General features: G+C 66.9%; 60 protein-coding genes and 2 tRNA genes. 39 read left to right on the top strand and 23 right to left on the bottom strand.

Annotated features, from left to right (window positions below; translation table 11 throughout):
* Positions 1-124 precede the first annotated feature (124 nt).
* Together Q1K09_RS09890 and Q1K09_RS09885 are read right to left on the bottom strand one after the other, a co-directional pair.
* The gene (locus Q1K09_RS09890) at positions 125-2026 is read right to left on the bottom strand and encodes a choice-of-anchor G family protein (RefSeq protein WP_300345247.1); all 1902 of its coding nucleotides are present in this window, start codon (positions 2024-2026) and stop codon (positions 125-127) included.
* A gap of 248 nt (positions 2027-2274) precedes the next feature.
* Positions 2275-3561 carry an adenylosuccinate synthase gene (locus tag Q1K09_RS09885; protein ID WP_300345246.1) on the bottom strand — a complete coding sequence of 429 codons (1287 nt, stop codon included), beginning with the start codon at positions 3559-3561 and terminating at the stop codon, positions 2275-2277.
* 201 nt (positions 3562-3762) lie between these two features.
* Between Q1K09_RS09885 and Q1K09_RS09880 the strand changes: the two genes are divergently transcribed.
* Entirely contained in the window at positions 3763-4470 is a 708-nt protein-coding gene (locus Q1K09_RS09880) for a hypothetical protein (protein ID WP_300345245.1), read from the top strand.
* The gene (locus Q1K09_RS09875) at positions 4467-4898 is read left to right on the top strand and encodes a helix-turn-helix transcriptional regulator (protein WP_300345243.1); all 432 of its coding nucleotides are present in this window, start codon (positions 4467-4469) and stop codon (positions 4896-4898) included. Before Q1K09_RS09880 ends, Q1K09_RS09875 begins: the two co-directional genes overlap by 4 nt.
* 262 nt (positions 4899-5160) lie before the next feature.
* Here Q1K09_RS09875 and Q1K09_RS09870 read toward each other — a convergent pair whose 3' ends face one another.
* Complete coding sequence (locus Q1K09_RS09870) at positions 5161-5814, bottom strand: thymidine kinase (RefSeq protein WP_300345242.1); 654 nt, start codon at positions 5812-5814, stop codon at positions 5161-5163.
* 74 nt (positions 5815-5888) lie between these two features.
* On the opposite strand from Q1K09_RS09870, the gene Q1K09_RS09865 reads away from it, so the two are divergent.
* Positions 5889-6650: a class I SAM-dependent methyltransferase gene (locus tag Q1K09_RS09865; protein ID WP_300345241.1), complete on the top strand. Its 762-nt coding sequence runs from the start codon at positions 5889-5891 to the stop codon at positions 6648-6650.
* A gap of 28 nt (positions 6651-6678) precedes the next feature.
* Here the strand turns inward: Q1K09_RS09865 and Q1K09_RS09860 are convergent, their stop codons facing one another.
* From Q1K09_RS09860 to Q1K09_RS09810, 11 genes are all read right to left on the bottom strand, one after another.
* Positions 6679-7104: a DUF3151 domain-containing protein gene (locus Q1K09_RS09860; protein ID WP_300345239.1), complete on the bottom strand. Its 426-nt coding sequence runs from the start codon at positions 7102-7104 to the stop codon at positions 6679-6681.
* A gap of 23 nt (positions 7105-7127) precedes the next feature.
* A complete protein-coding gene (gene phnE / locus Q1K09_RS09855; RefSeq protein ID WP_300345237.1) occupies positions 7128-8282 on the bottom strand; it encodes a phosphonate ABC transporter, permease protein PhnE in 1155 nt (384 codons plus the stop codon).
* Entirely contained in the window at positions 8279-9313 is a 1035-nt protein-coding gene (phnE, locus tag Q1K09_RS09850) for a phosphonate ABC transporter, permease protein PhnE (protein WP_300345235.1), read from the bottom strand. Before phnE (Q1K09_RS09850) ends, phnE (Q1K09_RS09855) begins: the two co-directional genes overlap by 4 nt.
* Positions 9310-10212 carry a phosphonate ABC transporter ATP-binding protein gene (gene phnC / locus Q1K09_RS09845; protein ID WP_366909300.1) on the bottom strand — a complete coding sequence of 301 codons (903 nt, stop codon included), beginning with the start codon at positions 10210-10212 and terminating at the stop codon, positions 9310-9312. Before phnC ends, phnE (Q1K09_RS09850) begins: the two co-directional genes overlap by 4 nt.
* Before the next feature lie 117 nt (positions 10213-10329).
* A complete protein-coding gene (phnD, locus tag Q1K09_RS09840; RefSeq protein ID WP_300345233.1) occupies positions 10330-11418 on the bottom strand; it encodes a phosphate/phosphite/phosphonate ABC transporter substrate-binding protein in 1089 nt (362 codons plus the stop codon).
* Positions 11419-11833: 415 nt separating this feature from the next.
* Positions 11834-12640: an HAD family hydrolase gene (locus Q1K09_RS09835; protein WP_300345232.1), complete on the bottom strand. Its 807-nt coding sequence runs from the start codon at positions 12638-12640 to the stop codon at positions 11834-11836.
* Between the two features lie 261 nt (positions 12641-12901).
* Positions 12902-13924 (bottom strand): class II fructose-bisphosphate aldolase, encoded by a 1023-nt coding sequence (gene fbaA / locus Q1K09_RS09830; protein WP_300345231.1) that lies wholly within the window; start codon positions 13922-13924, stop codon positions 12902-12904.
* Positions 13925-14205: 281 nt separating this feature from the next.
* Positions 14206-15090: a fructose bisphosphate aldolase gene (locus tag Q1K09_RS09825; RefSeq protein WP_300345229.1), complete on the bottom strand. Its 885-nt coding sequence runs from the start codon at positions 15088-15090 to the stop codon at positions 14206-14208.
* Positions 15091-15169: 79 nt separating this feature from the next.
* Positions 15170-15490, bottom strand: coding sequence for an AzlD domain-containing protein (locus Q1K09_RS09820; protein ID WP_300345252.1), 321 nt, complete (start codon positions 15488-15490; stop codon positions 15170-15172).
* Positions 15491-15492: 2 nt separating this feature from the next.
* Complete coding sequence (locus tag Q1K09_RS09815) at positions 15493-16194, bottom strand: AzlC family ABC transporter permease (protein ID WP_300345228.1); 702 nt, start codon at positions 16192-16194, stop codon at positions 15493-15495.
* Positions 16187-16465 carry an Lrp/AsnC ligand binding domain-containing protein gene (locus Q1K09_RS09810; protein WP_300345226.1) on the bottom strand — a complete coding sequence of 93 codons (279 nt, stop codon included), beginning with the start codon at positions 16463-16465 and terminating at the stop codon, positions 16187-16189. The genes Q1K09_RS09815 and Q1K09_RS09810 overlap by 8 nt, the downstream gene beginning before the upstream one ends.
* A 299-nt stretch (positions 16466-16764) precedes the next feature.
* On the opposite strand from Q1K09_RS09810, the gene Q1K09_RS09805 reads away from it, so the two are divergent.
* Entirely contained in the window at positions 16765-17319 is a 555-nt protein-coding gene (locus Q1K09_RS09805) for a dihydrofolate reductase family protein (protein WP_300345224.1), read from the top strand.
* 63 nt (positions 17320-17382) lie between these two features.
* Here the strand turns inward: Q1K09_RS09805 and Q1K09_RS09800 are convergent.
* The 4 genes from Q1K09_RS09800 to Q1K09_RS09785 form a co-directional block, all read right to left on the bottom strand.
* Positions 17383-17455: transfer RNA gene (locus Q1K09_RS09800), tRNA-Ala, on the bottom strand.
* Positions 17456-17500: 45 nt separating this feature from the next.
* On the bottom strand, positions 17501-18559 hold the full coding sequence (locus tag Q1K09_RS09795) for a diacylglycerol kinase family protein (protein ID WP_300345222.1): 1059 nt from the start codon (positions 18557-18559) through the stop codon (positions 17501-17503).
* Positions 18556-18990 (bottom strand): VOC family protein, encoded by a 435-nt coding sequence (locus tag Q1K09_RS09790; protein ID WP_300345221.1) that lies wholly within the window; start codon positions 18988-18990, stop codon positions 18556-18558. Before Q1K09_RS09790 ends, Q1K09_RS09795 begins: the two co-directional genes overlap by 4 nt.
* Positions 18987-19319 (bottom strand): metalloregulator ArsR/SmtB family transcription factor, encoded by a 333-nt coding sequence (locus Q1K09_RS09785; protein ID WP_300345220.1) that lies wholly within the window; start codon positions 19317-19319, stop codon positions 18987-18989. Before Q1K09_RS09785 ends, Q1K09_RS09790 begins: the two co-directional genes overlap by 4 nt.
* Before the next feature lie 176 nt (positions 19320-19495).
* Here Q1K09_RS09785 and Q1K09_RS09780 point away from each other — a divergent pair, with 176 nt between their 5' ends.
* From Q1K09_RS09780 to Q1K09_RS09770, 3 genes are all read left to right on the top strand, one after another.
* Positions 19496-20224 (top strand): aspartate/glutamate racemase family protein, encoded by a 729-nt coding sequence (locus tag Q1K09_RS09780; RefSeq protein WP_300345219.1) that lies wholly within the window; start codon positions 19496-19498, stop codon positions 20222-20224.
* Positions 20225-20351: 127 nt separating this feature from the next.
* Positions 20352-21134 (top strand): alpha/beta hydrolase, encoded by a 783-nt coding sequence (locus tag Q1K09_RS09775; protein WP_300345217.1) that lies wholly within the window; start codon positions 20352-20354, stop codon positions 21132-21134.
* A gap of 86 nt (positions 21135-21220) precedes the next feature.
* Positions 21221-21523, top strand: coding sequence for an MGMT family protein (locus Q1K09_RS09770; protein ID WP_300345215.1), 303 nt, complete (start codon positions 21221-21223; stop codon positions 21521-21523).
* A 64-nt stretch (positions 21524-21587) separates the two neighbouring features.
* Here Q1K09_RS09770 and Q1K09_RS09765 read toward each other — a convergent pair whose 3' ends face one another.
* Positions 21588-22247 carry an RNA methyltransferase gene (locus tag Q1K09_RS09765; protein WP_300345213.1) on the bottom strand — a complete coding sequence of 220 codons (660 nt, stop codon included), beginning with the start codon at positions 22245-22247 and terminating at the stop codon, positions 21588-21590.
* 40 nt (positions 22248-22287) lie between these two features.
* Here Q1K09_RS09765 and Q1K09_RS09760 point away from each other — a divergent pair, with 40 nt between their 5' ends.
* Positions 22288-23472, top strand: a complete 1185-nt coding sequence (locus Q1K09_RS09760) for an aminotransferase class I/II-fold pyridoxal phosphate-dependent enzyme (RefSeq protein WP_300345212.1) — start codon at positions 22288-22290, stop codon at positions 23470-23472.
* Here Q1K09_RS09760 and Q1K09_RS09755 read toward each other — a convergent pair.
* Positions 23429-24742: an MFS transporter gene (locus tag Q1K09_RS09755; RefSeq protein WP_300345210.1), complete on the bottom strand. Its 1314-nt coding sequence runs from the start codon at positions 24740-24742 to the stop codon at positions 23429-23431. The two genes, Q1K09_RS09760 and Q1K09_RS09755, sit on opposite strands and share 44 nt — an antisense overlap.
* A 48-nt stretch (positions 24743-24790) precedes the next feature.
* Positions 24791-25351 (bottom strand): orotate phosphoribosyltransferase, encoded by a 561-nt coding sequence (gene pyrE / locus Q1K09_RS09750; RefSeq protein WP_300345250.1) that lies wholly within the window; start codon positions 25349-25351, stop codon positions 24791-24793.
* 153 nt (positions 25352-25504) lie between these two features.
* Here pyrE and nadE point away from each other — a divergent pair, with 153 nt between their 5' ends.
* The 3 genes from nadE to Q1K09_RS09735 all read left to right on the top strand — a co-directional run bounded on the left by nadE (position 25505) and on the right by Q1K09_RS09735 (position 28973).
* Positions 25505-26329: an ammonia-dependent NAD(+) synthetase gene (gene nadE, locus Q1K09_RS09745; protein ID WP_300345208.1), complete on the top strand. Its 825-nt coding sequence runs from the start codon at positions 25505-25507 to the stop codon at positions 26327-26329.
* Between the two features lie 143 nt (positions 26330-26472).
* Entirely contained in the window at positions 26473-27276 is an 804-nt protein-coding gene (locus tag Q1K09_RS09740; RefSeq protein ID WP_300345207.1) for an exodeoxyribonuclease III, read from the top strand.
* Positions 27277-27719: 443 nt separating this feature from the next.
* Positions 27720-28973, top strand: coding sequence for a site-specific integrase (locus Q1K09_RS09735; RefSeq protein ID WP_300345206.1), 1254 nt, complete (start codon positions 27720-27722; stop codon positions 28971-28973).
* Here the strand turns inward: Q1K09_RS09735 and Q1K09_RS09730 are convergent.
* A complete protein-coding gene (locus Q1K09_RS09730; protein ID WP_300345204.1) occupies positions 28906-29325 on the bottom strand; it encodes an ImmA/IrrE family metallo-endopeptidase in 420 nt (139 codons plus the stop codon). The genes Q1K09_RS09735 and Q1K09_RS09730 overlap by 68 nt on opposite strands.
* Positions 29273-29668 carry a helix-turn-helix transcriptional regulator gene (locus Q1K09_RS09725; RefSeq protein ID WP_300345202.1) on the bottom strand — a complete coding sequence of 132 codons (396 nt, stop codon included), beginning with the start codon at positions 29666-29668 and terminating at the stop codon, positions 29273-29275. The genes Q1K09_RS09730 and Q1K09_RS09725 overlap by 53 nt, the downstream gene beginning before the upstream one ends.
* 93 nt (positions 29669-29761) lie before the next feature.
* On the opposite strand from Q1K09_RS09725, the gene Q1K09_RS09720 reads away from it, so the two are divergent.
* The 28 genes from Q1K09_RS09720 (at position 29762) to Q1K09_RS09590 (ending at position 43534) form a co-directional block, all read left to right on the top strand.
* Entirely contained in the window at positions 29762-29983 is a 222-nt protein-coding gene (locus Q1K09_RS09720; protein ID WP_300345201.1) for a hypothetical protein, read from the top strand.
* Positions 29983-30186 (top strand): hypothetical protein, encoded by a 204-nt coding sequence (locus Q1K09_RS09715; protein ID WP_300345199.1) that lies wholly within the window; start codon positions 29983-29985, stop codon positions 30184-30186. The genes Q1K09_RS09720 and Q1K09_RS09715 overlap by 1 nt, the downstream gene beginning before the upstream one ends.
* Positions 30183-30947, top strand: coding sequence for a phage antirepressor KilAC domain-containing protein (locus Q1K09_RS09710; RefSeq protein ID WP_300345198.1), 765 nt, complete (start codon positions 30183-30185; stop codon positions 30945-30947). Before Q1K09_RS09715 ends, Q1K09_RS09710 begins: the two co-directional genes overlap by 4 nt.
* Positions 30948-31346: 399 nt before the next feature.
* Entirely contained in the window at positions 31347-31715 is a 369-nt protein-coding gene (locus tag Q1K09_RS09705) for a hypothetical protein (protein ID WP_300345196.1), read from the top strand.
* Positions 31716-32417: 702 nt separating this feature from the next.
* Positions 32418-32591: a hypothetical protein gene (locus Q1K09_RS09700; RefSeq protein ID WP_300345194.1), complete on the top strand. Its 174-nt coding sequence runs from the start codon at positions 32418-32420 to the stop codon at positions 32589-32591.
* Positions 32588-33520 (top strand): lambda-exonuclease family protein, encoded by a 933-nt coding sequence (locus Q1K09_RS09695; protein WP_300345192.1) that lies wholly within the window; start codon positions 32588-32590, stop codon positions 33518-33520. Before Q1K09_RS09700 ends, Q1K09_RS09695 begins: the two co-directional genes overlap by 4 nt.
* A complete protein-coding gene (locus tag Q1K09_RS09690; RefSeq protein WP_300345190.1) occupies positions 33520-33813 on the top strand; it encodes a helix-turn-helix domain-containing protein in 294 nt (97 codons plus the stop codon). The genes Q1K09_RS09695 and Q1K09_RS09690 overlap by 1 nt, the downstream gene beginning before the upstream one ends.
* Positions 33810-34592, top strand: coding sequence for a recombinase RecT (locus tag Q1K09_RS09685; protein ID WP_300345188.1), 783 nt, complete (start codon positions 33810-33812; stop codon positions 34590-34592). Before Q1K09_RS09690 ends, Q1K09_RS09685 begins: the two co-directional genes overlap by 4 nt.
* 312 nt (positions 34593-34904) lie before the next feature.
* A complete protein-coding gene (locus Q1K09_RS09680) occupies positions 34905-36011 on the top strand; it encodes a DNA cytosine methyltransferase (RefSeq protein WP_300345249.1) in 1107 nt (368 codons plus the stop codon).
* The gene (locus Q1K09_RS09675) at positions 36008-36343 is read left to right on the top strand and encodes an HNH endonuclease signature motif containing protein (RefSeq protein ID WP_300345186.1); all 336 of its coding nucleotides are present in this window, start codon (positions 36008-36010) and stop codon (positions 36341-36343) included. The genes Q1K09_RS09680 and Q1K09_RS09675 overlap by 4 nt, the downstream gene beginning before the upstream one ends.
* 8 nt (positions 36344-36351) lie before the next feature.
* Positions 36352-36570: a hypothetical protein gene (locus Q1K09_RS09670; protein ID WP_300345184.1), complete on the top strand. Its 219-nt coding sequence runs from the start codon at positions 36352-36354 to the stop codon at positions 36568-36570.
* Positions 36567-36851, top strand: a complete 285-nt coding sequence (locus tag Q1K09_RS09665) for a hypothetical protein (RefSeq protein WP_300345182.1) — start codon at positions 36567-36569, stop codon at positions 36849-36851. Before Q1K09_RS09670 ends, Q1K09_RS09665 begins: the two co-directional genes overlap by 4 nt.
* Positions 36852-36854: 3 nt before the next feature.
* The gene (locus tag Q1K09_RS09660) at positions 36855-37673 is read left to right on the top strand and encodes a hypothetical protein (protein ID WP_300345180.1); all 819 of its coding nucleotides are present in this window, start codon (positions 36855-36857) and stop codon (positions 37671-37673) included.
* On the top strand, positions 37615-37953 hold the full coding sequence (locus Q1K09_RS09655) for a hypothetical protein (protein WP_300345178.1): 339 nt from the start codon (positions 37615-37617) through the stop codon (positions 37951-37953). The genes Q1K09_RS09660 and Q1K09_RS09655 overlap by 59 nt, the downstream gene beginning before the upstream one ends.
* A 443-nt stretch (positions 37954-38396) precedes the next feature.
* Entirely contained in the window at positions 38397-38900 is a 504-nt protein-coding gene (locus Q1K09_RS13085) for an HNH endonuclease signature motif containing protein (RefSeq protein WP_366909289.1), read from the top strand.
* On the top strand, positions 38867-39400 hold the full coding sequence (locus Q1K09_RS09650; protein ID WP_300345176.1) for a hypothetical protein: 534 nt from the start codon (positions 38867-38869) through the stop codon (positions 39398-39400). The genes Q1K09_RS13085 and Q1K09_RS09650 overlap by 34 nt, the downstream gene beginning before the upstream one ends.
* Positions 39401-39574 (top strand): hypothetical protein, encoded by a 174-nt coding sequence (locus Q1K09_RS09645; RefSeq protein ID WP_300345174.1) that lies wholly within the window; start codon positions 39401-39403, stop codon positions 39572-39574.
* The gene (locus Q1K09_RS09640) at positions 39574-40068 is read left to right on the top strand and encodes a single-stranded DNA-binding protein (RefSeq protein ID WP_300345172.1); all 495 of its coding nucleotides are present in this window, start codon (positions 39574-39576) and stop codon (positions 40066-40068) included. The genes Q1K09_RS09645 and Q1K09_RS09640 overlap by 1 nt, the downstream gene beginning before the upstream one ends.
* 65 nt (positions 40069-40133) lie before the next feature.
* Complete coding sequence (locus Q1K09_RS09635; protein WP_300345170.1) at positions 40134-40367, top strand: hypothetical protein; 234 nt, start codon at positions 40134-40136, stop codon at positions 40365-40367.
* On the top strand, positions 40360-40743 hold the full coding sequence (locus Q1K09_RS09630) for a hypothetical protein (RefSeq protein WP_300345168.1): 384 nt from the start codon (positions 40360-40362) through the stop codon (positions 40741-40743). Before Q1K09_RS09635 ends, Q1K09_RS09630 begins: the two co-directional genes overlap by 8 nt.
* Positions 40740-41123: a hypothetical protein gene (locus tag Q1K09_RS09625; protein ID WP_300345166.1), complete on the top strand. Its 384-nt coding sequence runs from the start codon at positions 40740-40742 to the stop codon at positions 41121-41123. Before Q1K09_RS09630 ends, Q1K09_RS09625 begins: the two co-directional genes overlap by 4 nt.
* A complete protein-coding gene (locus Q1K09_RS09620; RefSeq protein ID WP_300345164.1) occupies positions 41110-41385 on the top strand; it encodes a hypothetical protein in 276 nt (91 codons plus the stop codon). The genes Q1K09_RS09625 and Q1K09_RS09620 overlap by 14 nt, the downstream gene beginning before the upstream one ends.
* A gap of 171 nt (positions 41386-41556) precedes the next feature.
* The gene (locus Q1K09_RS09615) at positions 41557-41724 is read left to right on the top strand and encodes a hypothetical protein (RefSeq protein ID WP_300345162.1); all 168 of its coding nucleotides are present in this window, start codon (positions 41557-41559) and stop codon (positions 41722-41724) included.
* A gap of 79 nt (positions 41725-41803) precedes the next feature.
* Entirely contained in the window at positions 41804-42091 is a 288-nt protein-coding gene (locus Q1K09_RS09610) for a hypothetical protein (RefSeq protein WP_300345160.1), read from the top strand.
* Positions 42088-42381 (top strand): hypothetical protein, encoded by a 294-nt coding sequence (locus Q1K09_RS09605; RefSeq protein ID WP_300345158.1) that lies wholly within the window; start codon positions 42088-42090, stop codon positions 42379-42381. Before Q1K09_RS09610 ends, Q1K09_RS09605 begins: the two co-directional genes overlap by 4 nt.
* Positions 42371-42967, top strand: a complete 597-nt coding sequence (locus Q1K09_RS09600; RefSeq protein WP_300345156.1) for a hypothetical protein — start codon at positions 42371-42373, stop codon at positions 42965-42967. Before Q1K09_RS09605 ends, Q1K09_RS09600 begins: the two co-directional genes overlap by 11 nt.
* Positions 42968-43113: 146 nt before the next feature.
* Positions 43114-43194: transfer RNA gene (locus Q1K09_RS09595), tRNA-Leu, on the top strand.
* A gap of 106 nt (positions 43195-43300) precedes the next feature.
* Complete coding sequence (locus Q1K09_RS09590) at positions 43301-43534, top strand: hypothetical protein (RefSeq protein WP_300345154.1); 234 nt, start codon at positions 43301-43303, stop codon at positions 43532-43534.
* The last annotated feature ends 11 nt before the right edge of the window (positions 43535-43545 follow it).

Here is a 43545-nt window from a genome sequence, read left to right as displayed (position 1 = left end):
CTCGGTCGCATCAGCATCAGCCTCAGCATCCGGGTCCACCGCAGCATCCGCGTCAGCGTCAGTCTCCTCGGTCGCATCAGCATCAGCCTCAGCATCCGGGTCCACCGCAGCATCCGCGTCAGCGTCAGTCTCCTCGGTCGCCGGTCTGGTCCTCAAGGACGGTGAACGGAGCTTCAGCAGTGACCTCCGGACGGTCCACATCGGTGGCCACAGCCGTCAGCTCGGCGGGCTCGGTGCCCTCGGGCACGGTCCAGTCCGTGGTGAAGATGCCGTCCGCGTTGACCGCGACGCCTTCGATGGTGTCGACGACGTTTCCGTCGGCGTCGAGGATCTCGACGTCGACGGTGGAGTCGGGCCAGTAGCCAGTGCCGTCAATCGAGACTGTCTCGCCTGCGTAGACACTCTCCGGAGCAACAGTCACCACCGGGTCCGCGGCGAAATCCTCTGCGTAGACAGAGGAGGATGCCAATGGAAGGGCGACCGCCCCCGCATTGGGAAGCACCGTCAGCTCAGCTGCTCGCACGGTGAAGGACGTCTCGCCCAGATCGCCGAGCTCACCCAGTTCGGTCGGCTGCACATTGACGGTGAGGCTGACAAGCCCTGGCAGTGCATCGAGCGTCGGCCCGAGGGCGGCCAGTAAGCCGTCAACAACGCCCTGTACGCCGTCGCCCAGCAACTCCTCCAGGCTTGGAAGAGCGGTGACCAGACCATCGGTCAGCGGTCCCACGATGTCGTCCAGCACCGCCGCGACCAGCCCGTTCAACAGTTCTTCTGCACCCACCCCGATGACGCCGAGTACGTCACTGAGAATGCCCTCCAGAAGGGTCACTTCAATATCGTCGGAGGTCACTCCGCCCTCAAGCAGATCACCCAGGGTGGTATCGATGGAGATGTCGGCAATATCGCCCGCGATCAAACCGCCGAGCAGGCTCACGGACCCGGTCAGCTCGATGGTGACCGAGGTGTCCTCCAAAGCCGCCGTGAGCACCTCGTCGAGGGTGGCACCCAGCCCAGAAAGGATATTCGTCACCTCAGTGGTGATCGCGCTCAGCTCGGTCTCAGAAAGCACCTGAGTATTGGGATCCAGCCCATTGAGAGTTCCCCCGGCGTACAGCTGCTCCACATCCACCAGGATCTGTCCGGTGGAGAGGTCGATGGTCACCGCGCCGGACTCGCCGGTCAGCTCTCCCTCCAGCACGGGAGCCAGCGCTGACTGGAGGTCGACGTCGACACCCAGTACAGGCTCAGAAATCTGGACGCCGAGGAGCCCCAGAACGTCAATCTCCGTCTGTGGGATCTCACCGAGAATATTGTCCTGCAGTGTCGCGTCCAGAGTCTCATCCAGGCCCGCGACGACGGCAGTAAGGTCATCCGTGAGCGCTCCGACCGCCGGGGAGTCGATTACGAGATCAGCACCGGCCAGCGTGTAGTCGCTGCTGATCGTGCCGGCTTCCTCGGTTACGCTGGAGGCCACGGCACGCAGCTGCAGCTCCACTGCATCAATGACGCCCGTGGTGTCGACACCCAGCTGCGATAGGGCGGCAGTCAGATTGACGTTCGCGAAGTCGCCGGAGGCGCCGCCGACGTCGATCGCGCCGTCGCCGGTGATGGTGCCCGAGGCGGCGGTGGCCTCCGACGGCAGCGGCGTGGAGGCGTAGTTGCTGGCGGCCCCCACGTTGGTGCCGTCAAGCGTGATGGGAACCGAGACTCCCCCCACATCTAGGTTGAGGACTCCCCCAAGGGCATCCACATCGACGGTGCCCGTGACAGGATCATCGCCGGCATTGTCTACGTAGTTCTGCTCGGCAGTGCCGACGGTGGCAACGTCCAGGCCGAGCGCATCGGCGTCGATCAGCGTCGCCAGTGCATGGCTGCGGTGCTCACCGTCGTCGGCGTACGCCGGAGCGCTGCCCACCATGGTGAGTCCCGAGACCAGCGCGGCGCTGGTGAAGACCGCCCCTAGGCGTTTGAGCGACCCCGGAGGGTTCGCTCCCGCCTGGTGCGCATCTGTAGTTCTGTCCCTCACTTGGACTCCCTCAGAGTTGCTAGCCATATCCAATTACCGACTCAACACCTCTTGGCTGGAAGCCTCGGATTCCTGATCCGCCGGTGCGCCGGATTCACCTGCGTCAAGTCAGGGAGACAGGGCATCCCAGAACTGACACTCGGGTGCCAAGCTAGCACACCTACTGAGAGATTTACAGTTTATGTTCAGCTTATATTTGGTTGACGGCCAGTTCTGGGGCGATTCTCAGCCCGTCCGACCGCAGGGGCTCAGTCGATGAGGTCGCGGATCTGGATCACCTGGTCACGGCCGGGACCCACGCCGATGGCGGAGAACCGCGTGCCGGACATCTCCTCCAGGGCCAGCACGTAATCCCGCGCATTAGGCGGCAGATCCTCCAGAGTGCGCGCACCGGTGATGTCCTCCTCCCAACCGGGGAAGGTCTCATACACCGGCTCGGCATGGTGGAACTCCGTCTGGGTCATCGGCATCTGGCGGTGCAGCGTGCCGTCGACGTCGTAGCCCACACACACCGGGATCTCCTCAATCCCGGTGAGCACGTCCAGCTTGGTGAGGAAGAAGTCGGTGAACCCGTTGACGCGGGCGGCGTAGCGGGCCATGACGGCGTCGTACCAGCCGCAGCGGCGCGGGCGCCCGGTATTGACGCCGAACTCGCCGCCGGTCTTCTGCAGGTACTCGCCCCACTCGTCGAAGAGTTCAGTGGGGAACGGTCCGGCGCCCACACGTGTGGTGTAAGCCTTCACGATCCCGATGGAGCGGGTGATGCGGGTCGGTCCGATGCCCGAGCCCACCGAGGCGCCGCCAGCGGTGGGGTTCGATGACGTCACGAACGGGTAGGTGCCGTGGTCGACGTCGAGATAGGTGGCCTGCCCACCCTCCATGAGCACCACTTTGCCCTCGTCCAGTGCGTCGTTGAGCAGGATGGTGGAGTCCACCACCATCGGGCGCAGCCGCTCGCAGTAGCTGAGGAAGTATTCGGCGATCTCGTCCACGGTGATCGCCCGGCGGTTGTAGAGCTTGACCAGCAGCTCGTTCTTCTGCCGCAGGGCCCCCTCGATCTTCTGCCGCAGGATGGACTCGTCAAAGATGTCCTGCACCCGGATGCCCAGCCGGCCGACCTTATCCATATAGGTGGGGCCGATGCCGCGGCCGGTGGTACCGATGGCCCGTTTGCCCAGGAAGCGTTCGGTGACCTTGTCCATGGTCTGGTGGTAGGGCGCCACCAGGTGGGCGTTGGCGCTGATGCGCAGCCGGGAGGTGTCCGCCCCGCGAGCCTCCAGTCCGTCGATCTCCTCGAAGAGGGCCTCCAGGTTGACCACCACGCCGTTGCCGATCACCGGGGTCGCATTCGGGGAGAGGATTCCGGCCGGCAGCAGCTTCAGCTCGAACTTCTCGCCGCCGACCACCACAGTGTGCCCGGCGTTATTGCCGCCATTGGGCTTGACCACATAATCCACGCGTGAACCGAGGAGGTCCGTCGCCTTGCCCTTCCCCTCATCGCCCCACTGGGCACCGACGATGACGATGGCTGGCATGGGCAGGTCCTTCCGGGCAGATTACGGGCCAAAGTGAGTCTACCAACGGCGCCTGCGCCCAGATCGATGCCGGTGTATCATATCTGATACCATCAGAGTGGAGCCGATGCCTCGACAGGACGTCCCGGCAGGGGCCGTCCCCCGCGGATCTCCGCCAGCTCCCCTGCACGCATCCCGAGCACTTCTGAGCCGGAGGGCACCGTGAGTGATCACTATCCGATCGAGGAGCTGAATGCCGGCCTGGTGGAAGTTCTGGAGTCAGCCGCCGAACTCCAAGAACGGATCCCTGATGCCACACGGGTGGGCGGGACGGCTGCCGCACTCTACGCCGGGCACCGCACCTCGCACGACCATGATCACGTGGTGGGAGACCTGAGAGATCGGTACGACATCATTCTTGAGGCTCTGGAATCAGAACCTGACTGGGTCACCAACCGCGTGACCCCGGGAAAAGTCATTCTGGGACAGATCGGCGATATCGAAGCGGGGGTGCGCCAGCTCATACGCACAGTCCCTCTCGAGGTCCGTGAAGTGGGCCTGCCCAGCGGCAGCACGGTACGAGTGCCCACCCAGGAGGAGACGTTGAGGATCAAAGCATTCTTGGCGGTGAAGCGGAACCAAGTGCGCGACTACCTGGATATCGCGGCACTCTCCCACCGGTACGGTCGCGGGCGTGCGGCACAGACGCTCTCAGAGATCGACCGGTACTACACCGACCCCGGTCAGCGCGGCACTCCGGTGGCCGACCAGGTGGCGCGGCAGCTTGCTGACCCCAGACCCAAAGACTCGCGCTCTCTTCAGAGACTGCAGAACTACAAGGGGTTGAGGCCGCGCTGGCAGAAGTGGGAGAACGTCACAGAAGTTCTCACCGACGTAGCCGGGCGCATGACAAGGAGGGACTACCGGTGAAATTCCGGAACCTGACGGTCTCTCCGGAAGATCCCGTCGATCAGTGGGGCGTCGAGGGCATCCTCACCGCCATTGACCGCGGCGGCTTGGAGCACTGGCAGCGCATTGCCTCCGCCGTGCGGAAAGAGCCCTACGGCGAAGCAGCGGCAGACCTGGAGGAGGCACTCGAGCTTGCTGAGGACTCCGGCGTCGTCGCGCTGCTCAGCAGGTCACTGCAGGATGCCCGAGCCAGTGAGCGCGAGCGGTTCTCGCAGCGATTCCGCGCCCTGGTGGACGATTTCAACGGCACACACGAAGACGTGGCACGCCTGGTGGGAACCTCCCGCTCCAGGGTCAGCTCCTACTGCTCAGGCTCTGTGGTCCCGTCTGCGGCAGTGCTCGCCGCGCTGGAGGATGCAGTCGCACGGCGACGCGCAGATCTGCTGTAACCCTCCGGGGACGCCGTCGTCGGATCGACCTCCGGCGTCTCAGCGCTGCGCGACGCCGGTGGCGGCGCCGCACATCTGCGCGCCGAATGATCAGCCGACGACGGCGTTTCACTCCCGGAGCATCACGACGACGTCACCGGCGAGGGGGTGCGCGACCTGGTGCGCTGGGTGCGGGGTGAACCCGCGCCCGGCCGCCGGGACGCCGAGGTTCCGGCCGTCTGAGAGGTCGCTGACGCGCCGAGCAGACTTACGCCCGGCCGCCTCAGCCCAGCCGGCCGCCGCTGGCGTCCAGATAGCAGGCAGCGCAGAGCGATTCGTAGGTCACCTCGGCCTGTTCGATGGCGACCTGGTCGCCGTCGAAGACGATCTCATCGCCGATCCGGCGGGTGTTGAACACCGCTTTGCGCCCGCACCGGCAGATGGTCTTCAGCTCCTCCAATGAGTGGGCGATGTCCATCAGCCGGGCCGAGCCGGGAAAGGCCCGGACCCGGAAGTCTGTGCGGATGCCGTAGGCCAGCACCGGCACGTTATCCAGCACCGCGATGCGCAGCAGGTCATCCACCTGCTCAGGGGTGAGGAACTGGGCTTCGTCCACCAGCAGGCAGGCCACCGGCTTCACCCCGCTGCGCAGTGCGCGGGCGGCGTCCTCATCGGCGTCGTCGAGCAGCGTGCCCGGAGTGCTGGCCGCGGCGTGCTGACCGAAGAGCTCACGCAGATCATCCTGCGCGCCGATGAGGAAGTCCACCGTCCGAGTCACGCCCAGCCGGGAGACGATCTCTGAGGCGCCCTTCGTGTCCAGCGCCGGCTTGGCCAGCAGCACCCGCTGGCCGCGCTCCTCATAGTTGTGCGCAGCCTGCAGCAGTCCAGTGGACTTCCCGGAGTTCATCGCCCCGTAGCGGAAGTACAGCTTGGCCATCCCGGTCCTCCTCACGCCCTGTGCTGGGCTTCGCGGCCCCGATCAGTGTAATGAGTCGCCGGTAGTCTGCTGCCATGTTCAGGCGTGCCCGTCCCCCACAGGTTCCCATCACCGATGCCCGCACCCCGGAGGAAGCTGCCCGGGACTATATGCCCGCCGCGGAGCGCAGGTGGCTGAACCCGCTGCGCCTGCTGCGCCACCGGTGGGACGGGATTCACCGGCTGCGGAGCCGCACCGCCGAGCTCGCCGGGATCGAACCTGGCCAGCGGGTGCTCGACGTCGGCTGCGGCGCCGGGGAGCTGTGCCTGCAGATCCTCACCCAGCACCCCGATGCGAAGGTGACCGGGCTGGATCCCGATGCCGATGCGCTGCGCCGTGCCGCCCGCCGGGCTGGGCGCTGGATGCTCCGGCGCCGCCTGGGCCGGTCCGGCAACCCCGCCCCAGTGCGGAGTCTCCCGCTGCAGCTGGTGGTCGGGTTCGCCGACCGGCTGCCCTGTGAGCCGGCCAGCTTCGATCACGTGGTCTCCTCCTTCGCAGTGCATCACCTGCCGGCCGAGCAGCAGCAGCGGTTCGCGCGCGAAGCACTGCGGGTGCTGTCCCCCGGCGGACGGATCACGCTGGCGGACATGGCAGGCCACGGGCACAGCGGGGAGCACCACCACGACAGCGACCGGCCGGCCAAGCAGCACGGCGACGGCGGGCTGGTGCAGCTGCTCACCGAGGCTGGGTTCCTCCACGCCGCGGTGATCGAGGAGGCCTCCCACCGGGTGGGACGCATCGTCTATGTGCAGGCGAGCGCCCCGGGCCCCGGGGAGCAGCGGCTCGCCGGGGCCTGAGCCCCAGGCGCGCCGGCGGGCCGGGTATTCAGCCGCGCAGCGCGGAGATCTCCTGCTGGGCTCCCGGGTCGCAGTCGTTCAGGAGCGTGGTGATGCGCTCGACCTCCGCCTCTTCGCCGATGGCGGCGGCGGCTTGGCCCAGCGCGGCCAGCGCGCGAAGGAATCCGCGGTTGGGCTCGTGGCTCCAGGGCACGGGGCCGGCTCCGCGCCACCCGTTGGCGCGCAGGGCGTCCAGGCCGCGGTGGTAGCCGACCCGGGCGTAGGCGTATCCCTCCACGGTGTAGCCGGCGTCGAGGGCCTCTTCGGCCAGCAGCGCCCACACCAGCGAGGAGGTGGGGTGCTTGGCCGCGAGGTCCACCGGCTCCTCACCGGCTGCCAGTGATTCGGTGACCTCAGGCTCAGCCGGCAGCAGCGTGGGCTCCGGCTCCATCAGATTGCGACCAACCATGCTCATAGGTCATATCCTACGGTCCTGACCTACAACCCCGCGGCGGCGCGCTGCTCCTTCGGTGCCGGGTCGTCATCCACCGGCGGAGTGTCTCCCCCGGAGCCGCCGTCGTCGTCGGCCTTTCCGCCGCGGCGGGCACGGACCGCAGCCCCGTGGATCACGCGGTGCCGGATGAACGCGGAGATCTGATCCACGATGATGGTCACCACCACAATGGCCACCAGCACAATGCCGATCCGGTCCCAGGCGCGGGCGTCGAACACGGTCGACAGCAGTGCGCCGATGCCGCCGGCGCCCAGCACACCCAGGATCGCTGAGGCGCGGATGTTGACCTCGAACCGGTAGAGCCAGATCGCGATGACCTCCGGCATCACCTGGGGCAGCACCGCCCAGCGGATCATCTGCACCTGATTCGCCCCGGAGGCGCGGGCGGACTCCAGCGGACCGGTGTCCACGGCCTCCACAGCCTCAGAGATCAGCTTCGAGAGCGTGCCGATGGCGCTGATGCCCAGCGCGAACGCTCCGGCCAGCGCGCCGCCGCGGCCGCCGACGCCGAAGAGCGGAATCATGATCGCGATGGCGAAGATGATCTCCGGCACGGCGCGGATGACCGCCAGGACGAACCGGGTGGGCAGATAGATGCCCAGCGGAGACATGTTGCGCGCGGCCAGGAATCCCATGGGCAGTGAGAACAGCGCACCGATGATTGTGCCGATCCAGGCGATGGCCACTGACTCGATCATCGCATTGAAGGACTGGATCCAGTAGCCGCGCACGACGTCGTCGGGATCAGTGATGTCGAAGGGCTGGAGTATCCCCTGCAGCATCAGCTGCCCGTACTGCCAGATATTTCCCGGCATCTGCAGCAGCGCGCCCAGGTCCATGCCGGTGCCGTAGAAGGCGGCGATGACAATGATCCCGGCCGCGATCATCGCGAGGTTGTAGCCGAGTTTGGAGGGCCGCACCGGCCGGTCGAACAGGTCCGGCTGATAGGCCGGCTTCCCCTCCGGTGTGCGGTTGGCGTCCGGCCGGGAGCTGCTGCCCGGGCCGGCGTGGGTGCTGCGGCGCGCGGTCCCAGCATGCTCTGCGCTCCGCCCGGCAGTGTTGGGCCGCTCGCTACTGAGCTGATCGGTGTTGGGCCGCTCGGTGCTGGGCTGATCGGGGCGGCGGTCCTCGGTGCTCACATCAGCCTCCTGCGGATCCACATGGAGAACAGGTCCACCAGCAGCACCACCACAATGAGTGCGTAGAGGATCGCGGCCACGTTCTCCCAGGCGAACCGGTTCATCTGCAGGCTCAGCTCCTGGCCGATGCCGCCGACCCCCACAATGCCGATGGCGGTGGAGGCGCGGATGTTCAGCTCGAAGACGTAGAGGCTGTAGGAGACGAATCCGGGCATCACCTGCGGCAGCACTGCGATCCGGTCGCGCTGGAGCAGGTTCGCCCCGGCGGCGTCGGCCGCTTCGATGGGCCCGGGACTGACCGCATCGATGGTCTCGCCCAGCAGCTTTGCGACGATGCCGATGTTGAACATCAGCAGCGCCAGCACACCGGCCAGCGGACCCAGCCCGTAGGCGGTGCCTCCGATCAGTGCCACAAACAGCAGCGCCCATCCCACGTCCGGGATGGAGCGGACCACCGAGTTCAGCGCCTTCACGCTCTGGCTGGTGGGCTTGTTCGGGCTGGAGACCGGGGAGGCGATCATGGCCAGCAGCAGGCCGATGAAGCAGCCCAGTGCCGTCGCGACGATGGCCATGTTCAGGGTGGTCAGCCACTGGTCCCAGACGCCGAACACATAGGACCAGTTGGGCCGGAAGAACGCCTGCAGCTGACCCTCCAGGTTGCTCCACCGCTCCGGGATGCTGGTCAGGGAGAAGTTGATGCGCGCACCGGCCCAGTAGGTGAAGATCACGAAGCTCAGCGCGCCGAACGCTGCCATAGCCCCGGTGCGGGTGCGCCAGCACACCGCCAGAACCGCCAGCATCACCAGGAATCCGATGAGCGGATTCTGCGGGGCCCACAGCATGATCTCCCCCAGCGGCACATACAGCACCGCGGTGGACTCCCGGGTCTGCCAGAACCAGATGAAGGCAGCCACCGCCAGTGCGGCCAGACCCAGGTAGATCGCCAGGCTGGGCCTGGGCGGAGTGGGTCGGGACGCAGGCTTCACCTCCGCGGCGGGGCCGGCGTCGGCAGGCGAGACAGCAGCAGTCACGTCCGGCCCTGTTCGGTCTCACCGCCGGGGGCTGCCACAGGCTGCTGGGCCTGGCCGTCCGCGGCCTGTGTGGCAGTCGGTTCCGCAGCCTCCTGCTCCGGGGCGGTTGGCAGATCGTCCAGGCTGACGGCGACGTCGACGGCGGCCACGTCCTCAGCGGTCAGCGAGCGCTGGTAGACCTCCTCGATGACCGCGTCGGTGGCTTCACTGGTGGGGCCGTCGAACACCACTGAGCCGGCGCGCATTCCGATGATGCGGTCTGCGTAGCTGCGGGCCAGGTCCAGGTGGTGCATGTTCACAATGCAGGTGATGCCCAAGTCCTGCTGGATGCGCCGCAGGTCACGCATCACCTGGTGGGCAGTCGGCGGGTCCAGGGAGGCCACCGGCTCATCAGCAAGGATGACTTCTGGGTCCTGGGCGAGCACGCGGGCGATGGCGACCCGCTGCTGCTGGCCGCCGGAGAGCGCGGAGGCCCGGTTATAGGCCTTATCCACGATCCCGACCCGCTCCAGGGACTGGAAGGCGATCTCCTTGTCCTCAGCCCGGTACCAGCCCAGCAGCGACCTCCACGTAGGGGTGAACGCTGAGCGACCGGTGAGCACATTGTTCAGCACGCTGATGCGGGTCACCAGGTTGAAGGACTGGAAGATCATCCCCACCCGGGACCGCAGCTGGCGGAGCTTGGATTTGCTCTTCGGGTCCATCAGGGTTCCGCCGACGGTCAGAGTGCCGGCGGTGTAGGGCACCAGCCCGTTGATGGTCCGGATCAGGGTGGACTTGCCTGCTCCGGAGAGACCGACGATGGCGACGAACTCTCCGCGGCTGATGGTCAGATCGACTCCGCTGAGTCCTTTGAACCCGTTGGGGTAGACGACGTCGACGTTTTCGAAAGTGATCATGTGGTGATATCCCTGCTGAGCCGGGGTGCGGGTCTCACGCCTGAGTCTAGGCGGTGAATCCCCGCACCCCGTGCCTCAGCGGCGCCGGGTCAGCAGTATGCTTCAGCGGCGGTCGGATCAGGCGTCGTCGCCGAAGGACTGGTAGACCTGGCGGGCCACGTCCAGTGCGGCTTCATCAGCCGGTGCGACGCCCTCAAACTCGTAGACGTCGTAGAGCGGGTCGCCCTCACCCAGGTTGCCGTCGCCGGCGAAGGAGATGAACGCGTCGGTGATCAGCTGACGCTCCTCCTCGGTCAGGTCCCCGGAGGCGACGATGCCGTCATTGGGGATGGGGCCGGCCCAGGCGAAGACCACGACCTCCTGCCCCACGTCAGGGGCCTCCTCGATGATGTTGTTGCGTGCGTCGTCGAAGGAGGTTCCGATGTCGATCTGGCCGTTGTAGACGTTGAGAACCGACTGGTCATGGCCGCCGGCGAACTGAGCGTCGACCTCGATGCCCAGCTCATTGAGCTGGGTCTGCGGGAAGTAGTAGCCGCTGGCGGAGCCCTCGTCCACGTAGGAGACGGTGGTGCCGTCCTCGATCAGCTCCAACGCTTCTTCACCCATGGGGCCGTAGTCGGCGAAGTTGCCGTCCTCGTCCACGATGCCGTTGCAGAACAGGAAGGGCTCAGCCTCCTCCTGCTCCACGGCCACCGGCTCGTCCAGGCAGTAGGTGTCCGGGTCGTTGGTGAACCACTGGGTGACGTACTGGTCGGAGCCGTAGCGAATGGCCTGCAGGATCGGCACGCCGCCGGCCTGCTCCTCGGCCTGGATCATGCCCACCGGTCCGGACATCAGCACCTGCACGTCGCCGGACTGCATGCCCTGGATGACGCCGAGGTAGTTGTCGGCCACGAAGATCTCCACCGGGTACCCGTCCAGCGCCTCGGAGAGCTGGTCGGCAATGCCCTCGGCATCTTCGACGATCCCTTCCTGGTCCTGAGAGGGGACCAGGCCGATGACCAGAGGATCGCCGTCCAGGGACGTGATCTCTGCGCCGCCGTCCTCCGAGCCTGCGTCGCCGCCGTCGCCGTTCTCTGCGGTCTCCTCAGTCTGATCCTCGGCGTCGTCGTCGCCGGTGATCTCCTCGGCGTCGCCGGCACAGGCCACCAGGCCCACAGTCAGGACACTGGCCAGCGCGAAGGCGGCCTTCGGTGTTCTACGCATTGTCTAACGTCCTTCGGTCATCAAGATGCAGGTGCGTTCCGGGCGCCGAGCGCGCCCCCGAACCGCGGTGATTCCGCGGGTCTGCTCCAAACTCTAGAGCGCGGTGAACCTTGCCACAACCTGAAAGCCGCTTTTTCGTGAAGCTGTCACCTGTTGTTTACCTGGGCAGAGTCGGCGCCGGTCGGCGGCTGCCGCTCACAGACTGCCGGAGGACTAGGCACGCGTGCGCCGCCCTGCTGCTCCCGCTCAGAAGCTGCCGGCGGACCAGGCGCTCATGACCGCCGTAGGCCTGCTGCTGCCTCTCACAGGCCGCCCACGGAGCAGACGCTCTCCCTCTGGCACCGGTCTGCCGCTCCTACTCAGATACTGCCAGCGGACCAGGCGCTCATTACCGCCGTAGGTCTGCTGCTGCCATTCAGAGACTGCCGGCAGACCAGGCGCTCATGATCGGCGCCGCGTCCTCCCAGCTGGTCACCCGGTGGTCGGGGTCCCCCAGTCCGGTGCCGAAGCGATCGATGAGCACCGTGGTGCCCCCGATGCGGGCCACATGCTGGAGATCGTTGGCCCAGATGTCGCCGACCGAGAGCACGTGTTCGGCAGGCACCGTCTGCTCTGCTGCGGCGCGTGCGCTTTCAAGCGCCGCCGGCATACCGAAGGGCTTGCGCGCATCGTTGATCACCGCGTCGAAGCTGTCCTGCAGCCTCAAGGTCTCAAGCCAGGGGGCAAACCCCTCGGCCGGAGAGTTGGTGATCAGCACGACGGCGGCATGGGTGCGCAGCTGCTGCAGCAGTTCGGATGCGCCGGCCGGGGCGTGCAGATCGCAGTGCTCCAGACCGGCGTCCACCAGCTCGCGCCGGGCCTGCCGGAAGCAGGCGCCGGACTGCTCAGCGGTGAGTCCGGCCTGATGGGCCAGCAGCTGGGTGAGCTGGTAGCCGTCCTGCACCGGCCAGGAGACCGGATGAGCCTCAGTCGTCTCAGCCGGCTCGCCCTGCGCTGCAGCCAGCGGTGTCCCATCCGAGCGGTAGGCGATCTCCTCTGCCAGCAGGTCATCGCGCTCCAGCGCCTGCTTCACAATGCTGTGCACACTGCGCGGCAGACGGTCGGACAGCCCCCGGTCGGCCAGCATGGCATCGACCGCACGCGCGTAGGTCAGGACGGGGTCCTCCCCCAGGCACAGCGTGCCGTCAAAGTCCAGCACGATCAGTCGGTTCCGCTCCGCCACGTGGTGTCCCCTTCCTGCTGCTCTTCCGGTCCTGCCTCACGGATGTGGGCTCGGGCCGTCCCAGCAGCCGCCCGCTCTCAGCGGCCGCCGCGTGCCATCACGTCCCCCATTTTTCACCGACACGCCATTTTCGGCCCGCGGTGAAAAGCTAGGGACAGCACAGCGGGCGGCGGGCGCGCGGCAACACACCGGGCGGCAGGCGCACACCAGCGCAGCACGTATGCGGCAGGCCTCGGCGGGCCCGCGCCGTCCGGCGGGGGCCTACTTGATGGACTTGCCGGCCGAGCCCAGCTGCTGGGCCGCCTCCACCACGCGGGCAGCCATGCTCTCCTCGGCCTTCTTCCCCCAGACGCGCGGGTCGTAGGTCTTCTTATTGCCCACCTCGCCGTCGACCTTCAGCACGCCGTCATAGTTGGTGAACATGTGGCCGGCCACCGGACGGGTGAAGGCGTACTGAGTGTCGGTGTCGATGTTCATCTTGATCACGCCGTAGGAGACGGCATCGCGGATCTCCTGCTCGGTGGAGCCGGAACCGCCGTGGAACACCAGGTCGAAGGGACGCTCGGTGCCGTACTTCTTGCCGGTGGCGTCCTGAATCTCCTTCAGGATCTCCGGACGCAGCTTCACATTGCCGGGCTTGTAGACGCCGTGGACGTTGCCGAAGGTCAGCGCGGTGATGTAGCGGCCCTTCTCCCCCAGCCCAAGGGCCTCCAGGGTCGCCACCGCGTCCTCCACGGTGGTGTAGAGCTTCTCATTGATCTCGTTCTCCACACCGTCTTCCTCGCCGCCGACGGTGCCGATCTCCACCTCCAGGATCTGCTTCGCGGCCGCGGCGCGGGGCAGCAGTTCGGCCGCGATCCGCAGGTTCTCCTCCAGAGTCTCTGCGGATCCGTCCCACATATGGGAGTTGAAGATGGGGTCGCGCCCGGCCTTGACCTCCGCCTCGGAGGCCTCCAGCAGCGGCAGAACGAATCCGTCCAGCTTGTCCTTGGGGCAGTGGTCGGTGTGCAGCGCAATATTGACGCCGTAGTTCTTTGCGACCTCTTTGGCGAAGGCCGCGAAGCCCAGCGAACCGGCCACCATGTCCTTCACCGAGGAGCCGGACCAGTAAGCCGCCCCTCCGGTGGAGACCTGGATGATGCCGTCCGACTCGGCCTCGGCAAAGCCCTGCAGCGCCGCGTTGAGGGTCTGGGAGCTGGTGACGTTCACCGCGGGGTAGGCGTAGCCGCCGGCCTTGGCGGCGTCGATCATCTGCTGGTACTTCTCCGGTGTTGCAATGGCCACGTGCGAGCTCCTTCGAGGTCGGGTCGGACTGCACAGCGCAGCACGCCGGGCCGGCCTTCGGGCGCGGGGCGCCGTCCTGGGGCCGAACCGGGGTGAAGCAGCGCTGCCGTGCCTCCATCCTACGGCAGGGCAGATCGAGAGTCAGAGGCCGCGGCCTGTCCGGAAGGCGGCGCGTCGTCGCCCGCGGCGCCGGTGCGTGCTTCGGCGAGCAGCATGCCGACGTCGTCGATCAGCGTGAAGCCGGACGCCGGCGTGCAGCCCGCGGCGCTCAGGAGCGGGCCTCAGGTGAGGGAGGCTCGGTAGATCGACTCGATGGTCTCATCCAGGGTCTGGTTGAACTCCTCGTCGCTCTGCTGAGCGGTGAGCCCGTCCAGCAGCGCCCGGCTGAAGCTGGCGATCAGGCCGTGGTTGCGGGACAGCCGCTCGTTGGCCTCCTGGCGGGTGTAGCCGCCGGAGAGCGCGACGACGCGGGCGATCTTGGGGTGCGCGATCAGGTCGGAGTAGAAGTTGTCGATCTCTGGGATGGTGATCTTCACCGCGACCTTCTCATCGCCCAGATCTTCCAGCCGGTTGAGGATCTCTTCCTTGAGGATCTCCTCTGCCTGCTGCTTGTCAGGGGCGTTGATGCTCACCTCCGGCTCAAGGATGGGGACCAGGCCTGCGTCGAGCACTTCGCGCGCCAGTTCGAACTGCTGCTGGACGACGGCGGCGATACCTTCCTGGTGGGCGGCGTGGATCACCGAGCGCTCCTTGGTGCCGAAGACGCCGGCCTCGCGGGCTCGGGAGAGCAGCTGATCCAGGTTCGGGATCGGGCGCATCAGCTGCACATCCTGCTGGGTCTCCTCCAGCCCCTTGTCGATCTTCAGGAACGGGATGATGCCGCGGCTGCGCAGGTACTCCGCGAAGCCCTTGCCGTCGATCTGCCCATCCAGGGTGGCTTCGAAGAGGATGGCCCCCAGGATGCGGTCGCCGGTGAAGGCGGGGCTGGTGACGATCCGTGTGCGGGCCTGGTGGATGAGGCGGAACATCTCCTCCTCAGAGTCATACTCCGAGTCCTCGATCCCGTACAGCCGCAGTGCCTTAGGCGTGCTGCCCCCGCTCTGGTCCAGGGCGGCGATGAATCCCTCGCCGGTCTCGAAACGGTGCAGTTCGTTCTGATCACCCATGGGTACTCCTTTGTACTCCTCGGTGTGGCGACGCTACCTGGAGGCTAACACTTCCCCGCAGCGCGCGGCAGGGTCTGGATCAGGGGAATCCGAGCATCCGCAGACCCGCGGCGGCGGCCGCTCCAGCGAGCACCACCACGATGAACGGGGCACGCAGCAGCAGCGCCGCGGCTGCGGCCAGCAGCGCGCCGAGGCGCGCGTCGATGGTGATGCCGTCGTCGGCGGAGAAGGTGTTCATGGCCACCAGGGCAGCCAGCAGCGCCACGGTCAGCACACCGGAGATCTGGGTCACCAGCCGGTGCTGCAGCCAGGCGGCGGGCACCAGGTAGCCCAGGATCTTGGTGGCGTAGGCGGCCGCGCAGGCCAGCAGCACCCAGAACCACAGGGACTGAGGGTCCATACTCACAGCGGCTGCTCCTTCCGGGCGGAGACCACGCCCCAGATCACCGCCACCGCGGCGGCGATGAGGATCGGCACCCCGGGTGGGACCATCGGCATGGTCAGTGTGGTGATCAGGGCGGCAAGCACCGCCAGCGCCCAGGGTTCGCGGGAGCGCAGCCGCGGCCACAGCAGCCCGAGGAAGGCGGCGACGACGGCGCCGTCGAGTCCGAGGGCCTCCGGGTCGGCGATGAAGTCACCCAGGAGGGCTCCGATCACCGTGGCGAGGTTCCACCCTACGAAGCACGCGACGCCGGTGATCCAGAAGCCGCGGCGCTGCTCGGCTGCGGTCTGCTGGGCGGTGGAGGTGGCCATGGTCTCATCGATGGTCACCTGAGCCGCGGCGTATTTGGCGGCCCCGGCGGGGTTCAGCAGAGCCTTGAGCTGGACCGCATAGATGGTGTTGCGCAGGCTCAGCAGGGTTGCTCCGCCGAAAGCCGCCGCCCCGGAGCCGCCGGAGGCGATGACGCCGATGAAGGCGAACTGCGAGCCGCCGGTGAACATCAGAAAGCTCAGCGCCACCGTCTGCCAGAACGTCAGCCCGGAGGCCACCGCCAGTGCGCCGAAGGAGATGCCGTACAGGGAGATGGCCGCGGCGATCGCCAGGCCGGTCTTCGCCGCCGGAGTCAGGCGCAGCAGTGCGCCGTCGTCGTGGTGCTCAGTCATCGAGCCCCAGTGCGAACCCTGCTTCCAGGTCTGCGCTGGAGTACTCGCGGAAGGCCACCATCGTCTCGGTGTCGTGAATGGTGGCAACTTTGGCGATCTTCTTCGGCACCAGGTCGGCCAGATCCTCAAACGGCGCCTTGACCACAGCGATGAGATCCCATTTGCCGGTCACCGAGTAGACGGCGTCGACTTCGTCGATGTTGACGATCTCCTGCGCCGCCTCCGGAATGCCGTGGGGGTCGGTCTTGATCAGCACAAACACTGTGGCCATGGCCTCATTATGGCATTGACTCGCCGGACCCGGAGCCGATCACTGATGCTTCGACGCGGAGGGCCCGCCGGCGCAGGAGAGGATCCCGACCGGGTCGAACCCGGCGACTCCCAGGGCGGCCACCACACTGAGGTGCGGCGAGCGGGCCCAGTTCAGAGCTGGGCATTCCTTCCGGCTTACCGCACCTGCAAGGCCGCCACGGCGCGACGGCGATGGCGACTGCTTGCGGGCCGCAGACCTGGCGCGCCTCGTTGGCCGACCCGTAGCATCGAGGCCCCACCGGCACCAGGAGGCCGCAGATGCTGATCTACTTGATTACCGCCTCAGTGGACGGATACATCACAGACCGGGAGGGATCCTTCGGCTGGACCGTCCCGGACGAAGAACTCTTCGCATTTCATCTGGAGCGTGTCCGCGAGCTGGGCGGAGTGCTGTGCGGCCGCAGACTCTACGAGACGATGCTGCCCTGGGAGACCGATGCGGGAACGCGGCAGGACGGCCCGAGCACTGAGTTCGCTGAGGTGTGGACTGCGCTGCCGAAGGTAGTGTTCAGCCGCACCCTGGACCGCGTAGAGGGCCGCGCCTGTCTGGCACAGGGGTCGGTGGCCGAAGAGATTGCCGCCATGTCCGCCTCCACGCCGAAGGACGTGGAGATCGGGGGCGCCGATCTGGCCGGCCAGGCTATTGAACGTGGCCTGGTGGATGAGATCCGCATCTTCCGCGCGCCCCGCATCCTAGGGGGAGGAACCTCGCTGCTGCCGGCGGTGGCCCAGGCAGTGCCCCTGGAGCTGGTGGAGTCCCGGGAGTTCTCCACCCCGGTGCTGTATGAGCGGTACCGACGGTTGAGACACTGAGCCGTCGCGCCACCGGCTTGCCGAGGTCCTCGAAGCAGCTCGGGCGCAGCGGCCGAAGAATAGTGGAGCTATGCGGAATCGAACCGCAGACCTTCTCGATGCGAACGAGACGCTCTACCAACTGAGCTATAGCCCCATGTACCCGCAATAGGATAAGCCGTGGTCAGGCTGGGGCGAAAATTCAGCCGAGCAGCCGCACCGCACCGGGGACCAGCTCCACGGTCACCTCGGCCGGAGACTCCGACTCTCCGGAGAGCATCTCGTCGCCGTCGGCGAAGACCGGCACTCCGGCGGGCACCGTGATGCGCACCTGCCGGGCGCGACGGGTGGTCAGCGGGCGCAGCCAGGCGTGACGGCGCAGCATCAGCAGCGGGAAGAGCGCGATGAGTCCGGCCCGCGGCAGCGGTGCCACGTGGCTGACCTCAGCCCATCCGTCGTCGAGCCGCGCCTGCGGAGCCAGCGGGATGCCCCCGCCGATGCAGGTGCCGTTCTGCACGCACACCAGGGCACAGGACAGCTGCACGGGCGCGGCCGCGTCGATGCCCAGCTGGAAGCTCGTCGGCCGAAACTGCGGAACCTCCCGAGCCAAGGCACTGAGGTACCGCAGCGGGCCCGGCACGCTGGAGAGCTGATTGGCCCGCCGGTTGACCCGGGCGTCAAATCCGATATTCACCGAGTTCCCCACCCAGCGCGGGGACACCTGCTCTGCGCGGGACTCAGCATCAGTCGCTGGGACTCCGGGGGCGGCGGCCCCTGGCGCGGCGGTGTGGGGCGCGGGGGTGCTGGGGTGCTGCGTGACGGTCAGGCGCAGCGCGTCCACCGGCCGGCTCGGCAGGCTGGGCTGCTCCAGGGCGTCCAGCACCCGGCCCACTGCCTGCTGCGACCGGCCCCGCGGGATGCCTGCAGCCCGGGCAAAGTCATTGCCTGTCCCCACCGGAACCACACCCAGCGGAATGCCCCGTTCAGCCGTGAGTCCCACACCTGCGGAGACCATGCCGTCGCCGCCGTAGACCACCACCGCATCCAGCCCACGGTCGACGGCGCTGCGGGCTGCCTCCATCTGCGCCCGCTGGTCGCTCGGGTCGGGCACTATCAGCTCACACTGCAGCCCCGCGCGCCGGTCCAGGTGCTGCTGCGCCCGCTCCAGGGCCCACCCCTGGCCCGCGGCAGGGTTGAGCAGCACCAGCACGCGCCGCCTGATCGGCCGGCCGGCCGGCTGCTCCGGCGGGGAGATGCTCACGCGGCGCCGGAGCCGGACGCGGAATCCGCTGCGGTCACGTCTGCGGCGGGTTCGGTGGCGATCTGGATCAGGTTGCCGCAGGTGTCGTCGAACACCGCGGTGGTGACCTCACCCATATCGGCAGGCGGCTGGGTGAACTGGACACCCAGGGCGCGGAGGCGCTCGTACTCGGCGTGCACGTCATCGACCGCGAAAGAGGCGAAGGCAATGCTGTCGGCGACCAGGGCTCGCTTGAACGGCCCCACAGCCGGGTGGCCGTCCGGCTCCAGCAGCAGCTGGGTGCCCTGCGGGTCCTGCGGGGAGACCACGGTCAGCCAGCGGGCCTCGCCCAGCGGCTCGTCATACTTCTTCTGAAATCCGAGAATCTCGGTGTAGAACTCCAGCGCCTTCTGCTGGTCGTCCACCAGCACGCTCGTCAGGTGTATTCTCACGCGGTCTCCCCTGTCTGCCCCGTCTGCCGAGGCGGTGCGGTCCTGCTGCTGATGCCGGCGTCGGAAGCCAACCAACGGCGGGCAATGGGCTCCAGCGGCGCAGTGTCGATGGTGTGGAACTTATAGCGGCCCTCCCGGCGGCTGCGCACCAGCCCGGCGGATTCCAGCACCTCCAGATGCTGGGAGATCGCCTGCCGCGAGATGCTGAGCTGATGCTTGGTGGCCAGGCGGCCGCACAGTTCGAACAGCGTCTGGTCATCGCGTTCGCGCAGCTCGTCCAGGATGGTGCGCCGGGTGGGGTCAGCCAGTGCCTTGAACACGTCGTCCACACCGCCACAATATGCAAGTATTTACTTGCCCGTCAAGAACCAGACCCATTTCGCGGGAACTTTTGCATGAGGGACCCATTTCGCGGGAACTTTTGCATGAGGCACGGGGCCCTTCCCGGGAACTTGACCGTGAGGCATCACGGGGGAGAGTGCGGGGATCGGATACCGTACCGTCCATGAAGATCGGGGTTTTCGACTCCGGCGCGGGAGGCCAGGCCGTAGCCGAGCGCCTGCGCCAGCTGCTGCCGCAGGCCACGGTGATCACCGCTGATGATCCGAACCACGTCCCCTACGGCAGCCGCAGCGCCGCCGAGGTGCACCGGCTCACCGACGCGGCGATTCAGCCGCTGCTGAGGGAGAACTGCGATGTGATCGTTCTGGCCTGCAACACCGCCACTGCCGCGGCGATCGACAAGTTGCGCGCCGACTACCCGCATGTCCCGTTCGTCGGCCTGGAGCCGATGGTCAAACCCGCCTGCAGCTCCTCCGCCACTGGGGCTGTGGCAGTGTGCGCCACCCCGGCCACGCTGGGCAGCCGGCGCTACCAGAGGCTGAAGGAGACGTGGGCGGAGGGCGTCACAGTGGTGGAGCCGGACTGCTCCGCGTGGGCGGAGATGATTCAGCACGGCCGCGCCGAGTCCGTTCCGCTCACCGAGCTGCAGGACCTGGTGCAGCGGCACCGGGTTGACGTCGTCGTGCTCGCCTGCACCCACTATCACTGGCTGAAGCCGCGCATCGAAGCCGCGCTGGGCCCGGGGGTGCCCGTGCTGGAGCCCTCGGATGCGATCGCTTCGCAGATCCGCCGGGTCACCTCCGCGGCCGCGCAGTCCCCCGCCCGCGTGGGAGCCGCGCAGCCCCCGGCCGCCGCCGCAGCGCTTTCGCCGGCACAGACGGCGCACCCCTGAGCTGCCGGTCGGGCGCCTCACCGCTGAGCGACCGATCAGGCGCCCCACCATTGCATGGCCAATCGGGCGCCGCCACTGAGCAGCCGATCAGGGGCCTCACCACTGAACGGGCGATAAGGTATTTCCCATGGCAGATCAGGGGGCCCAGACATTCCGTTCCGGCGAGCACACGCTGGTCTATCACCGCGTGGGCAGCGCAGCCCAGCCCGTCGTCGTGCTCGTCCACGGTATTGGGATGGGACGGGTGGTCTACGCCGAGCTGACCGAGGAGCTGAGCCGCAGCGCCACCGTCTACGCTCTGGACCTGCCCGGCTTCGGGGACTCTCCGGAGTTGGACGCCCCGCTGAGCATGCCGGCCACCGGGGATCTGCTCGCTGAGTTTGTGCGCGGTCTGGGGTTGGAGGACCCGGTGCTGGTGGGTCACTCCATGGGCGGGCAGGTGGTGGCCGAGGCTCTGGCCCGCCACCGGCAGCTGTGCTCGCGTGCTGTGCTGGTCGCCCCCTCGGTGAATCCGGCCGAACGGTCTATGCCGCGCCAGGCTGTGCGCATGCTGCAGGACCTGGCCGGGGAGAGTCCCAAGGTGCTGGCGCTGGGCGCCTACTCCTACGCCAAAGCCGGCCCCCGGTGGTTTCTGCGCAAGATGCGGCAGATGCTGGCCCACCGCCTGGAGGAGACGCTGCCGCAGATTGAGGCCGAAGTCATGGTGCTCTACGGGGACAAGGACCGGGTCTGTCCGCCCGCCTGGATGGAGAAGGTCGCGGACCTGATCCCCGCCGCGTATCTGCGCGCGATTCCCGGTACGGGGCATGAAGCGGTGATCAGCACCGGGCAGCCGGCCGCGCGGCTGATCCTGGAGCATGCGCAGTCCGGGAAGCCGAGGGCTGAGGTCACCGTCCGGCAGCGGAACTGAATGCAGGGCAGACTAGGGCGCCGGGCAAGCCGGCGCGCCGGGCGAGCCGCACTGGCAGGCCGCAGAGAGCTGAAGGAGGCACCGCGGTGGAGGAGCAGATGCATCACCGAGTGCGCGAGATCATCGCGGCCGTGCCGCCGGGCCGAGTCGCCACCTATGGGGATATCGCTGCACTGGCCGGCGTGCCGAACCCGCGGCAGATCGGGTGGGTGCTGCGCGAGGACGGCGGGGACCTGCCCTGGCACCGGATCCTGCGGGCCACAGGTGTCCCGGCCGAGCATCTGCGCACCGAGCAGCTGGCCCTGCTGCGCGCCGAGGGCGTGGTAGCCCACGGGTCTCGGGTGGACCTGCGCCGCTACCGGTGGGATCCCGACGCCGACCACGACTGACCCTGGCCGAACGGCGCAGCCGGCCCGGGGTGGGCCAGGCGAAACGGCCGCACCGGGCGTCCGGCTATCCGCCCAGGTCGACGTGCTGCCGGATCCAGGCGTGCATGGCGATGCCGGCGGCCACTCCGGCGTTGATCGACCGGGTGGATCCGAACTGTGCAATGGAGAGCGTGTCTTGCGCGCAGGCCCGAATCTGCTCACTCAGGCCCGGCCCCTCCTGGCCGAAGACCAGCACGCACCGCCGCGGCAGCTGGTAGGTCTCCAGCGGGAGAGAGTCGGGGAAAAGGTCCACCCCCAGCACAGGCAGGTCCTCTTCGGCCGCCCAGGCCGCAAAGTCTTCCACTGTGGGGTGATGGCGGACGTGCTGATACTTGTCGGTGACCATCGCTCCACGCCGGTTCCAGCGGCGCTTGCCGATGATGTGAACCTCTCGCGCCAGGAAAGCGTTGGCGGTGCGCACCACTGTGCCGATGTTGAAATCGTGCTGCCAGTTCTCGATGGCGATGTGGAAGTCATGCCGCCGGGCGTCGAGGTCCGTCACGATCGCTTCATGCGACCAGTAGCGGTACTCATCGACCACATTGCGCCGGTCCCCGTGCCGCAGCAGCTGCTCATCCCAGTGCTCGCCCTCCGGCCAGGGGCCCTCCCACGGGCCCACGCCGACCTCACGGTCCTCGGGAAACGGCCGGTCAGCGCCTGCGGGCTCGGGCTGGTTGTGCGTCATGAGGCTGAGCGTACTGCAGGCAGGTCGGTATTCTCGGTGTATGGGTGAACAGCAGAATCCTCTGGAAGTTCTGAGTATCGACCAGCTGCGCGAACGGACCTCCGCCAAATGGCAGGCGTTCGGTCCCGATGTGCTGCCGCTGTGGGTGGCGGAGATGGACGTGCCGCTTGCCGAGCCAGTGGCTCAGGCGCTGCGCCGGGTGGTGGAGCTCGGAGACACCGGCTATCCGCAGCCGCAGGCCTATGCCGAAGCGTTCGCCTCTTTCGCCGGCCGCCGCTGGGGCTGGCAGCCGCAGCTCTCCCAGATCCGGGCGGTGCCCGACGTCATGCGCGGAGTGGTGGAGGCCATCAAGATCGTGGGCGAGCTGACCGACACCGTGATCGTCAGCTCCCCGGTCTACCCGCCGTTCTACATGTATCCGGTCAGCGCAGGCCGGCGAGTGGTGGAGGCCCCGCTCGGCGCGGACGGCCGGCTGGACTTCGAGATGCTGGAGGAGTCGTTCAATCTGCGCACTATCGGCGGGCAGGCCACCTATCTGCTGGCCAATCCGCACAACCCCACCGGAACGGTGCACACCCGGGCCGAGCTGGAGCAGCTGGCCGAGCTGGCCAAGCAGTACGGCATCCGGGTGGTCGCCGATGAGATCCACGCTCCCCTGGTCCACGCCGGCGCAGAGTTCACCCCCTACGTGTCAGTGGATCCGCGCGGATACTCGGTGGTGTCAGCCTCCAAGGCCTTCAATCTGGCCGGGCTGAAAGCAGGGCTGCTCGTCGCTGGTGAGGACGCCGCAGACGAGCTGGACCAGCTGCCCCCTGAGGTCGCTCACGGCCCCAGCCACGTGGGTGTGCTCACCCACACCGCGGCCCTTGCTGAGGGGGACGCCTGGCTGGATGCGCTGCTGGCCGGACTGGAGTCCAACCGCCGGCTGCTGGGTCAGCTGCTGGAGGAGCATCTGCCGCAGGTGGGCTTCACCGCCCCGGAGGCCACGTATCTGGCGTGGCTAGACTTCAGCGCCTATGGGTTCGACGACGACGCACCCACACCCGGCGTCGAAACCCCGATCCACGGTCCGGCCAGACTTCTGCTGGAGAAGGCGCAGGTCGCCCTCACTGCGGGGCACCCCTTCGGCGAAGGCGGGCAGCGCCGAGCACGGCTGAACTTCGCGACCTCTGAGGCGATCCTCACTGAGGCGGTGCAGCGGATGGGTGCCGCGCTGGAACGCTGAAGGCCAGCGCCGCCAGCGCCACCGCTCCCATTCCGGCCAGCACCAGGTACATCAGCTCCCAGCTGCCCAGCAGCTGGGCGAGCCAGGCGCCCAGGGCCGGAGCCAGAGCCACTCCGAACATCACCGGGGCGTTGAACACCCCGGAGAGTCGGCCGTAGGCGCGCGGCCCCCACCGGTCGGTGACCGCGGTGGCCTTCAGCAGCGTGGAGATCCCGCGGCCCACACCGGCGACCATCGCCACACAGATCAGCCAGCCGGCATGCGTGGAGTCCACCGCCAGCGCGGCCGTGGAGACCGCCAACAGTCCGTAGATCCACATGTGGCGGGCCAGCACGCCGAGCCGCCGCTGCATGGCCCAGTAGAACAGCCGGCCCACCACTTGGCCGAATCCGCTGAGCCCCAGAATCCAGGCAGCCAGCGCAGTGGAGACGCCGCGTTCTACCAGCATCGGAACCATATTGATCATCGCGGCGAAGCCGGCCGTACTGCCCAGGGTCAGTCCCACTGTCATCAGAATGTAGACCCGCGAGCGCATCACACCGCGCGCGTACTGCCGGTCCGGATCTGCAGAGACCGGGGCGCCGTCGTCGTCTCCGCTCTCCTCACGGGGCCAGCGCCGGCGCAGCACGATGGCGTGGATCGGGATCGCCGTTGCCGCCAGCACCACAGCGAGCACCAGATAGACCCCGCGCCAGTCGAAGAAGGCTGCCAGCGCCTCAGTCACAGGGGCGAACACTGTGGAGGCCAGGCCGCCGATCAGGGTGATCACTGTCAGCGCGAAGACCCGGCGCGGGCCGTACCAGCGGGTCACCGCCGCAAATGCCGGCGGATAGAGATTGCCGGCCATGGCCGCCCCGGCCACCAGCCAACTCACCAGGAACACCGGATAGTTCGGGGCGAAGGCGATGCCGGCCAGGCTGGCTACACCCAGCACGGATCCGGCCGTCATCACCAGCCGGGGGCCTCTGCGGTCCAACATCTTTCCCACAGGGATGCCCAGCAGCGCAGAGACCACCAGACCCGCTGAGTAGGCAGCGGTCACTGAGGCGGTCGACCAGCCGGTGTCAGCGGAGATCCGCGCCGAGAGAACCGGGAATGCGTAGTAGAGGATTCCCCAGGCGATGATCTGGGTGGTGCACAGACCGGTCAGGATGACCGGCAGCGACGGACGGTCCTGCTGCGCGGGCCGGTCCGCATTGGCAGCCCTCTCGACAGGGTCGGGTCCTCTGCCTCTAGCGGGCCGCGCGCCTGCTGGGCTGCCGCGGCTCACGTGCCGCTCCGCCGAGGGGCTGGCCGCCGGGCCGGGCTGGCTGGGCGGTCAGTCAAGGCCGAAGTCGGTCTTGGAGTAGGCGTAGAGGCAGGGCACCTCGGCCTCGGCCTCGATCCGTTCCTTGGCTCCGGTGTCCCGGTCCACAATGATTGCTACCGCCTGCACTTCGCCGCCGGCGGCGCGCACGGCGTCCACGGCTGTCAGTGCCGAGCCCCCGGTGGTGGAGGTGTCCTCCAGCACCACCACGGGCCGGCCGGCGATATCCGGACCCTCCACCTGACGTCCCATTCCGTAGGACTTCGCAGCCTTGCGCACCACAAAGGAGTCGATGCCGCGGCCTTGGCTCGCGGCGGCGTGCAGCAGCGCTGTACCCACCGGGTCCGCGCCCATCGTCAGACCCCCGGCAGCGGCGAAGCTGATGCCGGCGTCGTCGAGCATCCGCAGCATGATCCGGCCCACCAGCGGAGCCGCCTCATGGTGCAGGGTGACTCGCCGCAGGTCCACGTAGTAGTCAGCCTCCTTGCCGGAGGAGAGCGTGACTCTCCCGCGCATCACGGCCAGCTCATCGATCAGATCCCGCAGCCGGGTCGCGTCGTCGTCAGTGGGCATCAGGGCAGAGGCGAAGGAAGCGCTGGCGGTCATATGCTCCATCCTACGCAGGGCCCTTTCCTCCGCCGAGAGGTCCGCACCATACCCGGCATCCAGCTGACGTCCAGGCAGGGTTCACCCGCCTGTCACGCCGTGCTCACTAGACTGTGCGGCATGCGCGAGCTTCAGGAAGCAATCATTGAGGAAATGGGCGTCAAGCCGCAGATCGACCCTGCCGAAGAGGTGGAGCGTCGAGTCGAGTTCCTGGCCTCCTACGCCCGGGCCTCCGGCGCAAAAGGGTTCGTGCTGGGCATCTCCGGCGGAGTGGACTCCACACTGGCGGGGCTGCTGAGCCAGAAGGCGGTGGAGAAGCTGCGCGCCGACGGCTACGAGGCCTCCTTCCACGCGCTGCGGCTCCCCCACGGGCTCCAGCAGGACGAGGCTGATGCCACCCAGGCCATGGAGTTCATCCAGCCTGACTACGCCCACACCTTCAACATCGAGAAGGCGGTCACCGGTGTTGATGTGGCCTTCCAGGAGGGCTTCGGCCGCCAGCTGCTGGACTACCACCGCGGCAATGTGAAGGCGCGCATGCGGATGATCATCCAGTACGCGGTCGCCGGCGAGCAGCAGGCACTGGTGATCGGCACCGACCAGGCCGCCGAATCGATCACCGGGTTCTTCACCAAGCACGGCGACGGCGGGGCCGATATCCTGCCGCTCTTCACCCTGAACAAGCGCCAGGTCCGCCAGATCCTCAAGCACCTGGGGGCGCAGGAGCACCTGTGGTCCAAGGCGCCCACCGCGGACCTGCTGGATGAGAATCCCGGGCAGCTGGATGAGGCCGAGCTGGGCATCAGCTACGAGCAGATCGACGACTATCTGGAAGGCCGCGAGATCCCCGACGACGCCGCGGCCCTGCTGGAGAAGCGCTATCTGGCCTCCCGGCACAAGCGCACCGTCCCGGTGACGCTGCTGGACGACTGGTGGAAGGACTGACCCCTCTCCCGCCCTCCGCTCGTCGAATGGCCGATTCAGTGCACCTCATCGGCGATTTCGGCCGATCTGCGGTAGTGATTTCACCACTCAACGCGGGGAGCTGATCTTCAGAGCCCGGCGCGGGCGGCTGATAGGTTGGTGGGGTGAGAATCGCCACCTGGAACGTGAACTCGATGCGCGCCCGGGCCGACCGGGTGGAAGCCTGGATGGAGAAGGCCAACGTCGACGTCCTGGCCATACAGGAGACCAAGTGCAAGGACGACAACTTCCCCTGGGAGCTGTTTGAGCACAACGGGTACGACGTCGCCCACTTCGGACTCAACCAGTGGAACGGGGTGGCCATCGCCTCGCGGGTGGGCCTCACCGATGTGGAGCGCACCTTCACCAATCAGCCGCCCTTCGGCAAAAACGGCAAGGACCCAGTCCAGGAGGCCCGCGCCATCGGTGCGACCTGCGCGGGAGTGCGGGTGTGGAGCCTGTACGTGCCCAACGGACGGGCCCGCGACGACGAGCACATGGTCTACAAGCTGGCCTGGCTGCGCCAGCTGCGTGATAACGCCGCCGAATGGCTTCAGCAGGATCCGCAGGCACAGATTGTGCTGGCCGGTGACTGGAACATCGCGCCGGAGGACGACGACGTCTGGGACATCGAGTTCTTCGAGAAGAACCAGATGACACATGTCACCGCCGAGGAGCGGGAGGCGTTCTCCGCGCTCGTGGAGGCCGGCTACACAGATGTGGTCCGCCCCCACACCCCCGGCCCAGGGGTCTACACCTACTGGGACTACACGAGCCTGCGCTTCCAGAAGCGGCAGGGCATGCGCATCGATTTCCTGCTCGCCTCCCCTGCGGTGGCCGAGCGGGTGGAATCGGCCCACATCGATAAAGACGAGCGCCGGGGCAAGGGCGCCAGCGACCACGCTCCGGTGGTTGTCGATCTAAGCTGAGTCTCCCGCCTGGAGCGTCCCGCTGCTCAATGCTTCGCTGATGGGGCGCAGCGGCGAGACGTATGACCATATCGCTCGGCTGGGATGCCCGTTTGCGGCCGCTACGCAGTGAGGCCCCGAACCTCCGTGGAAGTTCAGGGCCTCACCAGTGCGGTGGCTCCGACCGGCGTCGATCCGGTGACCTTTCGATTTTCAGTCGAACGCTACCTGTCTGTAGGGCCTTGATTCCTGTCGATATCGACTGCTAGCCTGTCGTAACAGGCGACAGCGGACGCCAGCGTCAGACAGCAATGGCTACACCGTTCGCCACCAACCGAGAGGAGCAGGACATGAACCAGCACCGGTTCGCCCCGAGAAGACACGTCCACGTCGGTGTCATCAATCAGGAGATGTGGAGTGCTCATGGCAGAAGACCAGCAGCCCGCTGAGAGTGCGGGCAAGCGATGAGGGGCAAGGGCGAAGGGTCGATCTTCAAAGACTCCCGCGGCCTCTGGACAGCGACCATCGAACTGCCGAGCCATGACGGCAAGCGACGGCGCAAGGTCATCCGCAGCGCCGACAAGAAGGTCGTTGTCGACAAGCTCAAGAAGGTCCAGCGCGACCTCGAAGAGCGCGGCGACCTTCCCACGGCAGGAACCAGCGTCGAGCAGTGGTTCGCATACTGGCTCGACAACATCGCCGCACAATCAGTGCGGCCGAAGACTCTAGCGGGATACCGGTCTGTGGTGACGAACCACATTGTGCCGGGACTCGGGCCGAAGACGAAGCTTGACAAGATCACCCCCGCGACCATCAGGAGGGTCCATGACCGCATCACACAGGAGAAGAACCTCTCGTCGACGTTCGCGCTGAACGCGCATCGTGTCATGTCGCGATCGTTCGAGATCGCGATGCGCGAGGGGCGGATCGGGCGCAACCCGGCCAAGATGATGGATGCGCCCCGTAAGGGCACGAAGACGCTCGAGGCGTTCACGGTCGATGAAGCGCTCAGTGTCCTGTCCCATGTCGCGCATGACCCGCTCGGTGCGCGGTGGGCGCTCGCGCTGTTGACAGGTGCCCGACGCGGCGAGGCCCTCGGGCTCGAACTCGATCGAGTCGGTGACGAACTCGACTTGTCCTGGCAGTTGCAGCGCCTCACCTGGCGACACGGGTGCGGCGGCGTGTGCGGACGGAAGTACGCGGCTTACTGCCCGGATCGTACGCTCAAAGTGCCGGCGGACTTCCAGTATCGACACCTCACTGGCGGGCTCTATCTCACGCGCCCGAAGTCGAGCGCGGGGTGGCGCATCATCCCCCTCGTCGACCCGCTCAAGACGATCCTCGAGCGGCATATCCAGAACGCCGAGCCGAACAAGTACGGGCTGGTGTTCACGCGCCCGGATGGCGAGCCGCTCGACCCGGACGCCGACACGCGCGCGTGGAAGTCCGTGCTCGCCGAGACAGGCATTCAGCGTGATGTCGTGCTGCACGGCCTGCGACACACGGCGGCAGACCTGCTCTATCTGGCAGGCGTGCCCGAAGACCTCATCCAGGAGATCCTCGGGCACTCGTCGCGGCTCGTCACTCGCGGCTACAAGTCCCTCCGCAACCGGGAGCGCCTCCAGGACGCGATGGGCATGCTCTCCGAACTCATATCGAAGGCTGAGAAAGAACGTACGCGCGCAGTAGCCGGCGCGACACGCCCAGCTCTTGAATGAGCCGCCCCTCGTCGGGGCACCACTTATACAGGTCGGCCAGTTCGTCCGGATCGATGAGATTCCGGGCCGCGAACTGGTCGGCCTGTTTCTCGTGTTTGGGGCGGTCGTCGGGATGCCCGAGAGCGCCGTGGCCGAGTTCGTGCGCGAGGACGAGGCGCTGCTGTCCCGGGCGGAGTCGGTCGCTGATGAGGATCTGCCGGTAGTCGGGGAACCATCTGCCGTTGGCGGTGCGGAGGCGTCTCACTACAACCTCGATGCCGAGCTGGTCAGCATGCTCCCACGGGTCGTAGCTGCGTCCCCTACGCGGGGTCTGGCTCGTCTTCCTCGTGTTCTGGGTCGGTGTTCGCTGCACTGCGCAGACCCTCCATCTCGTGCTCGTCCATGTCCGCCGGAGTCCGGCGTGCGCGGTGGGCGTCGAGACTAACGGGAGCGTCTGACATATCAGTAGCGGTGTCGAGTCCCACCTCGTGCATGGCGTCCGTGAGTACCTTCGCCGGATCGACGCCGATCGCCTGCGCAATGACCACGAGGTCAGTCGCGGAGATGGGGGATCGGCCGCGCAGCTTCTTCTGCAACGTCCACACGGACATGCCGGAACGATCCGCGATCTCATCCTGCGTGATGCGCTTCTTGGCGTACTCGCCTGTGAGCGTGTCGGACACTGCGCGGCTTAGGTCACTGATGTTCTCGGCCATGCTGCCAGTCTACGGACAGGAACCTGGCGATAGCGACAAGAAAATGTGCGCCAGCGGTTGACACCTGGCGATATCGACAGGTAGCCTGTCGGTATGACCAAGAACCTGGCGCAAGCGACAATCGCGAGAAGAGTCTGCCTCGCGATCCGCGAGGCAGGCTCCGACGCACACAGCGTTGCGGAAGCCGCCGACATCACCGACCTCGAGATGGTCGACCGCCTCAACGGGCGTGCCGACTTCACGCTCGAGGAGCTGGTGCGTGTCGGCGGCTTTCTGCGTATCCCGGCACCCGATCTCATCAAGGAGGCAGCGTGATGGAAGCCACGCTCGACAAGCTCTCGTATTCGGTCCCCAGCCTTTCGGACGCCACTGACCTGTCGGTGGACTCGATCAACAAGGCGATCAAGAGGGGGGATCTCGTGGCGAACTACTTCGGTACGAAGCCGCTCGTGACGCGCGCAGAGGCGCTGAGATGGCTGGACAGCCTGCCGACCGAGCGTCCGGGGAAGACGCGATGAGCGCCCTCGATGTGTTCCGGTACGACGGGCGCGAGGTCCGCACCGTCATGGTGGATGGCGAGCCGTGGTTCGTCGCTGCTGACGTCGCCGCGATTCTCGGCTATGCGGTCGCGAAGGACATGACCCGCAGCCTGGACGACGACGAGAAGGGTGGGCGTCTCGTGCCCACCCCGGGCGGCGACCAGACGATGACGGTCGTTTCGGAGGCTGGCCTGTTCAAGGCACTCATCCAGCGCCAGACGGGCCGCATGGCCGACGAGCGTAGGCGTGCAGAGATCAAGGCATTCCAGCGATGGGTGGCGCACGACGTGCTCCCGACGATCCGCCGCACGGGACGGTACGGCGCTGACGTCGAGATGCTCGCGCAGCTGCCGTCGTCGAAGATGCTTCAGCTCGCGGCCGAGGCTGCGAGGAGAGCCGAGCAGGCTGAGCATGAGCTCGAGGAAGCCCGCCCGAAGGTGGAGGCGTACGACTCGTTCATGGATGCTGACGGGACGTACAGCGTGGGTGCCGTGGCGAAGATGCTGGGTCTGTCTCAGAACAAGCTGTTCGACCGCCTCCGCGGAGAGGGGGTGTTCATCGCGAAGGGCGCGATGCGGAACACGCCGTATCAGCAGTACATGCAGCACTTCTCGGTGAAGGCGTTCGACTACGAGCGTTCGAACGGCGATCGCGGCACGTCCTACACGACTCGGGTGCAGCCGTCCGGCGTCGATTTCATCCGCCGGAAGCTCGGCCTCCGCGAGGTCGCGCTGTCGTAGCGCTCGTCTAGGCCGCACGGGGCCTCGAATCCGTGTCCCGCTCGATGGGTCTGTGGCTCATCGATCGGACGAGTGCGCTCAATTTCGGGTGCACGGCAACTAAATCCCATTCCTCATCCGGCCCCCTGAGCCACAGGCGCGCGGGTATGCAGACCCATCGGGTGAGGCGAATAACTACACAGAGTCCTGATGGGTACCCGTTCGCATTGGCCGTTTGGCAGGCGTGGTGAGCGCGGGTGTGGAGAGAAGTACAAGACAGGCAGCACCGATGACCCCGTGAGGGATAGGGGTGCTGGACCGTGACCAGTCCGGGCATGACTGGCGGCGCGCTGATGGTCTACGCCGGGGTTCGACTCCCCGGGGCGCACATGGACAACAGCAGGCAGGGAGGCGAGCGGTATGGCTAGCGCGGCGGACGGGCGGACGTATGTCCAGAACGAATTCGGAGAGTACGTGGATTACGGCAAAGTGAAAGACAAACTATTGATCGCTGCGGCGGCGGTGTTCGAGAAGAACCGCGTGAACTTCCGACCTGGCCGAATGGCGAAGCTCATAGGGCGAACCTTGCGGCGTGGCGGCATAGATAGCTCGGTGCGGTTCATCTGGGAAGAGCTAGCGCGAGAACGTGACCGCTCAGGCGTGATCGGGAGCAAGGACGAGTCTCGATCATTCATCCGTGCGATGAGCCTTGAGTGCCGCGATAACCCATATGTGTCCGACTATCTGCGCTCCGTATCGGGCGGACTGCCGGGAACAGGCCGCAAGTAAGCAGTATCGCCCCCGCGTCGTTGTCGGGAGTGTGCGCGTTCGAATCGCGCCGGGGGCACGGTGGCACCTCCTGAGATACGGGGGCGAGCACCAATTCCCAGAAGCCCATCTGTGGATGCCTGTCGAGGAGGGCGCGTACGAGTCGGCAGGAAACGGGCACCCCGCGAGCGTGAAGGCGTCGGCCCGGTTCGAGTCCGGGCGCGGGGACGTGGGGCCGGTCAATCACATTCGGGGCAGCACCCTGGCCGGTCCCGCTTTTCGTTTCCGAAGGAGGAGCAATGCAACCGTTCGATGACTTCGAGGGCAGTTTCACTGCGGCGGGTATCGATGCGATGCCGCGGGCCGCTTCTGAGCATGTGGCGCTCGAGTGGGTGCCGGAGCCGCGTCCGTCGAGATGGCGGCGCTTTCTGGCGTGGTGTGGCCTTGCTGACTGAGGAGGACAGGGATGTCGACTGTGAGGTGTGCGGGGGTCGTCTCGTCTGGACGGGCGAGATGGGCGGCCCGTTGGAGCCGGGTTTCGACTGGTGGTGTCCGGCGTGCGCGTGCACGTACTGCGTTGCGTTTCGTGCGGCGTAGGTGGCCTGCACTGGTCGCGCTCGTGTTGGCGTGGCCGGTGGGTGTCGCAGCCGCGGCGCCCGTGATCAACAGTGGCGATCTCCTCGTGTGGGGGATCGCCGCACTCTTTATCTACGGGGTGGTCAGGTGACTGAGGACGAGGTGCGCATCGAGTATGCGCGGCTGCTGGAATCGGCGGTCGAGTGGACACGTCGTGCGAATGCTGAGCCGGGCAACGGGTTCCTGCGGAGACAGCGGGAGCTCGCGGTGGAGCGTGCTGAGCGGTACGGCGCCGAGGTGCTGCGGGCGGTGGTCTCGTGACGTTCACGCGAGTTGATATCACGCCGGATACTCCCGAGTGGGAGGAAGAGCGGCGCGCGAGCGTCGGCGCGTCGGAGGTAGCGGCGGTCATGGGGCTGTCGCCGTATGCGACGCCGCTGGACGTGTACAAGTCGAAGCACGGGGTAGATCGCGAGTTCGATCCGCTGCTGGCGTTCATTGGGCACGAGTCCGAGACGATCATCGCGAAGTGGGTAGAGCAATACAGCGGTGTCGATGTGACGCTCGAACCGGCGTTCATGGCGCGGTCGATCGAGTGGCCGTTCCTGCACGCCTCGTTCGACCGCGTGTCGTCGGATCCGTTCACGACGTGGCAGTTCAAGACGGCGCACCACTACACGGGGCACAAGTGGGACGAGGGCATCCCGACTGACATTCGCGTGCAGGTGCAGGCGGAGATGGCTGTCGCGGGCACGCAGCGCGCCGCGGTGGTCGTGTGGATCGGTGGCCGTGAGTTCCGCCTGTTCTGGGAGCCGCGCGACGATCGGTTCATCCGTGAGCACATGATCCCGGCGGTGATGGAGTTCTGGTGCGACCGCGTGTCTGCCGGGGTTCCGCCGATGCCGTCGACGCTCGCGGAGAACGCCGAGCGGTTCCCGACAGAACCGGGCAAGGAGATCGAGGCGTCCGAGATGGCGATGGAAGCCGTCGATCGGCGGTCGGTGTTGCTGTCCGACATGCAGGCGATGAAGGCGGAGGCCGACGCGTTGCAGCTGGTCATCGCGAACTACATGGAGGACGCGGACACGCTCACGTTCGAGGGGCGGCGCGTCCTCACCTATAAGACGCAGGCGGGCCGGCCGTCGTTCGACGGGAAGCGGTTCAAGGAGGACCACCCGGACCTCGCCGCTGAGTACACGAGACAGGGCGCACCGTTCCGGGTCATGCGCATCACGAAGGAGAAGAAGTAATGACAAACATCGACACTGTGCTGGCAGAAGCGCTGCGGTCCATGATTCGCGAGGAGGTTGCTCGCGCACTCTCAGGTGTGCCCGCGGCGCAACCCGGGGACGCTACTGCCGACGGGAAGTTCTATTTCATCCCCGAGGTCGCGGCCGAGCTGCGGCGCTCGGAGGGGGCAGTGCGCTGGCTGATCCACAGCGGTGCGCTCAAGTCGAGCAAGCTCGCGGGGCGACGAGTCGTCACGCAGGCACAGCTCGATGAGTTCTTCGAGAACGCGTTCGGCGAGGGAGCTGCCTCGTGACGAAGGATCTGTCGCAGGCCGCGGTGGCGGCGAAGTCGAATCCGACGATGAAGGATCTGGTTGAGCAGCAGCTTCCGGCGATTGAGCGGCAGCTGGGCGGGGCGATGAACTCGGATGCGTTCGTGCGTGCGGTCCTGAGCGAGATTACGAAGCAGCCGAAGCTCATGTCTGCGGACCCGAAGACGGTTCTCGGCGGCGTGATGCTCGCGGCGCAGTTGAAGCTCGAGATTGGTTCCGGGCTGGGCGAGTTCTACCTGACGCCGCGCCGCGAGAAGGGCCGCGACGTGTGCCTGCCGATCATCGGCTACCAGGGGTACGTGAAGCTCGTCCTGCGCTCGGAGATGGTGCTGAACGTCGAATCGTTCCTCGTCCGCGAGGGAGACGACTTCACGTACGGGGCGAGTTCAGACCGGGGCATGTACTACGACTGGCAGCCGCGCGACTTCGAGGAAGACCGCCCGTGGATCGGAGTTGTCGCGTCGGCCCGCATGAAGGGCGGCGGCACGACGTGGGTGTACCTCACGAAGGGCCAGGTGTTCGCGCGGCGTCCGTCCTATTGGGACAAGGGCACGCCGTGGCAGTCGCACGAGGAGGAGATGGCGAAGAAGACCGCTGTCCGCGCCCTCGTGAAGTTCCTGCCGAAGTCGACCGACCTGGGCCGTGCGATCGAGGCGGACGAGAACAAGGCGTCGCACGTCGCGGGCGTGGATGACGTGCAGATCACGCACGTTGAGGACGAGCCCGAGACGTTCGTCGTGCAGGAAGGTGACCCGTCGTGACCTGGCAGAGTTTCGCGCCTGGTGCGCTCCCGACCACGAACCCGCATGTCGCTACGGCATGCGGGTTCTGTGTGAAGTGCCACCCGGGACGCCAGTTCGGTGGTGACGGGTTCTGTCGGAAGCCGTCGTGTGCGTGCCACAGGAGGGACGCATGATCGGCGCGACATCACGGCCTGCTCGTGTCTATAGCGGCAAGAACCATCGGCGCCCGTGCACACGGTGCGGGGTGCTGCTGCAGTTCAAGGGCCGGAACCGACTGTGCAAGGACTGCAAGGACGTGCTGGCGGTGCCGGAGCGCGCGCTGTGGGCCGCATGAGGTCGGGGGAGCTGTTCGCGGGCGTCGGCGGTCTCGGCATGGCCGTCGACCATGTGTTCGGCACGCGGCCCGCGTGGTTCGCGGAGTTCGACGACGCGCCGTCGAAGGTGCTCACGTATCGACATCCCGACGTACCCAACCTCGGCGACGTGACGAACATCGACTGGCCCACCACCCCTCGCGTGCAGGTTCTCGCGGGAGGTTTCCCATGCCAGGACGTTTCCCTCGCGGGGCGACGGCGCGGCATGGGAGAAGGCACGCGTTCCGGCCTCTGGTCGGAATACGCGCGAGCGATCGACACTATCCGGCCCGATTGGGTCGTGATCGAGAACGTGAGGGGGCTGCTCAGTGCAGACGCTAATAGCTACGTGGAACCCTGCCCGCTCTGTGTGGGAGACGACCCAACTCATGTTCTGCGGGCACTTGGAGCCGTACTCGGAGACCTGGCCGACCTCGGGTTCGATGCGGAATGGACAGGCATTCGAGCATCCGACATCGGCGCCCCGCATGGCCGATACCGGGTCTTCATCCTCGCCTGGCCCGCGGAGCGCACTGCTCCGCACGCCGGACACGGACAGCGGAGGACGCCGCGACCCGAACCGGCCGGGAGCGACGATGCGTCTCTCGGATCAGATCGCGGAGGAAGTCGAGGCGGGGACGATCACACCGTGACGCTCCTCCCGACGCCTCGGACGACCGACATGAACGGCCCGGGCCGTCATGGCGATGGCGGGCCGGACCTGCGCACGGTCGCGGTGGAGGATCTCGAACCGGTGCTCTCACCTAGCTTCGCGATGGGCGAGACCGATTGGGGTCCGTACGCGGCGGCCATCGCTCGCTGGGAGGCCGTCACGGGCCGTGCCGCGCCCGCACCTGTCCGGTACGACGGCAAGGGCGGCAAGCCGCGCCTCAACCCCGCATTGACCGAGTGGATGATGGGCTGGCCCGAGGGCTGGGTCACGTCCCCGGAAGTCGGCCTGTCGCGCGCGGAGCAGCTGAAAGCGTGCGGGAACGGCGTCGTGCCTCAGCAGGCCGTCGCCGCGCTCCGCGAGCTCCTCGCCCGGCCTGGCGTGCCCGCGATCCGTGAGGCGGTGGCCGCATGACGGCCATCCCGAAGCGGTTTCGTGTCGCGGTCGAGGAGCGGGCGGACGGGAAGTGCGAGGGGTGCGGCAGGATCGCGCCCCTCGAACTCCATCACCGTCGGTTCCGGTCGCGTGGCGGGAAGCACACCGTGTCGAACCTGGTCGCGCTGTGCGGGTGGGGGAATCACACGGGCTGTCACGGCAAGGCACATTCTGCGGATCCCCCGGAGGGTTGGGCGATCTCGCAGTACGGGAAGTACGACGACGAGCTCGTGCCGTTTCAAGCGGTCGAGGGGCTCGTGTGGCTGACGGCGGATGGCCGGCGCGTGCTCGTCGGGGACACGCCGTTCTAGGAGAAGACATGGATGAGGAATGGGTGCGGGCTGCCCTGAGAGATGGGATGCCCGCGAAGTGGATCGCGGAGACGCAGGGAGTGAGCGTCGCGCTGGTGACGAGGTTCGCGAGTCAGGAGAAGATCCGTCTCGGGCGTGACTGGGCGGGCGTGTCCGGGAAGATTCGCGAGTCGACGAAGCTGCGGATGCTGCATCGTGAGTTCGCGCCGACCGTGGACGGGCGGTGACGGTGAACGTTCAGATGTTGGTTGATCTGCCGGATGACGAGTTCGAGCAGTGTGTGTCGCAGGCGATTAAGGGCCGGCGGGACTTCCCGGACTGGTGGCGGCTGCTGCTGCACGAGGATCTGATCGACGCGACCGAGGGCGTCATCGAGGGGTTCCTCGAGGTCGGGCTACGTCAGGCGCGCGACCCGGAACGATACCCGCACGCGCGGGGGTTCGCGCAGAAGATGCGCGGCATCCTCGCCGAGATCACGCTCGAACGCGCTGTCAGAGAGGAGGGCTGATGAGTGACTTGGTTCAAGGTCGATGACGGGTTCTGGTCGCATCCGAAGACGGCGATGCTGTCGGATGCGGCGGTGACGTTGTGGGTGAGGGCGGGTGCGTATTCGTGTCAGCATCTCACCGACGGGGTGATCGCGCGTCCTGTGCTGCGTCTGGTCGGGACGGAGGATGCGGCCGCCGAGCTCGTCGATGCTGGCCTGTGGCTCGTGCATCCGGCGGGGTGGGAGTTCCACGACTGGTCGGACTATCAGCCGACGAAGGCGGATGTGGAGGCTGATCGGGCGGCGGCGCGGGAGCGTATGCGTGAACGTCGCCGGAACAAGAGGGGGAAGTTCGAGGGAAGTTCGCCCGAACACCCCGCGAACGTTCGGGAGAAGTTCGAGAATCGTTCGTCCACCCCGACCCGACCCGACCCGACCACTACTTCTAACGAAGTAGTAGACCCCCCTACCCCCCAAGGGGGGAAGCGGTCGAAGTCTCGCGGGTCTCGTCTCGCTGAGGACTGGATGCCGTCAGCGGAGCTCATCGCGCAGATGCGGGTCGAGTGTCCCGACGTGGATTTGCAGGCCGAGCATCGGATCTTCGTTGACTACTGGATCGCTCAGCCGGGGCAGAAGGGCGTGAAGCTCGACTGGCCGGCGACGTGGCGGAACTGGATGCGGCGCAAGCAGGGCGACGCTGCGAAGCGATCCCAGCGCACGTTCGGGCAGATGCGGCAGGACAACGCCCTGTCGCTCGTGGAGAAGTACAGACAGGAGGAAGCCCGTGCAGAAGTCGGAAGTGGCGATGCTGCTGACGTTCGTGCACTCGCTACAGGGCGGTGAGACGACCGAACTTGAGGTCGCGGGATGGTTCGACGTGCTCGGTCGCTATGAGTACGCGGACGCGAAAGCGGCGGTGCGTGCTCACGTGGATCAGTCGCAGCAGCGCATCACGGCGGCGCATGTGCTGCATCAGATCAAGACGGCTCGACGGGCTTTGACGGGATCCACGATGTCGCCGCGTCGGATCGATTGCGCTCGCGAGGGGCGGGCGCATGCGTGGATTGGTGACACCTGCCGCCTGTGCGAGGTGCGCCGTTGGGAACTGGAAGGAACAGCATGACTCGTGAGGAGTGGGTGGAGAAAGTGCAGGCGGAGGCGATCACGCCCGTGTGGCGTCCTCCGTCACCGCGACCGGCCGTGGACGCGTATGCGGACGCGGACGCGTTCATCGCGGAGATGGAACGCAGACGCGCGGCACGCGAGAAGCGCGCGAACCAGAGGGCTAGGAGATCTTCTCCTGGCCCTCACTCGTTGGGGAGGATCGCATGAGCCGCCTGGTGGAGGTATCGGGGGCGCAGGTGTTGCCCCGCGTCAGGGACGAGCGGACGACGGTCTCGCCCTACGTGGCGGAGGGGTGTTGCTCCGCTGACCTGCGGGCACGGAGCCGTCCGCATCTCGAGTTCGCGGCGCGACTGCAGGTGGTTCCGTGAGCGCGCTGAGGTCGCTGGATGGCGACAGCATCACGATCACCGTCGAGGGCGTGCCAGTTCTGAGGGGGCAGGCATGACAGCACCGAAGCCGATGAACGCCTGGCAGGCGGCGAACTTGCCCGAATCGTTACCGCTGCACATCCGCAGGAACATCACTCCCGGTGACGGCGGATGCTGGCTATGGACGCGATCTCGCAGTCGAGACGGTTATGGGTGGGCCTCGTATCAGGACAAGACTTACGAGGCCCACCGTCTTGTCTACCGGCTAACCCACGGCGGAGTACCCGATGGGAAGGTGATCGACCATCTATGCCGGGTTCGCCACTGCGTGAATCCTGATCATCTCGAAGCTGTAACGCCGGGAGAGAACCTGCGTCGATCGGAACTTACTCCCGCAGGGGCTAAAGCCTGCGTCAAGGGTCATCCGTTCGAACAGTGGAACGGTCAGCGTCGGTGCCGAACCTGCCGAGAAGAGTATGCCAAGGCACATAGGGCAGGGCGGATGTGGGAGTCACGCCGCCCGTGGACGAGAGGAAAGCAATCATGGCCGGCGTCCTCGGTGTCGACTGGTCGCTGACTGCGACGGGTCTCGCGTGGCTGAATCTCGATGACGGCGCGGTGGACACGTGCACGATCCGCACCTGGCCGGACGACGGCACGGTGGAGGGCATCGCGCGCCGGATCACGCACATTGCCGACCGGATCGAGGCGTGGGCGGACCTGCATGCGGATGACCTTGTGGTGATCGAGGGCCCGGTGACGCATGCCCCGTCTGCGCATCGGTCGAAGATGCTGGGCGGCTGGTGGGCCGTCGCTGCGAGGCTCGCGCCGCTCGTCGACGACCCGGTGATGGTGGTGCCGCCGAAGACGCGCGCGAAGTACGCGACCGGGCGGGGCGGTGCTGACAAGTCGGAAGTGCTCGCGGCCGTCCGGGCGAACTATCCGCGGTTCTCGATCGCGGACGACAACCAAGCCGATGCCGTCGTGCTCGCGGCGATCGGCGCACGGTCACTCGGACATCCGATTGACGACCTACCCGCGTCGCACCTCGCGGCGCTCACGAAGAGAGGGAAGTAGATGGGCAAGGGAGAAAGCGCGGTTGACCGCGAGATGAAGAAGCTCGCCGCGATGGGTATCACGGTCAGCGTCACGCCGTCCGCAAGGCACGAGGACGGATTCGAGAATCGCCCCTCCGGGATCATCGCCGAGGCCGCGAAGCGCCACGGCATCTACTACGGCAAGGAGCAGTAATGGCAGGCGAAACAGTGATCACGGTGGTTGGCAATCTGACCGCGGATCCGGAACTCAGGTACACGCAGAACGGTGTCCCCGTGGCGAACTTCACGATCGCTTCGACCCCGCGCACGTTCGACCGCGCGTCGGGCGAGTGGAAGGACGGCGAAGCCCTGTTCCTGCGAGCGTCTGTCTGGCGTGAGTTCGCGGAGAACGTTGCGGGTTCGCTGACGAAGGGCATGCGGGTGATCGCGCAGGGCAACCTCCGACAGCGGAGCTACGAGACGAAGGAGGGCGAGAAGCGCACGTCGATCGAGCTGGATGTGCAGGAGATCGGCCCGTCGCTGCGGTACGCGACCGCGCACGTGACCCGCGCGAGCGGCCAGCAGGCCCAGGGAGCGCCGAACACGCCTCCCGCGGGCAACTACGCCGCCCAGCCCACGAACGCCCCGCAGGCGGGCGCACAGGGCGATTGGGGCGCGGGCTCGTTCACGGACGAGACGCCGTTCTGACCGATCCACATTCATAACGGGGCCGTCCTCACATCGAGGGCGGCCCCGACCTATGGGAGGACAACATGACCATCGACACGAGGCGCCTACGAGAACTGGCGGAGAAGGCGGAAAGTGAAGGCGGGCGCGTGACCCTCAGCCCGTCGATCATCCACCTCGTCGCTATCGAGATCGACCGCCTGCGGGGCGCGATCCGTGAAGCGCTCGACTTCGAAGCCGCGCTACCCGCGATCGCGACGGTGCCCCACAGGATCCTGACCGACGCGCTCGAAGCGCGGGGAGGAGAGGCCGATGACTGACTACACGTACACCGACGCGGACTGGCGAGAGAACGCGAAGTACGGCCTCGTCGGGGTCACTGCGGATGACGCGACCGAGCATTGGGACCGCTGGCTTGCCGAGCACGACGCGAAGGTGCGAGCCGAGGCGCTCCGGGAGGGATACCAGAGTGCCCGCGCCGACCTGCTCTCGGGGGCGTTCATCGGAGGGCCGACATACGAGGCGCTTCGGGACTCCTTCACGGGGCAGAAGATCGCGGCCGAGGAGCGCGAGAAGGCCGCACAGATCGCGGAGAACCTCTACTTCGGAGGGGGCTCCACCGGGTCTGCGAACCGGTGGGGAGCCAAGCAGGCCGCCGCCCGGATCAGGAAGCAGGGAAAGGAGCAGGGATCGTGACCACCAACGACATCCGAGATGACGCGAGACAGGAAGCCGAACGGCGGTGGCCGAGTTACCCAGCGGTGGGCTTCTCAGGCGCGAGCGACCGGCAACAGGCCTTCATCGACGGGGCGATCTGGGCTTCCGAGCAGGCCGAGGCCATCGACCGAATGGGGTCAGCCGCGGGGTGCGCATACTGCGTCGGCGCTGGAGGGTACGAGGACTACGACGGCGAGTGGCGTGAGTGCTCGTCGTGCCAGCGGGCCGACCGGGAGCCGAGCGACGCCGAGGTGGAAGCCGCGGGGGAAGCGATCTGGGGTCGTGGCTGGCGGGTGCCGAAGGAAGTCGTCCGGGCCGCTCTCCTCGCCGCGCAGGAGGTGAACCGTGGTTCCGCTTGACGTGTGGATCGTGATCTTCGCACTCTTCGGGGTCGCGTCCGTCGCGCTCTTCCTCTACGGGCTGGCCGCGCCCCTGGTGCACAAGGGGTACCTGATCCTGCGTGGCCGATATCGGTACAGCCGCAAGATGGAGCGCCGTGCCGCGTACCGCGCGGGCTATATCGACGGCCAGCGCCGGAACTGGAACGGGCACGGCGACGAGCCGAGGATCATCCCCACGAGTGAACTCATACCGAAGAAGGGGGAAGCCCACGATGGCTAACCAGATGACACCCGCCGAGATGCTAGGGGACGCAACGAGCGGGTGCCCGTGCTGTGACGGCAGGGACACCGGGGACACATTCGACCTGTGCGACCGGTGCCTCGATGCCGCTCTTGAGGGCCGCTACCAGCACGGGTGCGCCCGCGGGGAGACCGACGAGAGGGAGAAGCGATGAGCAAGGAGGTCTACGAGAACTCCGGGAACGTCGCGATCGAGTACCACGACGGAACCGGCGAAGTCACCATCACGTTCACGCAGGGCACTCCGCCGACGATCTGGCACACGCTCATGCTCAGGGCGGACCAGTGGGACCACTCGACCGAGGGGGAGACGTCATGAGCGCTGCGGATCCGCGAGTTGAGTCCCGCGAATCCGCGATCAGCCCCGAGCGCAACCACAACAAGACGAAGGAGGAAAGGTGAGCAGCAAGCGAGAGCTCAGGGAGCGAGCTTGGGATGAGGAACGGCGGGCCCTCTCGTTGGAGAACCAGCTGAGCGACACGCGAGCGCGATACGAGAACGCCCTCGTGCAGGTCGCAACCCATCACGGGTTCCGGGACGCGTACGTCCGCACATACACGGACTGGCACGGCCACACGCGGGAGTTCTTCGACACCGACACGCTCATCGCCGACCTCGACACGATCGACAAGGCGACCGCGGCAGACGAGGCGCGTAAGCGGCTCGGGATCGAGGAGGAAGCATGAGCGATAGCAAGCCGACGGTCCCGCTGGACGACACGTCACTGACCCTGCTGCGCGAGGCACTGGACGCTCACGTCGACGAGGACGGAGCCGTTGTCGGTGGCGAGTTCACGCTGTCGAAACTGCTCCACTTCTGGTCTGGATACGAACCGACGAAGGAAACGCACGAGGACGGCACAGCCGTGTACGACCATCCGACACTGCATTACACCGACGTGATCCGGGCACTGATCGATGAGCTCAGGGCCACGCGCGCCGGCCACGACTACGGGGAGGAATCGCATGCAGGTTGACGAGCTCGTGGAGGCCGTGGAGGCGCTCACGCGGGTGCGGCACGTCATGATCGACACCGACAACGGTCCGAGATGGGCGACCGGGGAACCGCGCCTCAAGCAGTTGCAGGAAGCCGTCTACGTGTCGATGGGGGATCGAGGCGGGCCGGGCGGCCTCAAGTCCGAACGATCCCTCCTGTCGTCCGACGCGCTCTACCGGGCCACTGTCATCACGTCCCAGATCGGCGACTGGTGCCGCATGGACGGCGTACCCGTCACGCGCGACCCGATCACCGACCTCGACGCCTGGTGCGCCAACCGTGTCACCCTCGACGACCGGGCAGACGAATGGCACATCGGGCAGCTCGAGAAGTGGGCGCGCGAGATTGACGCGATGTTCAACCGGCCCCGCGCCGTCGACATCACGACCACGTGCCCCGTGTGTGGCGAGAAGTACTACGAGGGCGACGACGGCGAGCAGTGCGTCTGGCCGTTGAAGGGCTACGCGGACCCGTTCAAGGTCGAATGCCGAGCATGCGGCATCTCCTGGGACGGCCCCGACGCGGCCGAGGAACTCGCCGACGAAATCGGAGTTACACGCGTGTAATTCATCTGGTATGCTTGTTGTGCGCAAGTGAACTGTGCCCTTAGCTCCCCATCGTCCCGCTCGGGACTGGTGGGGATTTTTCATGCCCGCGTGAGCGCCGCGGGTCTATACGTGCTCGTCGCCTCGGAGACGCATACGAGGCATGCCCGCTCGTGGCGGAACAGTAGACGCGGCGCCCTCAAAAGGCGCTTCCCACGGGAGTGCAGGTGCGATTCCTGCCGAGCGGACTTGACGTCTCACGCGCAACACCGCGTGATGTGACGTCTCACACTCATCTCTCCACACCCGACCCCCGCACACCGCGGGGGTTTTCGCGTACCCCTGGGAGGCGCTGTGGCTCTTGCCGACAGGCTCGCAAAGCCGATCTCGCGCGTGAGCCCGCAACGGCCCGCCATGGACACGTGGCTCGACAGCCTCACTCCCGAGGATCGCGAGGCCGTCGATGCGGCACTCCGAGACCGCGGCTGGGCATCGAAGCACCTCCTTCGGGAGCTGCAAGCCGAGGGCGCTCCGAGCATCGCGGAATCGACGTTCGACAAGTGGAGGCGCGATCATGTCGCTCGCTGACCGGCTCACGG

This window comes from Nesterenkonia sp. (genome assembly GCF_029265375.1).
Lineage (GTDB): Bacteria > Actinomycetota > Actinomycetes > Actinomycetales > Micrococcaceae > Nesterenkonia.
This window is presented reverse-complemented; position numbering and strand designations above follow the sequence as displayed.

Bases quoted from the DNA above. Each gene is read 5' to 3' on its own strand.
- Q1K09_RS09885 (WP_300345246.1), bottom strand. From the start codon at position 3,561: ATGCCAGCCATCGTCATCGTCGGTGCCCAGTGGGGCGATGAGGGGAAG.
- Q1K09_RS09870 (WP_300345242.1), bottom strand. From the start codon at position 5,814: ATGGCCAAGCTGTACTTCCGCTACGGGGCGATGAACTCCGGGAAGTCC.
- Q1K09_RS09865 (WP_300345241.1), top strand. From the start codon at position 5,889: ATGTTCAGGCGTGCCCGTCCCCCACAGGTTCCCATCACCGATGCCCGC.
- Q1K09_RS09860 (WP_300345239.1), bottom strand. From the start codon at position 7,104: ATGAGCATGGTTGGTCGCAATCTGATGGAGCCGGAGCCCACGCTGCTG.
- phnC (WP_366909300.1), bottom strand. From the start codon at position 10,212: ATGATCACTTTCGAAAACGTCGACGTCGTCTACCCCAACGGGTTCAAA.
- phnD (WP_300345233.1), bottom strand. From the start codon at position 11,418: ATGCGTAGAACACCGAAGGCCGCCTTCGCGCTGGCCAGTGTCCTGACT.
- Q1K09_RS09825 (WP_300345229.1), bottom strand. From the start codon at position 15,090: ATGGGTGATCAGAACGAACTGCACCGTTTCGAGACCGGCGAGGGATTC.
- Q1K09_RS09820 (WP_300345252.1), bottom strand. From the start codon at position 15,490: ATGGACCCTCAGTCCCTGTGGTTCTGGGTGCTGCTGGCCTGCGCGGCC.
- Q1K09_RS09815 (WP_300345228.1), bottom strand. From the start codon at position 16,194: ATGACTGAGCACCACGACGACGGCGCACTGCTGCGCCTGACTCCGGCG.
- Q1K09_RS09810 (WP_300345226.1), bottom strand. From the start codon at position 16,465: ATGGCCACAGTGTTTGTGCTGATCAAGACCGACCCCCACGGCATTCCG.
- Q1K09_RS09805 (WP_300345224.1), top strand. From the start codon at position 16,765: ATGCTGATCTACTTGATTACCGCCTCAGTGGACGGATACATCACAGAC.
- Q1K09_RS09780 (WP_300345219.1), top strand. From the start codon at position 19,496: ATGAAGATCGGGGTTTTCGACTCCGGCGCGGGAGGCCAGGCCGTAGCC.
- Q1K09_RS09775 (WP_300345217.1), top strand. From the start codon at position 20,352: ATGGCAGATCAGGGGGCCCAGACATTCCGTTCCGGCGAGCACACGCTG.
- Q1K09_RS09765 (WP_300345213.1), bottom strand. From the start codon at position 22,247: ATGACGCACAACCAGCCCGAGCCCGCAGGCGCTGACCGGCCGTTTCCC.
- Q1K09_RS09760 (WP_300345212.1), top strand. From the start codon at position 22,288: ATGGGTGAACAGCAGAATCCTCTGGAAGTTCTGAGTATCGACCAGCTG.
- pyrE (WP_300345250.1), bottom strand. From the start codon at position 25,351: ATGCCCACTGACGACGACGCGACCCGGCTGCGGGATCTGATCGATGAG.
- nadE (WP_300345208.1), top strand. From the start codon at position 25,505: ATGCGCGAGCTTCAGGAAGCAATCATTGAGGAAATGGGCGTCAAGCCG.
- Q1K09_RS09735 (WP_300345206.1), top strand. From the start codon at position 27,720: ATGAGGGGCAAGGGCGAAGGGTCGATCTTCAAAGACTCCCGCGGCCTC.
- Q1K09_RS09725 (WP_300345202.1), bottom strand. From the start codon at position 29,668: ATGGCCGAGAACATCAGTGACCTAAGCCGCGCAGTGTCCGACACGCTC.
- Q1K09_RS09720 (WP_300345201.1), top strand. From the start codon at position 29,762: ATGACCAAGAACCTGGCGCAAGCGACAATCGCGAGAAGAGTCTGCCTC.
- Q1K09_RS09715 (WP_300345199.1), top strand. From the start codon at position 29,983: ATGGAAGCCACGCTCGACAAGCTCTCGTATTCGGTCCCCAGCCTTTCG.
- Q1K09_RS09710 (WP_300345198.1), top strand. From the start codon at position 30,183: ATGAGCGCCCTCGATGTGTTCCGGTACGACGGGCGCGAGGTCCGCACC.
- Q1K09_RS09705 (WP_300345196.1), top strand. From the start codon at position 31,347: ATGGCTAGCGCGGCGGACGGGCGGACGTATGTCCAGAACGAATTCGGA.
- Q1K09_RS09690 (WP_300345190.1), top strand. From the start codon at position 33,520: ATGACAAACATCGACACTGTGCTGGCAGAAGCGCTGCGGTCCATGATT.
- Q1K09_RS09680 (WP_300345249.1), top strand. From the start codon at position 34,905: ATGAGGTCGGGGGAGCTGTTCGCGGGCGTCGGCGGTCTCGGCATGGCC.
- Q1K09_RS09675 (WP_300345186.1), top strand. From the start codon at position 36,008: ATGACGGCCATCCCGAAGCGGTTTCGTGTCGCGGTCGAGGAGCGGGCG.
- Q1K09_RS09670 (WP_300345184.1), top strand. From the start codon at position 36,352: ATGGATGAGGAATGGGTGCGGGCTGCCCTGAGAGATGGGATGCCCGCG.
- Q1K09_RS13085 (WP_366909289.1), top strand. From the start codon at position 38,397: ATGACAGCACCGAAGCCGATGAACGCCTGGCAGGCGGCGAACTTGCCC.
- Q1K09_RS09650 (WP_300345176.1), top strand. From the start codon at position 38,867: ATGGCCGGCGTCCTCGGTGTCGACTGGTCGCTGACTGCGACGGGTCTC.
- Q1K09_RS09645 (WP_300345174.1), top strand. From the start codon at position 39,401: ATGGGCAAGGGAGAAAGCGCGGTTGACCGCGAGATGAAGAAGCTCGCC.
- Q1K09_RS09640 (WP_300345172.1), top strand. From the start codon at position 39,574: ATGGCAGGCGAAACAGTGATCACGGTGGTTGGCAATCTGACCGCGGAT.
- Q1K09_RS09635 (WP_300345170.1), top strand. From the start codon at position 40,134: ATGACCATCGACACGAGGCGCCTACGAGAACTGGCGGAGAAGGCGGAA.
- Q1K09_RS09630 (WP_300345168.1), top strand. From the start codon at position 40,360: ATGACTGACTACACGTACACCGACGCGGACTGGCGAGAGAACGCGAAG.
- Q1K09_RS09615 (WP_300345162.1), top strand. From the start codon at position 41,557: ATGAGCAAGGAGGTCTACGAGAACTCCGGGAACGTCGCGATCGAGTAC.
- Q1K09_RS09605 (WP_300345158.1), top strand. From the start codon at position 42,088: ATGAGCGATAGCAAGCCGACGGTCCCGCTGGACGACACGTCACTGACC.
- Q1K09_RS09600 (WP_300345156.1), top strand. From the start codon at position 42,371: ATGCAGGTTGACGAGCTCGTGGAGGCCGTGGAGGCGCTCACGCGGGTG.